Source organism: Micromonospora sp. RTP1Z1 (genome assembly GCF_033804685.1).
In the GTDB taxonomy this organism is placed as follows: domain Bacteria; phylum Actinomycetota; class Actinomycetes; order Mycobacteriales; family Micromonosporaceae; genus Micromonospora.
The window spans coordinates 1-56,871 of the sequence record NZ_JAPFQV010000039.1; the positions used below are offsets into that span (position 1 = coordinate 1).

Consider the following 56,871-nt stretch of genomic DNA (forward strand, 5'->3'; position numbering starts at 1 on the left):
AAGGGGGCGGTTGTTGGCGGTGGTGGCGCGCAGGGGGGGGTTTGGGGGGGGGCGGCGGGTTGGGCGCTGGGGGGTGGTGGGGGGCGGGAAGGGGGAGAAGGTCGGTGGGCGGGGATAGGCTGACAGACCTGGACCCCCCGTCCGGCCGGACGCGGGGCAACTGTTGTGTGCCACGCCCCGCGCTGGCCCGGCGACCTCCTTGGAAGTGATCACATGCTCACCGGACTGTTTTCCGCCGCCCTGGCCGACCCCGGGCTGGCCCGGGCGCGTGACCTGGCGCGCTCCGGTGCCGCTCAGGTCGACGGGCTCGACCTAACCGCCCCGGCGGCGTTGCGCCCGTTCGCGGTCGCCGCGGTCGCGGCCGAGCCCGACGGCGCCGTCGGCGGCGGGGGCGCCGGTCGGCCGGTGCTCGCCGTCACCGCCACCAGCCGGGAGGCCGACGACCTCGCCTCGGCGCTGGGCAGCCTGCTCCCGGCGGAGCAGGTGGCGGTCTTCCCATCCTGGGAGACGCTGCCGCACGAGCGGCTGTCCCCGCGTTCCGACACCGTCGGGCGGCGGCTGGCGGTGCTGCGCCGGCTGGCCCACCCGGACTCCGCGGACGCGCACGGCCGCACCGGGCCGCTGCGGGTGGTCGTGGCACCGGTCCGGTCGCTGCTGCAACCGCAGCTCAAGGGGCTCGGCGACCTGGAGCCGGTGCAGTTCGCCGCGGGCGACGAGGCGGATCTGGAGGAGGTGGCCCGCCGGCTCACCGACATGGCGTACGCCCGGGTGGACCTGGTCACCAAGCGGGGCGAGTTCGCCGTCCGCGGCGGCATCCTCGACGTCTTCCCGCCCACCGACGAGCACCCGTCCCGGGTGGAGTTCTGGGGCGACGAGGTGGAGGAGATCCGCACCTTCGCCGTCGCCGACCAGCGCACCATCGAGCAGGTGCCGCAGCTCTGGGCCCCGCCCTGCCGGGAGTTGCTGCTCACCCCGGCGGTCCGCAAGCGCGCCGCCGCCCTCGCGCAGGAGCACCCCGAGCTCGCCGAGATCCTGGACAAGCTGGCCGAGGGCATCCCAGTCGAGGGGATGGAGTCGCTGGTTCCGGCGCTGCTGGGCAGCGAGAGCCTGGAGCTGCTGCTGAACTGCATGCCGGCCGGCACCCACGTGCTGCTCTGCGACCCGGAGCGGATCCGCACCCGGGCGCACGACCTGGTGCGTACCTCCGAGGAGTTCCTCCAGGCCAGCTGGGCCGCGGCCGCCGTCGGCGGCCAGGCCCCGGTCGACCTCGGCGCCGCCGCCTTCAAGACCCTGGCCGAGGTACGCACGGCCGCCCGCGCCCTGCGCCAGCCCTGGTGGACCCTGGCGCCGTTCGGCCTGGTCGAGGCCGACGCCGCCGTCCCGGCCCGGCAGCCCTGGGAGGACGCGCCGCGCGAGGTCGACGTCACCCCCGACGACGCGATCGCGGTGACCCTGGCCGCCCAGCCCGCCCCGCTCTACCACGGCGAGACCGCCCGGGTGGTCGACGACCTGAAGCGCTGGGCCGGTGAGGGCTGGTCGATCGCGCTGGTCTTCGAGGGGCACGGTCCCGCCCAGCGGGCCGTCGAGGTGCTCCGCGACGCCGGCCTCGGCGCCCGGCTCACCGAGGAGATGCCGACCGCGCCGGCCCCCGGTGAACTGCTGGTCAGCTGCGGCTGCCTGACCGCCGGATTCGTGGACGAGGCGTCCCGGTTCGTGGTGCTCACCGGCAACGACGTCACCGGCGGCCGGGGCACCTCCACCCGGGACATGCGCAAGATGCCGAGCCGGCGGCGCAACACCATCGATCCGCTGGAGCTGAAGGCCGGCGACTTCGTGGTGCACGAGCAGCACGGCATCGGCCGGTACGTCGAGCTGGTGCAGCGCACCGTCAACGGCGCGTCCCGGGAATACCTGGTCATCGAGTACGCGGCGAGCAAGCGCGGCCAGCCGGGCGACCGGCTCTTCGTCCCCACCGACCAGCTCGACCAGCTCTCCCGGTACGTCGGCGGCGAGCAGCCCACCCTGCACAAGATGGGCGGCTCGGACTGGCAGAAGTCCAAGGCCCGGGCCCGCAAGGCGGTCCGCGAGATCGCCGCGCAGCTGATCCAGCTCTACGCCGCCCGCAAGGCGTCCAAGGGGCACTCGTTCGGCCCGGACACCCCGTGGCAGCGGGAGCTGGAGGACGCCTTCCCATGGCAGGAGACGCCGGACCAGCTCGCCGCGATCGAAGAGGTCAAGCGGGACATGGAGCAGTCCATCCCGATGGACCGGCTGATCTGCGGCGACGTCGGCTACGGCAAGACCGAGATCGCGGTGCGGGCGGCGTTCAAGGCGGTGCAGGACGGCAAGCAGGTGGCGGTGCTGGTGCCGACCACGCTGCTGGTGCAGCAGCACTACAACACCTTCGCCGAGCGGATGAGCCAGTTCCCCGTCGAGATCCGGCAGCTGTCCCGCTTCCAGACGCCGAAGGAGACCGAGCGGACCCTGGAGATGGTCGCCGACGGCACCGTCGACATCGTCATCGGCACCCACCGGCTGCTCCAGACGGCCACCCGGTTCAAGCAGCTCGGCATGGTGGTCGTCGACGAGGAACAGCGGTTCGGCGTCGAGCACAAGGAGCACCTGAAGTCGCTGCGCGCCTCGGTGGACGTGCTCAGCATGTCGGCCACCCCGATCCCGCGGACGCTGGAGATGGCGATCACCGGCATCCGGGAGATGTCCACCATCGCCACCCCGCCGGAGGAGCGGCACCCGGTGCTCACCTTCGTCGGGGCGCAGGACGACCGGCAGGTGGCCGCCTCCATCCACCGCGAGCTGCTCCGCGACGGGCAGGTCTTCTACCTGCACAACCGGGTCGAGTCGATCGACCGGGCGGCCCGGCGGATCCGCGAGCTGGTGCCCGAGGCCCGGGTGGCGGTGGCGCACGGCCAGATGGGCGAGGACGCGCTGGAGAAGGTGATGGTCGGCTTCTGGGAGAAGGAGTTCGACGTCCTGGTCTGCACCACGATCGTGGAGTCCGGCATCGACATCCCGAACGCCAACACGCTGATCGTGGAGCGGGCCGACCTGCTCGGCCTGGCCCAGCTGCACCAGATCCGCGGCCGGGTCGGCCGGGGCCGGGAGCGGGCGTACGCGTACTTCCTCTACCCGCCGGAGAAGCCGCTCACCGAGCACGCCCACGAGCGGCTGGCCACCATCGCCCAGCACACCGAGCTGGGCGCCGGCATGTACGTGGCGATGAAGGACCTGGAGATCCGCGGCGCCGGCAACCTGCTCGGCGGCGAGCAGTCCGGGCACATCGAGGGCGTCGGCTTCGACCTGTACGTCCGGATGGTCGGCGAGGCGGTCTCCGCGTTCAAGGGCGAGCAGCCCGAGGAGGAGAGCGACGTCAAGATCGACCTGCCGATCGACGCGCACCTGCCGCACGACTACGTCGGGGTGGAGCGGCTGCGCCTGGAGATGTACCGCAAGCTCGCCGAGGCGCGCGACGACGAGCGGCTGCGTGAGGTGGTCGCCGAGCTGACCGACCGGTACGGCGAGCCGCCCGCCCCGGTGCAGAACCTGGTCGCGGTGGCCCGGTTCCGGCTGATGGCCCGCCGGTACGGCCTCACCGACGTGTCGATGCAGGGCAAGCACCTCCGGTTCGGCCCGCTGCCGCTGCCCGACTCGAAGCAGCTGCGGCTCAAGCGCTACCACCCGGACTCGGTCTACAAGCAGGCCACCGACCAGGTCAGCGTGCCCCGCCCCAGCACCCGCCGGGTGGGTGGCGAGCCGCTGCGCGACCAGGCCCTGCTGGAGTGGTGCGCGCAACTCCTCAAAGATGTGCTGGGCGAGCCGGCCATGGCAGGAGCGCGGTGAGCGTTCGCAGGTGGGCGGCGTCACAGCCGTGTACCGGGCGTGAGAGAGTGGCCGGCATGCGTGCTCGCCGTCTCACCGCCGCCGCCAGCGTCGCGGCCCTCGCTGTCCTCTCTCTCAGTGCCTGCGGCCGGTCCGCGCCGGACGTCGCCGCGTACGTGGGTGACCGGACCTACTCGGTCGACCGGGTGGACGCCATCCACGACGAGGCCCAGACGGCGTACGAGGAGTCGGTGAAGGCCTCTGCCGCGCAGCAGGGGGCGACCCCGTCGCCGGAGCAGCTGAAGCTGAACGTGGACCGGCAGGACATCCTCAACCTGCTGGTCGGCGTCGACCTGGGCAAGCGGATCGCCGAGGAGAAGAAGGTGGAGGTGCAGGACCAGCTCAGCGCCGAGCAGATCGGCAAGGAGTTGGGCGTGCCGAACACCGAGTACGCGAAGCTCGCCGCCGAGTGGTACGACCTCTACCTGGGCCTGCAGGCGGGGCTGCCGCCGGCCGAGCTGACCGACGACTCGCGCGGCGACCTCTACGACGCGCTGGTCAAGGGCGGCGTGGCCCCGGCCGGCTGGTCCGCCGACGAGCAGCGCAAGCAGTTCGAGCAGGCGCCGTTCGCCCGCCAGGTCTCCGCGGTGAGCACCGCGCTGCAGGCCGAGGTCAAGAAGCTCGACGTCACGGTCAACCCGCGCTTCCCGGCGCTGGAGATCCCGGCGCTGCTGCAGACCCAGAGCGGTTTCCGCCAGTACGACCTGCCGTACGTCGACGGCAACGGCCAGGTGACCGACGTCTCCACCCCGGAGCCGGTGGCCACCGAGTCGACCGAGCCGGCCGCCTCCTGAGCATGTCCGCGCGGATCGTCCTGCTGGTCACCTCGCCCCGGCTGCCGGCCGGCCTGCTGACCGCGGCCGCCTGGGACGTCGTACGCTCCGCGCCGGTGCTGGCGGGCGCGGAGAGCGGGCTGACTGCGGCGGTCCGCACGGCGGGCGTCGAGGTCACCGTTGTCGACGGCGGCGCGACCCAGGCGTTGCTGGACGCGGTGGCGGCGCACGGGACGGCGGTGTGGCTGGCCGGCCCGGCCGGTGACGAGGCGCTGGCCCGCGAGCTGGGGCTGCGGCTGGCCCGGGCGCCGGGCCTGGCCGAGCTGGAGCTGATGTACGGCTCGTGGGATCCGCCGGGCGCGCGGCTGCTGGACGCGGTCGAGGTGATGGACCGGCTGGCCTCGCCGGGCGGTGACCCGTGGAAGCGGGCGCAGACCCACCGCAGCCTCGCCGGCTTCCTGCTCGAGGAGTGCTACGAGGCGTACGACGCGATCAGCGCCGACGACACCGACGCGCTCCGCGAGGAGTTGGGCGACGTGCTGCTCCAGGTGCTGATACATGCCCGGCTCGCCGAGGATCTGCCCGAGGGTGAGCGGTGGAACGTCGACGACGTGGCCGGCGGGCTGGTCGACAAGATGGTCCGCCGTAACCCGCACGTCTTCTCCGGCGAGCGGACGGGCTCGCTGGACGAGATCGAGGCGAACTGGGAGCGGATCAAGCGCGAGGAGAAGGCCCGCGACTCGGTGCTGGACGGCATCGCGCTGAGCCAGCCCGCCCTCGCCCTGGCCGCGAAGATCCTCGATCGCGCCGCCCGCATCGGCCTGGCCGTCCCGCCCCCGCTCGCCGACTCCCAGGTGGACCCCGAGGCCAGACTCGGCGCCGGCCTCCTCGCCACGGTGGCGGCGGCGCGGCAGGCCGGAATCGACCCCGAAGCCGCCCTCCGCCGCACCACCCTCGCCTACGCGGACGCCGTCCGCACCGCCGAACGCGAGGCCCGCACCAGCGGTCGGTAGGGTCGGGGGATGGAGTCGTTCGTGCCGCTGGCGGAGCGGATCGTGGAGGCGTTGCTGGAGAGCCGGCCGGGGTTGGCCACCTCGGTGGGGGACCACCGGTACGACGACCGGCTGCCGGACCTCTCCGCGGATGCGGTCGCGGCGGACCAGGGGATGCTGAAGGAGGCCGCCGACGCGCTCTCCGAGATCGACCCGGACTCCCTCGACGTCGAGGAGGGCGTCGACCACGCGCTGCTGAGCAGCCTCGTCGACCGGGCGCTGTTCGAGTCGACGGAGATCCGCGCGCACGAGTGGGACCCGCTGCGGCACAACCCGGGCCCGCTGCTGCACGCGCTGCTCGCCCGCCCGTACGCGCCCGTCGAGGAGCGCCTGTCCCACCTGGCCGGGCGGCTGTCGGACGTACCGGACGCGCTGGCGACCGCGCGCGCGACGCTGCGGGACATGCCGCGGATCCACGCCGAGACGGCGGTCGGGCAGTTCACCGGCGTGGCGGCGCTGATCCGCGACGAGGTGCCCCGGCTGCTGGCCGAGGCGCCGGGGCTGTACGGCCGGGTCGAGCCTGCCGCGACCGACGCGATCGCCGCGCTGGAGGAGTTCGTGGCCTGGCTGCGGATCGGCCTGGCCGCCGACGCCGAGCCGGGGCGCGACCCGCGGCTGGGCCGGCGCCGCTGGGAGGCGCGGCTCTGGCACACCCTCGACACCGAGCTGGGCGCCGCCGAGGTGCAGCGCCGGGCCTGGGCCAACCTGGAGCGGGTCACCGCGGCGATCCGCGAGGCGGCCGTCGAGCTGGTCGGCGGTCCGGCCGACGACGAGACGGTACGCCGCGCGCTCGACCTGCTCGCCGCCGAGCACCCGGCCGACAACTCCATCGTCGAGCTGGCCTCGGTCACCCTGGACGAGGCGAGCGACTTCGTCCGCGCCCACGACCTGATCACCCTCGTCGACGACCCGTGCGTGATCCAGGAGATGCCGGAGTTCGCCCGGGGCGTCGCGGTGGCGTACTGCGACTCGCCCGGCCCGCTGGAGACGGCGAACGTGCCGACCTTCTACTGCATCGCGCCGACCCCGGCGGACTGGCCCGCGCACCGGGTCGAGTCGTTCTACCGGGAGTACAACGACCACATGATCCGCAACCTGACCGTGCACGAGGCGATGCCGGGCCATTTCCTCCAGCTCGCCCATGCCCGTCGGCACACCGGCCCGACCCGAGTCCGCCCGCTCACCGAGTCCGGCGTGTTCGTCGAGGGCTGGGCGGTCTACACCGAGGAACTGATGGCCGGTCTCGGCTTCGGTGGCCTGCCGGTGCGGTTGCAGCAGCTCAAGATGCAACTGCGGATGACCATCAACGCGCTGCTCGACCAGCTCGTGCACTGTGAGGACCTGCCCGAGTCGGAGGCGATGGCGCTGATGACCGGGCGCGGCTTCCAGGAGGAGGGCGAGGCGGCCGGCAAGTGGCGCCGGGCGCTGCTCACCTCCACCCAGCTCTCCACGTACTTCGTCGGCTACAGCGAGATGGCCGACATCGCCCGGTCCCGGCCGGACGGGGTGTCGGTGCGCGAGTGGCACGACGCGATGCTGGCGCACGACTGCCCGCCGCCCCGGCACCTGCGCACCCTGCTGGGCGTCTGACCGCCGACTCAGCGTCCGGCGGCGACCGCGTCGATCAGCCAGCGCGAGATGGAGTACGCCGGGGGCAGCTCCGCCGGCAGCGCGTTCACCGGGAACCAGCGCGCCTGCGTCAGCTCCTTCCCGTCGACCATCGGCTCGGCGTCGGGTTCAGTCACGGTGGCGGTGAACCCGGCCAGCAGGGTGCCCGGTCCGGAGATCGCCCAGGGCTGGCTGTCGACGTAGGCGGGCCGGCCGATGGTCAGCCCGACCTCCTCGCCGACCTCTCGGTGGGCGGCCGCCTCCAGCGATTCGCCCGCCTCGACGAACCCGGCCACCAGCGCCCACAGCTCCGTCGGCCCGTAGGCGTGCCGGACCAGCAGTAGCTCGTCGGGGCCGCCGGCCCGGCCAGGGCGGGTGATCGCGACCAGCACCGCGACGGAGAGCGGCAACGGCACGTACAGGTCGCAGCCGGGGCAGCGCCGTGCGGTCTCGCCCGGCACGTCGGCCAGTTCCGCCCGGCACGCCCCGCACCACCGGTGCGTACGCCGCCAGGTGACCACCGCAAGCGCCCGGCCTGCCAGGGTGGCCAGCGGTTCGGGCAGTTCGGCGGCGAGGCCCCGCCAGCCGCGCCAGCGCCCAGGCAGCGACTCGGGGTCGGCCGTCTCGGCCGCCCACGCCGGTACCCCGTCCAGCGTCCCGACAGGCACCCAGTCGATGCCCGAGGGTAGATCGCCGACCCGGGGGAGGTGCCCGCCCGGGGCGGTCAGGAGCTTGCGCCCAGCCACCGGCAGGGCCAGGTCACCCGGCACGGGCGGCCGGCCGCGGTCGGCGCCCGGGACGAATCCAGCCGGGCCGGTCGGCGCGGAGAAGGTCACGACGTCGCCGAGCGGCGGAGGTCCTCCACACCGGCGCCGGGCGGCACGTCGAAGGTGGCCGGGTCGACCGTCTCGGTGTAGCCGGTCAGGGCCACCTCCGCCGGCTTGCCGTCGAGGGTGCCGGTGAAACTGCCCAGCACCCCCTCGGTGGTGACGCAGGCGGTGAAGCGGTTGCCGGACCGGGTGACGTCGACGCAGGTGGCGTGGTGTCCGGCGAGCGTGGTGTCGCTCTGCCCGATGGTCGCCTCCTGGTCGAGGGCGGCCTCGGTGAGCTGTCTGATCACGGCCGGCGGAGTGACCAGGCCGAGCTTGCCGGCCTCCACGTAGGCGGCGACCGACGGCTTGCCGGCGGTCAGCACCGGGGGCAGCACGGTGCACGAGGTCCGGCCGTCGGCCGTCGCGCAGCGGGTGAGCGCCTCCTGGGTCACCGTGATCTTGCCGGCCGGCCAGGTGTACGCCGACCGGAGCGGGTCCTCCGTCTGGGCGATCGAGGCGGTCTTCCCGCCGGGGAGCTGGTAGTCGGCGGCCCAGGTGTGCTCCAGCGCCCGGTCCATCCGGGCGGCCAGGTCGTTGACCAGGTCGGCCCGGCCGAGGGCCTGTCCGGCGTCGTCGAGCGCCTGACACCCGGTGACCGTCAGCGACGCGATGACCGAGGTGGCGAGCACGCGGAGGGTGGTCGAGGCGGCGGGCATGGCGCCCAGCCTTGTCGATCGGGGCAACCTCTCGCAAACCCGTTGTCGGTTGACGCCCGAGAATCCGGGAATGTCCGTCGTGGCGGCGTGGCCGGCGGCGCTTCGGCCCGTCCGGGCGCGCCGGGCCACGACGTGCGCTCGACCGTCGCCCGATACGCTGCGTTCAACACCTGCCTCAGCCGCACCGTCGCGGCCCATACCGGACCGGAACACACAAACGAGGAGCGACTCAGTGGCAACCATCGAGGGAATCGTCGCCCGGGAGATTCTGGACTCGCGGGGTAACCCGACGGTCGAGGTCGAGGTCGGGCTCGACGACGGCACGATCGCCCGCGCCGCCGTACCCTCCGGCGCCTCCACCGGCGCCTTCGAGGCGATCGAGCTGCGCGACGGTGACGCGGACCGCTACCAGGGCAAGGGCGTCGAGACGGCCGTCTCGAACATCGAGGACAAGATCGTCGACCAGATCATCGGGTACGAGGCCAGCGAGCAGCGGCTGATCGACCAGAAGATGCTCGACCTCGACGGCACGGACAACAAGGCCGAGCTGGGCGCCAACGCCATCCTGGGCGTCTCGCTGGCGGTGGCGAAGGCTGCCGCGGGCAGCGCCGAGCTGAGCCTCTTCCGCTACCTGGGTGGCCCGAACGCGCACCTGCTGCCGGTGCCGATGATGAACATCCTCAACGGTGGGGCGCACGCCGACTCCAACGTGGACATCCAGGAGTTCATGATCGCGCCGATCGGCGCGCCGAGCTTCCGGGAGGCGCTGCGCTCCGGCGCGGAGGTCTACCACGCGCTGAAGTCGGTGCTGAAGAAGAAGGACCTGTCGACCGGGCTCGGCGACGAGGGCGGCTTCGCCCCGAACCTGCCCACCAACGCCGCCGCGCTGGATCTGATCGCCGAGGCGGTGGAGAAGGCCGGCTACCGGCTGGGTACCGACATCGTCTTCGCCCTGGACGTGGCCGCCACCGAGTTCTTCGACAACGGCACGTACACCTTCGAGGGCAGCGCGAAGACCGCCGACGAGATGAGCAACTACTACACCAAGCTCATCGGCGACTACCCGATCGTCTCCATCGAGGACCCGCTCTCGGAGGACGACTGGAGCGCCTGGGCCACCCTGACCGCGGCGGTCGGCGAGCGGATCCAGATCGTCGGCGACGACCTCTTCGTCACCAACCCGCAGCGGATCGCCCGCGGCATCACCGAGCGGGCCGCCAACGCGGTGCTGGTGAAGGTCAACCAGATCGGTTCGCTGACCGAGACCCTGGACGCGGTGGACCTGGCCCACCGGGCCGGCTTCCGGTGCATGATGAGCCACCGGTCCGGCGAGACCGAGGACACCACCATCGCCGACCTGGCGGTGGCCACCGGATGCGGCCAGATCAAGACCGGGGCCCCGGCCCGCTCCGACCGGGTGGCCAAGTACAACCAGCTCCTGCGCATCGAGGAGGAACTGGCCGACGCGGCGCGGTACGCCGGTGTGGGCGCGTTCCCGCGTTACCGTTCGGCCTGAGCGCCTAGCTCCGGGGGAGGGGTGTGACGATGCAGCAGCGCCGCACACCGGGTGGTCAGCGTCCCGCCCGTCGGCCGGGTCAGGCCGGCCGGGCGGGCGGGGCCCGGGCCCGGTCGTCGGTCCGCGAGGGTGGCGTCCGCGCCGAGCCGCGCGGCACCGCCGGCCGGTCGCCCGGCGCGGCCCGGGCCGCGGAGGGCGTACGTTCCGCGAGCCGGCCCGCCGCCCGGCGTACGGCTGCCGGCGGCAGTGTCAAGCGGCTCTCCGCACCCCACCCCCGGCGCTTCACCGGGCGCGCCACCGTGCTCTTCGCGGTGTTGATCGCGCTCGCCCTGGCGTACACCTATCCGGTCCGGGTGTACCTGGACCAGCAGGCCGACATCGAGCGGATGGAGGCGTCCCAGGCCGATCAGCGCAGAGTGATCGAAGAGCTCTCCGCCGAGGCGGCCAAGTGGCAGGACCCGGCGTACATCGAGACGCAGGCCCGGGAGCGGTTCTTCATGGGCAAGCCGGGGGAGACGCTGCTGGTGGTGCTCTCCGACCCGGAGGGCGCCGCCAAGGACGCCGGCAAGGGCGCGAAGCCAGGGCCGCCGAAGGCGCCGGATCCCTGGTACGACACGCTGTGGTCGAGCGTGCAGGCGGCCAACGCCGAGCGCCCCGACAAGTGAGCACCAGCTGAGCACCGAACGAGAGATGGCACCGTGACCGTCGTACCACCGCAGGACCCGGCGGCGGGTTCCGTACCCCCGCCGGAGCGGCAACCGGCCACCGAGGCCGACCTGGCCGCGGTGGCCGCGCAGCTCGGACGCCCGCCCCGGGGCACCCGGGCGGTGGCCCACCGCTGCCCGTGCGGCCTGCCGGACGTGGTGGAGACGACGCCCCGGCTGGCCGACGGCACGCCCTTCCCGACGCTGTTCTACCTGACCTGCCCGCGGGCGACGGCGGCGTGCAGCCGGCTGGAGTCGGCCGGGCTGATGAAGGAGATGGCCGACCGGCTAACCACCGACCCGGAGTTGGCCGCCCGCTACCGGGCGGCGCACGAGGACTACCTGACCCGTCGGGCGGCGATCGGCGAGGTGCCGGAGATCGCCGGCATCTCGGCCGGCGGCATGCCCGGCCGGGTGAAGTGCCTGCACGTGCACCTGGGGCACGCGCTGGGCGCCGGGCCGGGGGTCAACCCGTTCGGGGACGAGACACTCGCCCTGCTGGAGAAGTGGTGGGCCGCGGGCCCCTGCGTGGAGGTCCCGGCGGACGAGTGAGTACGGATGAGATGGTCGTCCGGCGGGCGCGCACGGGTGACGTACGGGAGATCCGGCGGCTGGTCGACACGTACACCGACGATCGGCGGCTGCTCAGCAAGGCCACCGTCACGCTCTACGAGGACGTGCAGGAGTTCCGGGTGGCAGTGGCGCCCGACGGCATGATCGTGGGCTGTGGCGCGCTGCACGTGATGTGGGAGGACCTGGCGGAGATCCGGACGGTGGCGGTCGACCCGGCCTGCCGGGGCCGGCGGATCGGGCACCGGATCGTGGGCGAGCTGATCGACGCGGCCCGCGAGCTGGGCGTGGCCCGGATCTTCGTGCTCACCTTCGAGACCCGGTTCTTCGGCTCGTTCGGCTTCCGGGAGATCGACGGGGCGCCGGTGCCGCAGCCGGTCTTCGAGCAGCTGCTGCGCTCGTACGACGAGGGTGTCGCCGAGTTCCTGGACCTGGAACGGGTCAAGCCGAACACGCTCGGCAACACCCGCATGCTGCTGCGCCTCTGAGCGGATGTCCGACGGCCGGTCACCGTGCGCGCCCGACGTCTGCGGGCCGACCGGCACCCCGGCTCCCTTTGCTCTGCTGCCCAATACGCAACAGTCACGAAGCGTGTCCGGCGCGGCTGCGGGAGTTCGGAGGAAAGCACCAGCTCAACACCAGTGTTGCCGATACGTCAGCAGAGCAAAGGCGGCGCACCCCTCCGGTGGTCGGACGTCGACTGTCGCTCCGCGTGACACATGAAGGCTGGTGGCCCTGCGTGAGCAGAGTCGGCTTGGCCGCCCGACGAGGCGGCCTGCCGTAGGGTTGCTGCCGTGACGACGCGTGTGGCCGCCATCGACTGCGGGACCAACTCGATCCGACTGCTGGTCGCCGACCTGCCCGACCCGTCGGCCGGCCCGCAGGCGCCGCTGGTCGACGTGACCCGCCGGATGGAGATCGTCCGGCTCGGCCAGGGCGTCGACAAGACTGGCCGCCTCGCCCCCGAGGCCATCGAGCGCACCCGGGTCGCGCTGGCGTCCTACGCCGCCGAGATCGAGAAGCTGGGCGCCGAGCGGGTCCGGATGTGCGCCACCTCGGCGACCCGGGACGCCGCCAACGCCGCCGACTTCCGGGCCATGGTCGAGCAGACCCTCGGCGTCGAGCCCGAGGTGGTGACCGGCGACGAGGAGGCCCGGCTCTCCTTCACCGGCGCGGTGCGCGGCCTGCCCGCCGACGCCGAGCCGCCGTACCTGGTGGTCGACATCGGCGGCGGCTCGACCGAGTTCGTGGTCGGCACCCGCGAGGGCGGGGTCGAGGCCGCCATCTCGGTGGACATCGGCTGCGTCCGGATGACCGAGCGGCACCTGCACGGCGACCCGCCGACCGTGGACGAAATCGCCGCCGCTCAGGCCGACATCGCGGTCGCGGTGGACCGGGCGCTGGCGGCCGTGCCGGGCCGTGAGGCCGCCACGCTGGTCGGGCTCGCCGGGTCGGTCACCACCGTGGTCGCCATCGCTCAGGGCCTGCGGGCGTACGACCCGGAGCGCATCCACCACGCCCGGGTGTCGTACGAGGCGGTCGTCGACGTCACCGCCGACCTGCTGGCGAAGACCCGCGACCTGCGGCTCGCCATCCCGGTGATGCACCCGGGCCGGGCCGACGTGATCGGCGCGGGGGCGCTGGTACTCCGCGTGATCATGGAGCGGGCCGGCATGCCGTCGGTGGTCGCCTCCGAGCACGACATCCTCGACGGCATCGCCTGGAGCCTCGACCCGCAGAATCAGCGGGCCCGTGTCCGCGACCTCACCGGTGACGTCGCCAAGCGCGATGCCGAACTGCTGCGCCGGCTGGCGGAGTGATGAACTACCTCGATGTCGACGATCTCGTGGAGGTCGCGGCAATCGTGCTGGGCGAGTCGCCGCGGGTCCGGGAACCCGGTCTGCTGTCGTCGGCAACGGTCCGTCCGGCCACCGTCATGTTCGGGCAGGAGTCGTACGTCAACGAGGTTCCGATCAAGGATGTCGACGTGGACCAGGCCGAGGACGTCGTCATGGCGGTGGCCAGCGGTGCGATGACCGGCTTAGGCTCACCGGGTGGCGGTCAAGCGCATCAAGCCCAACATCCGCTCGGAGGACTTCGAGGGGAGCCGTCGGTTCTACACCGACCTGATCGGGCTCGGCGGTGGTGACGGGCTCGACTGGATCCTCTTCTTCGGCGGGGAGACCCGCGAGGTCCAGCTCTCGGTGATGAAGCGCGACATCCGGGCGGGCGTCCACCCCGACGTGTCGATCGAGGTGGACGACGTCGACGACGTGCACGCACGGTGCGTCGCCGCCGGCGCCGAGATCGTCTACCCGCTCACCGACGAGCCCTGGGGGCTACGCCGGTTCTTCGTCCGCGACCCGAACGGCGCCGTCATCAACGTGACCCAGCACGACGAGTAGCAGTCCCGAGCGGGCGGGCGGAGGCCAACCCCAGCACCGCGTGGCTGAGCGCGAACACCAGCAGCACCGCCAGGGGCTACGACGGAAGGGCCGAACACTGGTGTTTTCTTGACGGTACTCTGCAATCCACACTACTGTGGGAAGCGTGGATACCACACAGCTCCTCAAGGGCGTGCTCGACCTCGCGGTCCTCGCCGTGCTCCGGGAGGCGGACGGCTACGGGTACGACATCCTGCGCCGGCTGCGCGACGCCGGCCTGGAGGAGGTCGGCGACGCCTCGGTCTACGGCACGCTGCGCAGGCTCTTCGCCGCCGGCCTGCTCACCACCTACGTCGTGCCCAGCGAGTCCGGCCCGCACCGCAAGTACTACGCGCTCAACGCCGCCGGCCGGGACCAGCTCGCCCGCTCCGGCAAGACCTGGCGCTCCTTCGCCACCACCATGGACGCACTGCTCGACGATCGGGGGATGGCGGCATGACCGTCACTGGGCAGGAGATCGCGGACTACGTCGACCGGGTGCGGGCGGCACTGGCCGACCTGCCGCCGGCCGTCCGCGACGAGTTGACCGAGGACCTGCCGGAGCACCTGACCGAGGTCGCCGCCGAGGCGGACGGCTCGCTGGTCGACCGGCTGGGCGAGCCCGAGGCGTACGCCGCCGAACTGCGCGCCGCCGCCGGCGCGGTCGGGGGCGCCGAGGGTCGGCACCTCGACCGGCGGTTCGCCACCGCCCGGGCCCGACTCGCCGCCCGGCTGCGCGTTGTCGACGCCCGGCTGGGCCCGCTCCTCGGGTACGCCAAGGCGTCCGACTTCCTGCGGTTGCTCCGGCCGGCCTGGTGGGTGCTGCGCGGCTGGCTGGCGGCCCTGCTGGTCTCCGCCGCGCTCGGCGAGCCGCCGGGCCTGCTGCCCCGGCTCGGCGACAGCGCGGTGGCGGGCCTGTTCCTGCTCGCCGGCGGCGTCCTCGCCTCGGTCTGGTTGGGCCACCGCTCCGCCGGCCTGCGGGGCTGGCCCCGCCGCCTGCTGCGCCTCGGCACCGCCGCGTTACTGCTCTTCTCCTTCGCCATGCTCGTCAACGTGGACCAGAACGCCAGGTCGGACGAGTTCGGCTACAAGGGGGTGTCGGTCGGCGACCGGTACGACTCCGTCCAGGACGTCTTCGTCTACGACAGCGAGGGGCGGCTGGTGGAGAACGCGCGGCTGTTCGATCAGAACGGCGTGCCGATCCGGCTCGGCTACCCGTCGTGTGTCGACCCGGCCCAACCGGACGCCGCGCTGCGGACCGGCTACCCGTTCTGCCCGCAACTCGCGCCGTTCCGGCCGCGGCCGCCCGCCGCGGTCCCGGCGCCGCCGGGAGGCCGAGCGCCCGCCGCGACCCCGGCGTCGCCGGGACCGACGGACAGTTCGTTGCCGACGGCTACCGCCACGCCGACCCCGGTCCCCACCGCGACGGTGACCCCGGCCCCGACCAGCACGGCTCCGGCGCCGAGTCCGACCCGCTGAACCAGGCCGAGGGGCGCCCACCGGACCGGTGGGCGCCCTCGGCCTGTCCACGATGGACGGGGTGGGGCAGCGGCTTCCGATCTTGATCGTTACCGTTTGCCCACCCCACCCGGAAGGAACACCTCGTGTCAGAGCAGGTCACCGTGGCTCCCGTACCCCCCGCACCCGACGGCGAGCCGCAACCGGCCGTTCCATCGTTGGCGACGGCCGGGCGGTTTAGGGTCGGCACGGTCCTCGGCATCGTGGTGCTGATCCTCGGCGTGCTGATCGCGCTCGCGGTGGCCGCGGTGCTCAAGCTCGGTCCCGGACCGCTCGGCGGGTTGCTCGGCCGGGACGGCACGGCCGGCGCGAAGGCCGGCGACTGCGTTGCCGAGTTGCCCCGGGTCGCCGGCACCGGGGCGACGTCGGCCGACGACGCCCGCGTCGTCCCCTGCGCCAGCGCCCGGGCCGCGTACGCCGTGGTCGGCCGGGTGGACGACCCGGCGGCGGCGCGGAGCCGCTCGGCGGCGGCGTGCGAGCCGCACTTCCGGCCCGGGGACGACGGTTACGTCCTCTACCGCGTCGGCGGCGGCGGCGACGGCTACCTGCTCTGCCTTGTCCGGAAGGCGAACGGGAGGTGAATGCCACTGTTCCCGCGTCTTCCCCGGCGCGGTGGCGGCGTGGCAGGCTACCGGCACGTAGGACCACTGGGCGACCAGCCAACGATGACTGACCGCTAGGAGGACGGGCCATGGGCGAGACGGTGAGCTTCACCAGCAACGGAGGGGCGAGCGAGGGGTATCTCGCGATACCCTCCGGCGGTGTGGCCAGCCCGGCGGTCATCGTCATTCAGGACTGGTGGGGCCTCGTGCCCCACGTCCGGGCGGTGGTGGACCGGTTCGCCGAGGCGGGTTTCGTCGCCCTCGCCCCGGACTTCCGGCAAGGCGAGCCGGCCAGCAGGCCGACCGAGCCCCGGCAGATGCTGAACGGGCCGCAGATGGACGAGGCGGCGACGGAGATCGCCGCCGCAGCGGATTATCTCGCCGGCCGTCCCGAGGTCACCGGCAAGGTCGGCTGCGCCGGCTTCTGTGCCGGCGCCAGCCTGGCCCTCTGGTCGGCGACGTTCTCCGAGCGGATTGTCGCGACCGCCGGCTTCTACCCCCGGCTGCCCTGGGAGGGCATGCGCTCCGACTGGGCCGACTACGCCGGCAAGGCCGCGCTCGTCCACTGCTCCGAAGAGGACGGCCTCTCATCCGCGGGCGGCGTACAGGCCGCCCGCCGGGCCATCGAGGCGGCCGGCGGCACCTGCCAGACCTACGACTACCCGGGCACGTCCCACGCGTTCTTCAACGAGGACCGGCCGGAGAAGTTCGACCAGCGCGCGGCCGCCACCGCCTGGGCCCGCACCCTGGAGCTCTTCCGGGCCAAGCTTGGCTGAGTCGCGTACCCCCGACGAGGTGGTCGCCCGCGCCGCGCGGGCGACCGACCTCGCCGACCTCGACGGCGCGGTGAGCGACTGCTTTGCCTGCCCCCGCCTGGTCACCTGGCGCGAGGAGGTCGCCCGGGTGAAGCGGGCGGCCTTCCGGGACCAGGAGTACTGGGGCCGCCCGGTGCCCGGCTTCGGCGTCCCCGACGCGCGGATCGCCATCCTCGGGCTGGCACCGGCCGCGCACGGCGGCAACCGCATCGGCCGGATCTTCACCGGCGACCGCTCCGGCGACGTGCTCTTCGCCGCGCTGCACCGCGCCGGCCTGGCCAACCAGCCGACCAGCGTCGCCGCCGACGACGGCCTGGTGGTGCGGGGCACCCGCATCTTCGCCGCGGTGCGCTGCGCACCGCCGGACAACAAGCCCACCCCGGCAGAGCGGGACACCTGCGCGCCGTGGCTGCACCGGGAGGTCGCGCTGATCCGGCCCACCCTGCGCGTCGTGGTCGCGCTGGGTGCCTTCGCCTGGGCCGCGTGGTGGCCGGTGCTGCGCGCCGTGTACGGGGTTCGCCCGCCCAGTCCGCGACCGGCCTTCGGCCATGGGGCACACTGGTCCGGCACATCCGCACCGGCACTGCTCGGCTGCTATCACGTCAGCCAGCAGAACACCTTCACCGGGCGGCTGACACCAGGGATGCTGGACGACGTGTTCGCCCGGGCGAAGCAGCTGGCCGGGGTGGACTGAGAATGCGTGGGGCGGTGGGATGGACCTCGGCGTGCTGCGCAGGTGGTGGCCGATCGCGGCGGTGACGATTCTGCTGGCGGTCGCCTCGTTCTCGGCCGGGCACTCCTCGATCGGGGCCAGCCGGATCCCGCCCGCCGCGGACAACGTCCCCTACGTGCCGGACTACCCCTCCGCCGAGCCCGCGCCCTCGATCGCCGTCGAGCCGCGGGACGCCGCCGAGGCCACCCAGGCGCAGATTCCTTCCTGGATCGCCACCACCGCGATGGTCGTGCTCGGCCTGGCGGCCCTGCTCGCCATCGGGTACGTCGGCTGGACGCTGATCGGTGGTGCCCTGCGGCGTACCACCCGGGCGATCCCGGTGCAGCGGGCCCGGCGTACCGCCGAGGGCACCGCGCGGGACGTGGTGGCGGCGCTCGACGCGAGCCTGGTGGAGTTGGACGACCGGGACACCGACCCGCGGACCGCGGTGATCGCCTGCTGGGTCCGGCTGGAGGAGGCCGCCGAGGAGGCCGGTGTGCCCCGGCTCGCCGGGGACACCCCGACCGACCTGGTCAGCCGGCTGTTGCGCGGCGACCCGGCCGCCGGCGTCCCGGCGATCGCCAGCGCCGACGTGCTGGACGGGTTCGCGCACGTCTACCGCGAGGCCCGGTACGCCACGCACACCGTCGACGAGCGGATGCGCGACCAGGCCCGGGCGGCGCTGCGCCGGCTGCGCGGCGAGCTGACCACCCTCTCCGGCCAGGTGGCGCCGTGAGCGCGAGGAGTGAGCCGATCCTGCGAGCCCCGCAGTCGCGAACAGGGGTGGCGCCGTGAGTACCAGCATCGACGACCTGCTGTCGTTCGAGGAGGAGCCGGCGGGACCGGCCGTTCCGTCCCGCGGCGGCCGGGTACGCCTGGTGCTGCGTACTCTGCTGGTCACCGCGGCGATCGTGGCGGCCGTCGTGGCGGGCCTGCGGGTGGTCGGCCTCCAGGTCTCCCTGTGGATCGTCGTCGCCGGTGTGCTCGCGCTGCTCGCCGTCCGGCGGGTCACCGAGGCGCTGTCGCCCCCGCCGCCGCCCCGGGGCGGTTACCGGGCGCCCGCCGGTGAGGAGCCCGGCAGCTGGAACTGGGCCGCCCGGGACGCGCTGCGCATGGCGATCAACGGCTGGAAGGTGCCGCTGGACTGGTCCGACACCCGGCCCGAACGGTTCACCAAGGTGATCCTGCCCCGGATCGGCGAGCTGGCCGACGAGCGGCTGCGCCAGAAGCACGGCCTCACCCGCGAGTCCGACCCGGCCCGCGCCCGCACTCTGCTGGGGGAGCCTCTGTGGGTGTTCCTCGGCACGCCGTCCCGCCGCACCCCGTCGCCGCGCGAGCTCGCGGCGATCGTCGCCGAACTGGAGAAGCTGTGATGAACGACGTGGACCGGAGCATGCCCCCCGCCGAGGTGGGCCGGCTGGCCCGGGCGGTGCTGGACGCGGTCGGCACGGTCGTGGTCGGCAAGCGGGAGGCCCTGGAGCTGGTCCTCGCCGGCATTCTCGCCGGTGGGCACGTGCTGCTGGAGGACCTGCCGGGGCTGGGCAAGACGCTGACCGCGCGCTGCTTCGCGCAGGCCCTCGGGCTGGACTTCCGCCGACTGCAGTTCACCCCGGACCTGCTCCCGGCGGACGTCACCGGTTCCTTCCTGTACGACCAGCGCAGCGGCGACTTCTCCTTCCGGGCCGGCCCGCTCTTCACCAACCTGCTGCTCGCCGACGAGATCAACCGGACCCCGCCGAAGACCCAGTCCGCGCTGCTGGAGGCGATGCAGGAGAGGCAGGTCTCCGTCGAGGGGGTCACCTACAAGTTGGACGAGCCGTTCCACGTGCTCGCCACCGCCAACCCGATCGAGTACGAGGGGACGTACCCACTTCCGGAGGCGCAGCTCGACCGGTTCCTGCTCCGGGTGTCGTTCGGCTACCCGGACCACGAGGAAGAGTGGGAAGTGCTGCGCCGGCGGATGGCCCGCCGCCGCGAGGAGGCCGAGATCAAGCCGGTGGTCGACGCGGCGACCCTGCGGGCCATGCAGGCCGCGCTGGAGGACGTGGTCGTCGAGGACTCGATCGGCCGTTACGTCGTGTCGCTCACCGCGGCCACCCGGGAGCACCCGTCCGTGCTGGTGGGCGCCTCGCCGCGCGGCTCGCTGGCGCTGCTGCTGCTGGCCCGGGTCCGGGCCGTCTTCGCCGGCCGGGACTACGTGGTGCCGGAGGACGTCAAGGAGGTGGCGGTGCCCGCCCTGGCGCACCGGATCACGCTGCGCCCGGAGATGTGGCTGCGCCGGGTCGACCCGTCCTTCGTCGTCGGTGAGGTGTTGGAGAAGACGCCCGCCCCGGCCAGCGGCGCGCTGCCCAGCTACGCGGCCGGGCGGCCCGGGCGCTGATGACCAGCCGTCACGAGCCGGAGCGGGCGACGGGCTGGGCGCCCACCTGGGCGCTCGGCCGGGCGGTGCTGCTCACCGGGCTGCTGCTGATCGCGGCGGTGCTGTTCGGCCGGACCGACCTGGTGGTGCTGGCCACGCCGTTCGCCCTCGGCACCGCGTACGCGCTGCGCCGACGACCCACCGCCGGTCCGCAGTTGGAGATCAGCACCGGGGACGCACACCTGGTCGAGGGCGGCCCGATGGCCGCCACGGTCGCGATCGGCAACCCGGACACCGTGTCGTACGACGTGGCCGTGGTGCGTACCCGGATGTCGCCGTGGCTGCGGGTGGAGAAGTTCGGCTTCGGCGGGGCGGCCGTGGAGGTGGCTCGCTCCGGGGGTGCCGACCGCCCCCTCGTCACCTCCGTGCCGACGGGCACCGCGGTCGACCTGGAGCTGTCCGGGACGGCGCTGCGCTGGGGCCGGCACCCGATCGGCCCGGCCGGCGCGCGGGTCGCCACCGCGGACGGGCTGCTGGTCTCCCGCGCGGTGATCACCGATTCGGTGCGGATGCGGGTCTACCCGATGACCGAGCCGTTCGAGGCGGTGGAGGCGATGCCCCGCGCGGCCGGGCTGGTCGGCGCGCACCACTCCCGGCGGCCGGGGGAGGGCGGCGAGCTGGCCGGGGTGCGGGTCTACGCCCCCGGTGACCGGCTGCGCCGGATCGACTGGCGGGTTTCGCTGCGGGCCCGCCAGTTGCACGTCGTGGCCACCCTCTCCGACCGGGACGCAGAGGTGGTGCTGCTGCTCGACGTGCTGGCCGAGGCGGGCCGCTCCGGGGGCGTCAACGGTCCCGCGTCGGTGCTGGACACCACGGTCCGGGCGGCCGCCGCGATCGGCGAGCACTACCTACACCGGGGTGACCGGGTGGCGATGCTGGAGTACGGCCCGGCCGCCCGCCGGCTGCGCCCGGCCACCGGTCGTCGGCAGTACCTGACCGTGCTGGAGTGGCTGCTCGACGTGCACGCCGAGTCCTCCCCGCACGAGCCGTACGACCAGGTGTTCGGGCCGCAGGTGCTGTCCGCCGACGCGCTGGTGGTGGTGCTCACCCCGCTGCTCGACGAGCGTTCGGCGCAGATGCTGGCCCGGCTCGCCCGGGGTGGTCGGTTCGTGGTGGCGGTGGACACCCTGCCGGCCGATCTGCCGCCGCCGAAGGACCGGGGCTGGGCCGAGGTGGCGTACCGGTTGTGGCGGCTGGACCGGGACACGATGATCGGTCAGCTCCGCGAGCACGGCGTGCCGGTGGTGCGCTGGGCCGGCGCGGGCAGCCTGGACCAGGTGCTCCGGGACGTGGCCCGACTGGCCACCGCCCCCCGGGTGGGTGCCCGGTGAGCGCGAGGAACGCAGCGCAGCGGAGTCCCGCAGTCGCGAACGAAGGTGGGCCTCAGTGAGCGCGAGGAACGCAGCGCAGCGGAGTCCCGCAGTCGCGAACGAAGGTCGGCACCGATGAACGACATGCTGGATGGGCTGAACGAGCGGGTCCGGGCGGCGCGGTACGCGGTCGCCCGGGTCAGCCTCGCCCCCCTCCTGGTGCGGTTCGCCGTCTTCGTGACGGTGCTGGTCGGCTTCCTGCTGGCGTACCCCGTGGAGGTGTTCGCGGCGCGGGCGCTGCTGGCCCTGACGGTGGTGGCGGTGCTACCGGCGGTGGGGCCGCGCCGGGTCTGGCCGACCTTCGCGGCGCTGGTCACGGTCGGCGGGTGGCTGCTGGCCGCGGCCGGGTTCGACCGGCCGATCGCGCTGTGGCGGCTGCTCGCCGTGGCCACGCTGCTCTACCTGGCGCACACCCTCTGCGCGCTGGCCGCGCTGCTGCCCTTCGACGGGGTGGTCGACCCGGACCTGATCCTGCGGTGGTTGACTCGGGCCGGCGGGGTGGTGCTCGCCAGTGCGGTGCTCGGCACCCTGCTGGCCGGGCTCGGCGGGGTGGGCGCGGATCGGGGTTTCCAGGCCGCGACGGTGGCCGGACTGCTGGTCGCGGTGGCCCTCAGCGCGTTACTGGGGTGGCTGTTGCGTCGCAGATAGCGGGACGGTGCAGGACGTTGTGCAGGTCACAGGTGTTGTGCTCCGTCACAGAAGAGGGTCTCGGACGGGATTACCCGAGCCGCGCGGGGAAAGATAGATGACGTGAATCCGAAGCGGATCCTTGTCGTGGGTGCCGGGCACGTCGGCCTGTACGCCGCTCTGCGCCTGTCCAAGAAGCTGAGCTCCCGTGAGGCCGAGGTCGTCGTCGTCGACCCGCAGCCGCACATGACCTATCAGCCGTTCCTCCCCGAGGCGGCGGCCGGCAACATCTCGCCCCGGCATGCTGTGGTGCCGCTGCGGCGCGAGTTGCGCAAGTGCAAGGTCGTGGCCGGCACGGTGACCCGGATCGACCACGACCGGAAGACGGCGATCGTGCAGCCGATCACCGGCCCGACCCGGGAGATCCAGTACGACCACGTGGTCGTCGCCCCCGGCTCGGTGTCCCGGACGCTGCCGATTCCGGGCCTGCACGAGCACGGCATCGGGTTCAAGACCATCGGCGAGGCAATCTTCCTGCGCAACCACGTGCTGGACCGGCTGGACGTGGCGGCCGCGACGACCGACCCGGATGTCCGCCGTTCCGCGCTGACCTTCACCTTCGTCGGCGGTGGTTACGCCGGCATCGAGGCGCTGGCCGAGATGGAGGACATGGCGCGGGACGCGATGCGTTACTACCCGGAGCTCAAGCCGGAGGACATGTGCTGGGTCCTGGTCGAGGCCACCCAGCGGGTGCTGCCCGAGGTCGACCGGGACATGGGCGCCTACACGGTGCAGCAGCTGCTCAAGCGGAACATGGACATCCGCCTGGACACCCGGCTGGAGTCCTGCGTCGACGGGGTGGTCAAGCTCTCCGACGGCGACAGCTTCCGCTCCGACACCATCGTCTGGACGGCCGGCGTGAAGCCGTCGCCGATGCTGGACGCCACCGACTTTCCGCGCGACGAGCGCCGGCGGGTCACCTGCCTGCCCACCCTGCAGATCGTGGACGGCGATCGGGTGGTCGAGGGCGCCTGGAGCGCCGGCGACTGCGCCGCGGTGCCGGACCTGACCAAGGAGCCGGGCAACTTCTGCTCGCCCAGCGCGCAGCACGCGGTCCGGCAGGCCGCCCGGATGGCCGACAACATCACGAACGTGGTCCGCGATCGCGAGCCGGTCAACTACAAGCACAAGCACGTGGGCAGCGTGGCCAGCCTCGGCCTGCACAAGGGCGTGGCGCAGGTCTACGGGGTCAAGATGACCGGCTGGCCGGCGTGGTTCATGCACCGGACGTACCACATGTCCCGGATCCCGTCGTTCAACCGCAAGGTCCGGGTCGTGGTCGACTGGTCGCTGGCGTTCTTCCTCAAGCGTGAGGTGGTCGCCCTCGGTCAGCTGCACGACCCGCGTGAGGAGTTCGCGGAGGCCTCCCAGCCGCTCGGCGCGCTGCGCCGCTGAGCGTCGCCGAACGGGCCCGTCGCCACGTTTGTCGTGGTGACGGGCCCGTTCGCCATCTCGGCCCGTCAGCCGGCGGCCGAGGGCGTGCCGTCCGCCCGCCGGTGGATCAGAAGCGCCAGGTCCAGGCGTCGGCGATCCGGGTGCCGGGGCCGAAGAGCTGCTCCAGCGTGCCGCGCAGGGTGTCCGCGTGCGGGGTGTCGTCGGTCAGCGCCACACACGACGCTCCCCAGAAGCGGACGTCCCGGACGGCCTGCCGGCGCTGCTCGTCGCCGACCGCCGCCGGCACGCCCCGCTTGGCCACGTCGGCCAGCAGCGCCGAGGTGGGGCGCTTGTAGGTGCCCATGGTGGCCGAGCCGCCCCGGCCGTACGGGCCGATGAAGAAGCCCTCGGGCATGCCGAACTCGGCGTCCGCCGCGGCCGCCCAGCGCATCGGCCGCGGGTCCTTCGGGGTGGCCGGCGGCACGGGGACCAGCACCCCGCCAGGGCGTACGCACTGCCGCCAATGTCCGGCGGTGACGAACTCCGGCAGCGCCGGCCGGTCGGTGGTCGGCAGCGGCGCCGGGAAGACGCTGAGCAGCGCCGCGCCGACCGCGAGGGGGACCAACCGGCGGGCCCGGCCCCGCTCCCGCAGGGCGCGGTCCACCGCGAGCGTCAACAGGGTGCCGATCAACGGCAGCAGGGCGAGGCCGAACCGCATCGGCAGCGCGCCGTCGATCACCGGCAGGCCGTTCAGCAGGGCGTACGGGCCGGGCAGCGCGGTCTGTTCGCCGGAGATCACCAGTACCGGGCCGAGCGACAGCGCGCCCATCACCAGCGCCCCGGCGACGCAGGCGACGACCACCGGCCGGCGACCGAGCCAGATCGCGCAGGCGGCGGTGACCAGCAGCAGCGGCCAACCGAGGAACGTGTTGTACTCGGCCGGGCCGGTGGTCAGTCGGGACGAGGTGTCGCTGCCGGCCACGGCGAGCGGGGAGATCGTCCACCAGCTGCTCAGGTCGGCGGAGAAGTAGTGCGGGCTGAACATCCCGTCGGCGACCCCCTGCGGTCCGGCGAACTGGTACCAGAGCGGGTACGCGAGCACCAGCAGCGCCAGGCCGGCGGCGAGCATCAACCCGCCGCCGAAGGTGGGCAGGGCCTGCCGGAGCAGCGGCCGGTCGACCACCGCGTACGCGACGGCCATCACCAGCAGGGTGAGCGCGGTGAGGAAGAGCACCTCCTCGCCGACGAAGACCTGGACGGTGACCACCGCGGCCAGCCCGACCGCCGAGGTGGCCCCCCGGCGGTGGTCCGGCCCGTCCAGGGTGCCGGCCGGGTCGGCGGCCCGGAGCAGGCGGACCACCAGCCAGACGATCACCGGCACCAGCCACTGCGCGGTCATGTGCAGGTGGCTGTTGGTCTGCGAGATCATCCCCGGACCGAAGCCGCACAGCGCGGCGCCGAGTCCGGCGGCGAGCCGGCGGGCCCGCAGCGTCCGGGTGAACAGCAGGTACCAGGCGACCGCCGTGCCGGCCAGGTTTCCGGCGGCCAGCAGCGCGAAGGTGACCGGCGCGCCGACCAGCAGGGTGACGGGGGCGAGGAGCACGCCGAGCGCGATCACCGTGGTGTTGGTCATCAGGTTGACCCCGTCCGGCGTGTTGAGCCGGTCGGTGAGCAGGCTGAAGTCGCCGAGCAGGGCGCGCGAGTCGACGGCCAGGAACCACTCGAAGAGGGTCTGGTCCTCGGGGTTGAGCGCGAGCATCCGCTGCCCGGGCGCGGGCCACAGCCCGTGGGTGAGCCAACCGGCCAGCAGCGCGAAGAGCAGCCCGGCCAGCAGGTCCGCGCGGTAGCGGACCGCGGTGGCCAGCAGGCGGGCCGACCGGGACGGGCGGGCGAACTCCGACTCGAGGCGGACAGCCTGGTCGGGGTCGGGCCCGGGGGCCGTACGGGCTGCGCTGGTCACGGCCTCGACCATAGTGGCGCGGCCACCACGGGGTACGCCGGGTCGGGACGCAACGGCTACGGTGAGACTGCACCGCCGCGTGTCGGCGCGCCGGTGTCACCCGCCCGGGTGGTGGAACGGCAGACACGGCCGCCTTAAAAGCGGCTGCCGCAAGGCGTGCGGGTTCGACCCCCGCCCCGGGCACCGAGACTCTCAGCTTTCCCACAGCTTCGCGCCCGGCGTGGGCTGCCCGGCCGGTTTACCCTTGAGGGTGCACGTTCACGTGCACTGACCCCCTGAGGGAGGCCTGAGAAGTGAAGACCTCGAACCCGGTGCTCGCCCGGCTCGGCCAGGCGGCCGAGCGTGAGCGGGCGGCCGGGTACGCCCAGCCCGGGCCGTACGGACAGCCCGGTTACCCCCAGCAGTACGCGCCGTACCAGCAGCAGTACCCGACCGGCGCCGGCTACCCGGCGGCGCCGCCCACCGTGACCCCGATGACCCTCGACGACGTGGTCGTCAAGACGGTCATGCTGCTCGGCATCCTCGGTGCCTCCGCCGCGGCGGCCTGGGTGCTCGTGCCGGACGCCCTGGTCAGTGTCGCCTGGATCGGCGCCGCCGTCGTCGGCCTGGTGCTCGGCCTGATCATCTCGTTCTCCCGGATGGCGAACCCGGCGCTGGTGGTGGCGTACTCGATCGTCGAGGGCGTCTTCGTCGGCATGGTGAGCAAGGCGTTCGAATCGCTCTACGACGGCATCGTGCTGCAGGCCGTGGCGGCCAGCTTCGGCGTCTTCTTCCTGATGGCGATCATCTACAAGGCACGGATCATCCGGGCCACCCCGCGGTTCGCCCGGATCATGATCTCGGTCATGGTCGGCCTCTTCGCGGTGATGATGATCAACCTGGTGCTCGCGCTCTTCGGCGTCAACACGCACCTGCGGGACGGCAGCCCGCTGGCCATCGGGTTCAGCCTGGTCTGCATCGTGGTCGCCTCGCTGAGTTTCGTGCTCAACTTCCACCAGATCGAAGAGGGCGTCCGGATGGGGCTCCCGCAGCGCTACTCCTGGACGGCCGCCTTCGGCATCGTGGTCGGCCTGGTCTGGCTCTACCTGGAGATCCTGCGCCTGCTCAGCTACCTCCAGGGCGACGACTGACCCGCCCGCCGCGCGACTCCGGCGCCCGCCTCCGCGACAGCGGCGGCGGGCGCCGTCGTTTTCCCGTCGCCGCCAGCCCTTCGAGGGCAGAGTGGGAGCCGGGGACATCGGCGAGGAGGTCGCGGTGCGGAGTGCCAACCCGGTGCTGACCCGACTCGACGACGTCGGCCGGACCGAACGCCAGGTGCTCGGGGTCGGGGCCGCCGAGGCGATGACCGTGACCGACGTGGTGGCCCGCACGGCCGGCCTGCTGCTGCTCACCGGCGTCACCGCGGCGGTCGCCTGGGTGGTGGTCCCGCAGGGTGTGTGGCTCTCGGCGGCACTGGCCGGCACCGCGCTCGCCGGGCTGGCGCTGGTGCTGGTCATCTCGCTGAAGCAGATCACCAACCCGCCGCTCATCGCCGCGTACGCGGTGCTCCAGGGGCTGCTGCTCGGCGTGGCCAGCCGGGCCTTCGACCTGATCTACCCCGGGATCGTGGTGCAGGCGGCGATCGGCACCTTCGGCGTCTTCCTGGGCATGGCGCTGCTCTACCGGGCCCGGCTGATCCGGGCCACTCCACGGCTCGCCCGGCTGGTCGCCGGGACGTTGCTCGGCATCGTCGCGATCAGCCTGGTCAACCTGGTGACGTACCTGCTCACCGGGCGGCAGGGGCTGGAGTTGTACGGCGTCACCACTCACGTCGGCTGGCTGGCGTACGTCTTCTCCGGCGTGGCGATCATCGCCGGAGCGCTCAGCTTCATCCTCGACTTCGACCTGGTCGAGCGGTCGGTCCGCGCCGGCCTGCCCCGCCGGTACGCATGGTTCTGCGCGTTCGGCCTGCTGGTCGGGTTGATCTTCCTGTACTGGCAGATCCTCCGCCTGCTCAGCTACCTGCGCCGGTGACCGGCGCCCCCTCGTAGACTCGGCGGCAATGAGCGCAGTGGAACTGGAGCGGGCGGTGGAGCTGCTGGTCCGTCAGGCCGGTCACTGGCAGCAGCCCCGGTGGTCGGCGGCGGCCGAGGGCGGCAACGTGTCCCGGGCCGACCTGATGCACAAGCTGGTGCAGGAGATCGCCAACCTGGCGGCGGACGCGGAGGGGACGCCCCGTCGGGACGTACCCCGGTTGGGCAGCGATCTGGTGCTGCCCGACCAGCTCCGGGTGGTCGCGGCCGACCTGCTGGCCGCCGGCCCGCCGGACGCGGTGCTGGCTCGCGCCGCCGAGACGGTCACCGCGACCCGCTCGACGCTCTGACGGCCCGGCGCGGGGCGCCCCGGCTGCTCAGCGCTTCAGCCAGCGCCGCAGCTTCCGCCGCCGGGCTCGGTCGCGGGCCCGGGTGACGGCCCGCACGTCCCGGCCGGCCGCCGCGGCCTGCCGCGCGTGCAGGACGCCGTACGTGAAGGTGTTCTCGCCGTCGGCGTACGCGCGCAGCGCCTGCCCCCGCAGCACTTCGCGGGTGACCACCGAGTCCTGGTGTGCGCCGAGCAGGTCCTGGAGGTCCTTGAGCCGGTCCACCAGCGTGCCGGCCGGCTTCCCGACGGTCGGCTCGCGGACCTCGACGGCGTACCGGGCCGCCTTGTCCGCCTTCCGCGCCTCGTGCAGCGCGACGTCCTCCTCCGCGTCGCCCGGGTGCGCGTCGGTCAGGGCTCGGTCCAGCCGGTCGTCCGCCCGGGTCACCGCCCGGCGCACCCGCCGGGTGACCCACCGCGCGTCGACCGTCCGCGCGGTCGGCCCCTCCAGCAGCGCGTCCAGCCGGGCCAGCAGCTCGGCGTAGCGGTCGGAGTCGAGCGCCGCGCGCAGCTCGTCCAGGGCCGTGGCCAGGTCGGCCGCGAACCGGGCCGAGATCCGCGCCGCTACCGGGCCGAGCACCAGGTCGGCGGGCTCGGCGTGCACCGCGTCGGTGAGCCGGGCGGCCATCACCTGGGTGTCCCGGACCGGCCCGAGCTGGGCGCCGAGCCAGCGCAGCTCGGCCCGCAGCCACTCGCTCTCCCGGCGGTCCCACAGCCCGCGGAAGGTCCGCAGGGTGGACCGCAGCCGGCGGACGGCGACCCGCGTGTCGTGCACCGCGTCCTCGTCACCGCCGATCGTCCCGGGATGGTTGGCGATCAGCACGTCGCGTTGGGCGAGGGCGTAGTCGAGGACGGGCGCGGCGCCGGGATCGGGGGTCGCCAGCGGGACGGCGAGCCGGGTGGCCAGCGCCCGGTGCGACTTGGAGACCGGGACCGGGCGGGCGCCGGCCGCGCGCAGCCGGGCGTCCACCGCGTCGAGCAGCGCGTCGTCGCCGTCGACCAGTTCGACCTCGATCTCCTGCCAGGCCTGCCGCTCGCCGGTGACCAGGTCGCGTCCCTCGACGGTGTCCTCAGCGACCTCCGCCAGCACCCGGCCCCGCTCGTCGCGCAGCCGGCGCTCGATCCGGTGGGTGGTGATCCTCGCCGCCGGGGCGACGGGCCGGCCCCGGGAGGCGGCCCGGAACAGCCCGACCAGCTCCGCCGGCGGGTCCACGTCGTCGGCCCCGGCCGGGAACTGGTACTCGGTCCGGTCGCCGCCGGCCGCCCCGACCTTCAGGTGCCAGCCCGCGTCGTGCCCGCCGGTACGCCTGCGCAGCGCGAAGCCGCTGCGGGCCAGCCGGAGGTCGGCGGTGTCCAGGTAGACCGCGTCGAGATCGAGGGCGGTGGCGTCCGACGTGGTCGTGACGCCACCGCACCCCGTCAGGTCCGGCAGCCGGAATCCCTCGTCCGCGGAGTACTTCCGCTCCCGTTCCACGACCGTCGCCATGAAGGACCGGTACCCGGGCACGGGAGCGTCGAATCGGGCCTCAGCTCAGCCGTTCGAGCACCATCGCCATGCCCTGGCCGCCGCCGACGCACATGGTCTCCAGACCGATGGTCTTGTCGTGCCACTCCAGGGCGTTGAGCAGGGTGCCGGTGATCCGGGCGCCGGTCATGCCGAACGGGTGGCCGACGGCGATCGCGCCGCCCATCACGTTCAGCTTCTCCTCTGGGATGCCGAGCTGCCGGTAGGAGGGGATCACCTGGGCGGCGAACGCCTCGTTGATCTCGACCAGGTCGACGTCGTCGATGGTCATTCCGGCGCGCTTCAGGGCCTGCTTGGAGGCCTCGACGGGGCCGAGGCCCATGATCTCCGGCGACAGCGCGGTGACGCCGGTCGACACGATCCGGGCCAACGGGGTGAGCCCGAGGTCCTTGGCCCGCTGGGCGCCCATGATCACCACGGCGGCGGCGCCGTCGTTGAGCGGGCAGCAGTTGCCGGCGGTGATCCGGCCGTCCGGGCGGAAGACCGGCTTCAGGCCGGCGACCGCCTCCAGGGTCACCCCGGCGCGCGGGCCGTCGTCGGCGTTCACCACCGTGCCGCCCGGCGTGGTGACGGGGGTGATCTCCCGGGCCCAGAAGCCGTCGGCGATCCCCTTCTCGGCCAGGTTCTGGCTGCGCACGCCGAAGGCGTCCATGTCCTCGCGGGTGATGTCGTACACCTGGGCGAGGTTCTCCGCGGTCTGCCCCATGGACAGGTAGATGTCGGGGAGTTCGCCGTCCTCCCGCGGGTCGGTCCACACCTCGGCGCCGCCCTGCGCGCGGGCCTTCGACCGCTCGTGCGCCGCCGCGAAGCGCGGGTTCTCCCAGCCGCCGCCGACCAGCGCCTGGGCCTCCGGCGGCAGGGTGTCGGAGTTGCCGCGGGCGTACCGGGAGACCATCTCGACGCCGGCGGAGATGAAGGCGTCGCCCTCGCCGGCCCGGATCGCGTGCATCGCCATCCGGGTGGTCTGCAACGAGGAGGCGCAGTAGCGGGTCAGGGTGGCGCCGGGCAGGCCGTCGAGGCCCATCAGGGTGGCGACCACCCGGGCCATGTTGAAGCCCTGCTCGCCGCCGGGCAGGCCGCAGCCCAGGTAGAGATCGTCGATCTCGGTCGGGTCGAGCCCGGGAACCTTGGCCAGGGCGGCCTGGACGATGGTCGCGGCGAGGTCGTCCGGGCGGACGTCACGCAGCGAACCCTTGAACGCGCGGCCGATGGGGGACCGGGCGGTGGCGACGATGACGGCGTCGCGGGACGACTCAATCGGCATGAACCAACGTTAACCCGCGGGTAACTTAACGCGGAAGCAGCCCGCCCAGCGGGAAATGTCACCCGCGCCGGAGCGGGTCAGTGGTGGCGGGAGGCGACCGCCGCGGCAGCGGAGACGGCCGGCAGGAGGGCGTGCGCCCAGACCCGGTAGCCGTCGGCGGAGGGGTGGTAGCCGTCGTGGCAGAGCGTCCCGGCGTCCGCCCGGAACACCGGCCCGGTCTCGGTGGCCAGGTCGACCACGCTGCCGCCCGCGTCGAGCACGGCCGTCGTCTGGGCGCGGGCGACCCGCCGCCCGGACCAGCCGAGCACCTGCCGCAGCGGGGCGGCGACCGCGCGGACCGCGCCGAGATCGGGGCAGGTGCCCACGACCACCTCGACGTGCGCCTCGCGGAGCCGGCGCACCGCCGAGCCGAGGTAGGCCGCCGCGTCGGCCGGTCGGGCCATCGCCGTGGCGTCGTTGGCCCCGACCAGGATCAACGCCACGTCGGGGCGCTCGCCGAGCATCGCCCGAGCCACCTGGGTGGCCAGGTCCGTCGAGCGGGAGCCGGCGACGCCGACGCTGGAGAGGTGCACCTGCCGGCCGGTCGGGCCCGCCGCGAGCAGATGGGCCAGCTGCCCGCCCACGGTCTCCTCGAAGCGTTCCACCCCGACGCCGAGCGCCGAGGAGTCGCCGAGCAGCACCAGCCGCAGCGGCGGGGCGCCCACCCGGCCGACCGTGGCGCGCAGGGCGAGGCCCAGCTCCGGCTGGGCGTACCGGCGGTTGCGGGCGGCGATGGCCTGGCCGGCGAGGACGGCGGCCCCGCCCATCGTCCCGGCGACCAGCGAGAGCGCCGCGGCCCGACCCAGCCGGAACGCGAGCTCGTTGTGCTCGGTCATGCCAGTCCCTCCAGTGTTGGGGAGTCGGCGGCGGGACCGGGTTGCGGCACCGCGCCGACGGCGAAGAAGGCCCGCCTGCGCAGCTGCGCCCAGCGGCCGCCCGGCCCCCGGTCCCGGCCCCGAACCAGGGTGCCGCTGACCTCGGTGCCGGCGTACCGGGCCGCCTCGTGGGCCGCCTCCGGCAGCGACCGTACGCCTTCGCCGCGGGCGGCCGTCGCCCGGCGTTCCTGGCCGGCGCCGAGCGCGGAGAGCACGGTGGGCAGGAGCGCCGCCGCGGCCACCGCGTACCCCTCGGCGGACGGGTGGAACCGGTCCCAGGCGAACATCCGGGTTGGCTCGGCGGCGAACCGGGGACCCAGCATGTCGCCCAGGGAGACCGTCCGACCGCCCGCCTCGACCACCGCCACCGTCTGAGCGGCGGCCAGCTGCCGGCTCCAGCGTCGGGCCAGCCAGCGCAGCGGCGGCTGGATGGGTCGGATCGCGCCCAGGTCGGGGCAGGTGCCGACGACGACCTCGCAGCCGGCCGCCCGCAGCGCGCGGACCGCGTCGACCAGGTAGCGGACGGCCAGCGGCGGCGGGGTGCGGTTGGTGACGTCGTTGCCGCCGATCAGAATCACCGCGATGTCCGGCTCGACCTCCAGGGCCGACTCGACCTGCGGCCTGAGACCGACCGACAGGGAGCCCACCACGGCGTACCGGTGCAGCCGTACCGGCCGGCGCAGTCGACGGGACAGCCCGGTGGCCAGCAGGGCGCCGGGGGTCTCCCGGCGGCGGTGCACGCCGTAGCCGGCGGCGGAGGAGTCGCCGAGGATCACCATGGTCATCGGCGGGCCGGGAAACTTCGCGCCGTACGTCCCGTCGCAGCGTGGCGGGGGCGCCTCGGCCATCGGGATGGTCCGCCGGGCCTGGCGGGCCTGGCCAAGCAGCACCCCACCAGTCGCCACGGTGGCCGCCACCGTGGCGCCCGTGCCGATCGCCGCCACCCGGGCGATCCGCCGGGCGCGCTGCCAGCCGGCCGGTACGACGGAACCAGCGTCCCCCATGAGCCGACATTATCGCGCCGGCCCGACACCCGCTCTCCACGTGACGGCTGGTTCATGGCTGGGAGACGACCGTTCTGGGTACCTCCTGCCGCAGGGCCGCCGACCGACGGTCCGGCCGGCGGGTGGCGCGGGCTTGCGCCCGGGCGGCACGCTGGTCGAGCGGAAAGGGGCTCAGACGATGGGGAAGACGTTGAAGCGGAGCGCGGCGTTCACCGCGCTGGCCCGGGCGCTGATGGCGGGCGCGCGGGGTGGGCCGTCGATGGGCGAGCGGCTGGCCGCGCTGCCCCGGATGATCAGGGCGACCGCCCGGGGCGAGTACGACGGGGGCCTGCGACTGGCGATGATGACCGCGGCGACGGCCTACGTGGTCTCCCCGGTCGACGTGGTCCCGGAGCTGTTCCTGACCATCTTCGGGTTGGTGGACGACGCGGTGATGGTCACCTGGCTGGCCGGCAGCGTGCTGTCGGAGACCGAGCGCTTCCTGGAGTGGGAGGCGCGTCGCAGCTCCGTCATCCCCGGGCATGTGACGCCCTGACGGCACGTACCCTGGGCGTCGAGAAATACGTCTGCCCCGGCCGCGGTCGCCGGCGCCGCAACGAAGGGCACAACGAGGTGCAGTACTACGACAACGTCGTCGAGCTGATCGGCAACACCCCGCTGGTACGGCTGCGCAACGTCACCGAGGGCATCCAGGCGACGGTGCTGGCGAAGGTGGAGTACGTCAACCCGGGCGGGTCGGTCAAGGACCGGATCGCGCTGCGGATGGTGGAGGACGCCGAGGCTGCGGGCATCCTGAAGCCCGGCGGCACCATCGTCGAGCCGACCAGCGGCAACACGGGCGTCGGCCTGGCCCTGGTGGCCCAGCTCAAGGGCTACCGGTGCGTCTTCGTCTGCCCGGACAAGGTCAGCCAGGACAAGCAGGACGTGCTGCGCGCGTACGGCGCCGAGGTGGTGGTCTGCCCGACCGCCGTCGCGCCGGAGGACCCGCGCTCCTACTACAACGTCTCCGACCGGCTGGCCCGGGAGATCCCCGGCGCCTGGAAGCCCAACCAGTACAGCAACCCGGCGAACCCGCGCTCGCACTACGAGACCACCGGCCCGGAGTTGTGGAGGCAGACGGAGGGGGAGATCACCCACTTCGTGGCGGGCGTCGGCACCGGCGGCACCATCTCGGGCATCGGCCGCTACCTCAAGGAGGCCTCCGAGGGGCGGGTCAAGGTCGTCGGGGCGGACCCGGAGGGCTCGGTCTACTCCGGCGGCACCGGCCGGCCGTACCTGGTCGAGGGCGTCGGCGAGGACTTCTGGCCGGAGACGTACGACCGGGGCGTCACCGACGAGATCGTGGAGGTCTCCGACAAGGAGTCCTTCGAGATGACCCGGCGGCTGGCCCGCGAGGAGGGCCTGCTGGTCGGCGGCTCCTGCGGGATGGCCGTGGTGGCCGCGCTGGAGGTGGCCCGGAAGGCCCGCCCGGACGACGTGATCGTGGTGCTGCTGCCGGACAGCGGCCGGGGTTACCTGTCGAAGATCTTCAACGACAAGTGGATGGCCCGGTACGGCTTCCTGGACAACTCCGGCACCGAGCCGACCGTCGCCGACGCGCTGGCCAGCAAGCCGGGCGGCCTGCCCGAGCTGGTGCACGTCCACCCGACCGAGACGGTCCGCGACGCGATCGACTACATGCGCGAGTACGGCGTCTCCCAGCTCCCGGTGCTGAAGGCCGAGCCGCCGGTGGTGACCGGCGAGGTGGCCGGCTCGATCGCCGAGAAGGACCTGCTCGACGCGCTCTTCACCGGCCAGGCGCACCTGCACGACACCATCGAGCGGCACATGGCCGAGCCGCTGCCGATGATCGGTGGGGGCCAGCCGGTGAGCGAGGCGGTCGGCCTGTTGGAGAAGTCCGACGCCGCGCTGGTGCTGGTCGACGGCAAGCCGAAGGGCGTGCTCACCCGGCAGGACCTGCTCGCCCACCTCGGCGCCCGCTGACCCGCCGGTGCGCGGGTCCCGCCCGACGGCGGGACCCGTTCACCGGGCCAGTTCGGTGGGGACGGCGACCACGTCGACGAAGGCGCCCTTGCGCAGCAGGGTGACCGCCAGCCGGGTGCCGATGGCCGGGCCGAGCATCAGCCGTTGCAGGCCCTGGCCGTCCTGGACCGACCGGCCACCGGCCGAGACGATGATGTCCCCCAGGTAGATCCCGGCCACCCCGGCGGGGCTGCCCGGCACCACCTCGACCACCCGCAGGCCGCGTCGCTGCCCGGTCCGTTCGGTGATCTCCGGCGGCAGCGGAACGGGCGCCCCGGCGACGCCCAGCCAGGCCCGGCGGACCCGACCGGTGGTGGTCAGGTCGGCGATGATCTGCCGGGTAGTGGGGTTGATCGGTACGGCCAGTCCGAGGCCGTACCCGGCGACGGCGGTGTTCACCCCGACCACCCGGCCGGCCGAGTCGGCCAGCGCGCCGCCGGAGTTGCCCGGGTTGAGTGCGGCGTCGGTCTGGATGACGTCCTCGATCAGCCGGATCAGCCGCCCGTCCCGGGCGGGCAGGGACCGGCCCAGGCCGGAGACCACCCCGGCGGTGACCGACCCGGCCAGTCCCATCGGGTTGCCGACCGCCACCACGAGCTGGCCGATCCGCAGGCCGTCCGCATCGCCCAGCGTCACCGGCGGCACCGTCGCCTGCTCGGCCCGCAGCACCGCCAGGTCCGACAGCGGGTCGGCGCCGACCACCCGGAACCGGGTCTCGGTGCCGTCGCCGAAGGCCGCCGAGCCATGCCCGGCGCCCTGCACGACGTGCGCGCTGGTCAGCAGCAGGCCGTCCGGCCCGATGGTGACCGCGGAGCCGGCGCCCGCGCCGCGCGCGGTCCGGACCGACAGCGCGGCCACGCTGGGCAGTACCCCGGCGGCCACGCCGGTCACCACCCGGGAGTACGCGTCGAGGGCGGCGTCCTCCGCCCGCTCGATGTGCTCGGTGTGCTCGGTGTCCATGACGAGGGCAACGCGGCCGGATCGACGGGCATGCCCCGATCCGCTGAGAGCGAACGGCCGCCCGACGGAGGGCACCATCGGGCCTTGGCCGGGGCGGCGGTGGCGGTCAGAGCGGGCGTTCGTAGCGGAGCTGGCGGGTGCGGGCGGGGCCGACGTGTTCGTCCCGTTCCACCCCGGTGGGCGTCCAGCCGCCGCGCTCGTAGAAGGCGCGGGCCTGGGAGTTCTCCCGGAGCACCCAGAGGACCCCCCGGGACCAGCCACGGCCACGCATGGCCGCAAGCGCGTCCACCATCAGCGCGCGGCCGGTGCCCCGGCCCCGCTCGTCCGGGTCGAGGTGAATGGCGTTGAGCAGGCCGGTCGCCGGGTCGCCCTCGTCGTCCGGGCCGAGGTAGCTGAAGCCGACCAGCCGGCCGTCGCGTTCGGCGACGGTCATCCGGCGGTCGTCCCGCTCCCAGGTCCACCGTTCCACCCAGTACCGCCCCATCGCCTCCGGCGTCGGGTCGGCCAGCGCCTCCGGCGGCAGGAACGACGAGTACGCCGCCACCCGCGACCGCTGGTGCAGGGCGCCCACCGGCATCAGGTCGTCGACGGTGGCGGGGCGCAGGGTGACGGTCATCCGGCCGAGGCTACCCGCCGGGGCGGGACCGGCACGGTCATCAGGTCCTCGGCGACGACGAGGTCCCCGGCGAAGTGCGTCCGGGCCTCGTCGGCGAAGCGGCGGGGGTCCGCGTACCGCTGGGAGAAGTGGGTGAGCACCAGGGTGCGTACCCCCGACTCGGCCGCCACCCGCGCGGCCTGCGCCGCGGTCAGGTGCCCGACCTCGGCGGCGAGCGCGGCCTCCGACTCCAGGAACGTCGACTCGATGACCAGCAGGTCGGCGTGCTCGGCGAGGGCGTACACCCCGTCGCAGAGCCCGGTGTCCATCACGAAGGCGAACCGCTGCCCGGGTCGGGTGACGCTCACCTCGTCCCGGGTGACACGGCGCCCGTCGAGGTCGAGGTGGCCGACGCGGAGCAGCTCCCCGACCGCCGGCCCGGCGATGCCGTACGCGGCCAGCTTCTCCGGCAGCATCCGGCAGCCGTCCGGCTCGAGCAGCCGGTACCCGTACGTCTCGATCGGGTGCCGCAGCCGGCGGGCCTCCAGAGTGCCGATGCCCAGGGTGATCCGCTGCCCGTCCGCCTCGATCGGCTCGACCGTCAGTTCCGCGGTCTCATAGAAGGAGCTGGCGTGGCGTAGCCGGGCGAAGTATTCGGCGCCCCCGGCGGGGAAGTGCACGGCCACCGGGTGCGGCACCCGGTCCAGGGAGAGCCGCTGGATCATGCCGGGCAGGCCGAGGCAGTGGTCGCCGTGGAAGTGGGTGACGCAGATCCGGGTCAGGTCGGTGGCGGAGGTCCCGGTGTGCAGCATCTGCCGTTGGCTGCCCTCGCCAGGGTCGAAGAGGAGCACCTCGTCGTCCCAGCGGAGCAGGTAGCCGTTGTGGTTGCGCTGCCGGGTGGGTGTCTGGCTGGCAGTGCCGAGCACCACCAGCTCGCGCATCGACACGGTCCTGACCTCCGGCGGCTGAGTGACCGGTCCGGCTCCGCCGGACATGAAGCGACCCCCGGGGCTTCCGCGCTCGCGCGCGGGCCGGCTGGACTGGGCCGGCACCCCGGGGGTCGGGTGGCTGTCGTGGTTTCGCCGCACCGCTGCCACACGGTCTCGACGATGGTGCCATGCTGCCCGCCTCGCGGCGGACGGGATTTCACTGTCGAGGACAGCGGCTAGCGGACAGCCACCTCACGAGTCCGATTGCTATACAAGTCTGGACCACCTCCTTTCCCGTGTACCGCCACGCTATCCACTTTTCCGGTGGCCCGGCAACGGATTTCGATCACAGACCCCGCCGGGAACTGTCTGGTGGACCCGGGTGCTCACAGTCAGTCGAGGCCGATCGGGCCCTCGCGCGGGCCGTCCTCGGACGCCGGCTGGACGGTCAGCGACGGGAAGTCGGCCAGCTCGCCCGCCGGCTCGGCGTCCCACTCGGGGAAGACCAGGTCGCTCTGGAGGTAGAGGCAGAGCAGCTGGGTGAGGTGGCGCAGGCCGTCGAGGTGGGTGCGCTCGTGGCCGTGGGTGGCGTCCACGCCGAAGCCGAGCAGCGCCACGCGGGCGTGCGCGCCAGCCTCGACCGCCGCCGCCACGTCGGAGCGGTAGTACTCGAAGACGTCCCGGACCAGGTCGATGCCGTGCTCCTTGGCGATCGACGCCAGGTTGCGGGTCAGGTGGTAGTCGAACGGACCGACCCCGTCGCCCATGGCGAGGGTCGCCGCGTCCTCCCGGGACTGCTGCCCGGGGGCGACCACCGCGGCGTCCACCGAGACGATCTCCGCGACGTCCGGGTCGAGGCCGTGGCTGGCACCGTGGCCGATCTCCTCGGTGACGGTGACCAGCAGGTGCGCGGTGACCGCCGGGGTGATCCCCGCGTCGACCATCGCCTTGAACGCGGTGAGCACCGCGGCCACGCCCGCCTTGTCGTCCAGGTGCCGGGACTTCACGTACCCGCTGGGGGTGATCATCGGGTTGGGCAGGAACGCCACGAAGTCCCCGGCGTCGATGCCGAGCGCCCGCAGCCCGGCGATGTCCGTCACCGGCTCGTCCACCCGGACCTCGACGTGCTCCCAGCCGACGCCCTGGAGGTCGACGCCGTCGTTGTAGCGGTGCCCGCTGGCCTTGAGCGGAAGCACCTGGCCGGTGATCACCCGGTCCAGGTCGTCGGTGAAGATCCGGATGTGTGCGCCCTCGGCGAAGCGGGCGCTGTGCGTGCCGATGGTCTTCAGCTCCAGCCGGCCGTTCTCCTTCAGCCGCTTCACCATGCCGCCGATGGTGTCGGTGTGCACCACGATCGCCCGGTCGGCGCCGGTCTCCCGGGGACCGGACAGGCAGGCGCTCAGCGCTCCGCGCCGGGTCAGCGTGGAGGAGATGCCGAGCGCGGAGAGACGTTCCCCGACGTACTGCTGGATGTGGTCGGTACGCCCCGACGGGCTGGGGATCTCCAGCAGCTCCACCAACACCTGGCGGAGGTAGTCGAGGTCGAGCTCCAGCGGTTTCGGACTCACGCGGCACCCGCCGCTCCGGCCGGCGACCACAGCCGCTGCGGTGCCCTGGTGCCGGGGAAGAGCAGGTCCACGAAGCGCTCGGCGGTCGGCTGCGGCTCGTGGTTGGCCAGGCCGGGCCGCTCGTTCGCCTCGATGAAGACGTGTTCCGGCCGGTCCGGGGCGGGCACCAGCAGGTCCAGCCCGGTGACCGGGATGTCCAGCGCCCGGCTGGCCGCCACGCACGCCTCGGCGATGGCCGGGTGCAGTTCGGCGGTGACGTCGTGGATGGTGCCGCCGGTGTGCAGGTTGGCGGTCCGGCGGACGGCGAGCACCTGGCCCTCGGGGAGCACGTCGTGCATCCGGTGGCCGGCCTCCGCGATCACCTCGCGGGTCATGTCGTCGATCGGGATGCGGGACTCGCCGCCGGTGGCGGCGGCCCGGCGCCGGCTCTGCCGCTCGACCAGCTCGGTGACGTCGTGCACCCCGTCGCCGGTGATCTGGGCGGGGCGGCGGACCGCGGCGGCCACCACCTCGTGGTCGATGACGATGACCCGCAGGTCCTCGCCGGACCGCAGCTCCTCGATCAGCACGTCCGGGCAGAACCGGCGGGCCAGCTCCACCGCGGCGGTCAGCGCCTCGGCGGTGCGGACCCCGATGGTGATGCCGTTGCCCTGCTCGCCCCGGGCCGGCTTGACCACCGCCGGGCCGAGGTCCGCCAGGAAGGCCAGGTCGTCCGGCTCACCGGTCGCGGTCCGGCCGCGCGGCACCGACAGGCCGGCCTCGGTGAGGATGCGCCGGGTGACCCGCTTGTCGTCGCAGCGGCTCATCGCCACCGCCGAGGTCAGCTCCGACAGCGACTCCCGGGTGTGGACGGTCCGGCCGCCGTTGGTCAGCCGCAGCTCACCCCAGCGCGGGTCGGTGACCTCCACCCGGATGCCGCGCCGCATCGCCTCGTCGGCGACGATCTTCGCGTACGGGTTGAGGTCGTCGTACCCCTCGGGGGTGGCGGGCAGGAAGAGCCGTTCGTTGATCGGGTTCTTCCGCTTCACGCAGAGCGTGCCGGTGCGGTGGAAGCCCAGCCGCTCGTAGAGCCGGATCGCGCCCGAGTTCTCGGCGAGCACCGACAGGTCGACGAAGGCGCGTCCTCGCTCGTCGAGCCGGTCGGCCAGTTCGGACAGCAGCGCCTGGCCGGTGCCGGGCGGCGCGTGGTTGAAGTCCACCGTCAGGCACCAGAGGCTGGCGCCGTTCTCCGGGTCGGCGAAGACCGCCACGTGGTCGACGCCGGTGATGGTGCCGACGATCTCCCCGGTGGCCGCCTCGGCGACCAGGTGCAGGAAGCGGTCGGTGCCGGCGTTGTCGACCAGCACCTCGACCGGGGCGGTGACCATGCCGTTGCGGGCGTAGATCCGGTTCACCGCGTCGGCGTCCGCGGCGTCCCGCAGCGGCCGGATCATCACCCCGGGGATCTCACCGCCGGAGTCGGTGGCCGCCGGCCGCCGGTCGCCCAGCGGCAGCCGGTAGGCCAGCGACGGGTCGATGAAGAGCTCGTCCGGCAGCCGGGAGACCAGCACGTGCGGGTCGCGCAGGTAGATGCAGATGTCCCGGGCGCCGGCGGCCTCCGAGCGGAGCACCGCGGCCACCGCCGCCTGGTCGCCGAAGGTCTGACCTAAGACCAGCCGGCCCCAGCCGCAGTCCAGCACCACGCCGGCGTCGTCGGCGGGGGTCGCCGGCTCGGTCGTGCCGGGCGCCACCGGGTCGCCGCCCGGGCCGACCCGTTCCCGGCGGCGGCCCAGCACCCGTCCCCGGTCGGTCCGGGCCGTCCCGGTCGCGAGGGTGTCCGTCACGGGCAGTCGATTCCGTGGCTCTGGAGCCACATTTCCAGGAGTCCCAGCTGCCACAGCTTGTTTCCGTTCAACGGGGTCAGTTCGGCGTTCGGGTCGGCGAGCAGTGCGTCGACGTAGTCGGCGCGGAACAGGTCACGGCGGCGGGCCTCGGGGGCGGAGAGCGCGTCGCGTACCCGGTCGAGGAGCTTGCCCTCGAGGTGGGTGAGGCCCGGCACCGGGAAGTAACCCTTGGGCCGGTCGATGACCTCGTGCGGGAGGACCCGACGGCCGATCTCCTTGAGCACGCCCTTGCCGCCCTGGGCCAGCTTCAGCTCCGGCGGGCAGCTCGCGGCCAGCTCCACGAACTCGTGGTCGAGGAACGGCACGCGGGCCTCCAGCCCGTGCGCCATGGTCATGTTGTCGACCCGCTTCACCGGGTCGTCGGTGAGCATGATCTGGGTGTCGATCCGCAGGCCCGCGTCGACCGCGGTCTGCGCGCCGGGCCGGCCCAGGTGCGCGGCGACGAACTCCCGCGCCGGGTCGCCGTCGGCCAGCCACGCCGGATCGAGGACCCGGGCCAGACCGGCAGCGTCCCGGTCGAAGAACGCCTTCGCGTACGTCTCGAGCGCCTGCTCCCGGTCGGCCCCGGCCAGCGGCGGGTACCAGTGGTAGCCGCCCAGGATCTCGTCCGCGCCCTGGCCGGACTGGACCACCGTGACGTGCCGGGCCACCTCCTGGCTGAGCAGGTAGAACGCGACGCAGTCGTGGCTGACCATCGGCTCGCTCATCGCCGCGACGGCGGCCTCCAGCGGCGGCAGCAGGTCACCGGTGGGCACCTTGATCTGGTGGTGGTCGGTGCCGAAGGTCTTCGCCACCAGGTCGGAGTAGACGAACTCGTCGCCCTCCCGGCCGCCGACGGCGTCGAAGCCGATGGAGAAGGTGGAGAGCCCGGACTGCCCCTCGCCGGCGAGCAGCGCGACCACCAGGCTGGAGTCGAGGCCGCCGGAGAGCAGCACGCCGACCGGCACGTCGGCGACCATCCGGCGGCGCACCGCGGTGGTCAGCGACTCCAGCAGCGCGTCCTGCCAGTCCCGCTCGGACCAGTCGGCCCGCTCGGCGGCCAGGGTGAACGCCGGGTCCCAGTAGACCTGCTCGCGGGTGGAGCCGTCCGGCTCGTACACCCGCACGGTGGCCGGGGGCAGCTTGGTGACGCCGCGCAGGATGGTCCGCGGCGGCGGCACGATGCTGTGGAAGCTCAGGTAGTGGGCGAGGGCCACCGGGTCGATCGAGGTGTCGATCCCGCCGCCGGCCAGCAGCGCCGGCAGGGTGCTGGCGAAGCGCACCACGCCGGGCGTCTCGGCCAGGTAGAGCGGCTTGATGCCGAGCCGGTCCCGGGCCAGCACCAGCCGGCCGCTGTCCCGCTCGCTGATCGCCACGGCGAACATGCCGATCAGGTGGTCGACGAAGTCGAGCCCCCACTCGGCGTACGCCTTGACCACGACCTCGCTGTCCCCGGCGGAGAAGAAGCGGTGGCCCTTGGCCTGCAGTTCCGCGCGCAGCTCGCGGTAGTTGTAGATGCAGCCGTTGAAGACGCCGGTCAGCCCGGAGGCGGCGTCGACCAGCGGCTGGCCGCTCGCCGCGGAGAGGTCGATGATCTTCAGGCGGCGATGGCCGAGGGCCGTGGGGCCCTGCGACCAGACGCCGCTGTCGTCGGGTCCCCGGTCGCTCATCGTCGCCGCCATGCGCTCCACCGCCGCCACGTCGGCGCGTGAGCCGTCACGACGGAACTCCCCAGCCAGTCCGCACATGGCAGGCAATGCTGCCAGAGGTGGCCGCACCTCGCCCGTTGAGCTGATGTCCGCAGCGTTACGTGTTTGCTAAAATGCGCGCCACCTGCTTGCGGGGTCGCTGTCAGCGCCGACATTCCTGCCGGCGGTCGGCGGGGTGCCCGAATCGGCCCGGGCCCGCGGTGTGACAAACACCGCAGGCCCGGAACCGGACATCAGGTCGATCAGCCGGCGGTACGCGCCACGCCGACCGGGCAGCTCAGCCCGCTCGGGCCGTGGGTGCAGTACCCGTTCGGGTTCTTGGACTCTGGCGTGGGGTGTAGTACTTCGCAGCTGGGACCGCCGACTCCCCACTCACTCGTCACCGGGTTGCGGGGCGCGGCCGAACCGTCGGACCTCCTGGGGCCAGCCGCATGCTTCCGCGAGCTTGCCGGCCCACATTCGGGCCGTTTCCTCGTCGGCCACGTCCACCACGGTCAGCCCGCCCAGCCACTCCTTGGTTTCGACGTAGGGCCCGTCGGTGAACATCACTGTGCCGCTCGTGGCGTCGGCACTGACGACGGGGCCGTCCACTTCCAGGCCCCCGGCGAACACGTACGCCCCGGCTGCCTTGATCTCGTCCACGACCGCCGCGGCGAGTGGGCCGCGCCCGCGAAACCACTCCTCAGTGTGGTCACCCACCCACTGCTGGTTGAAGTAGATGAGGTACTCGGCCATGTCTGCTCCCTCGACTCGGGCGGACCTTTGTCCGCCTCCATCTTCGCTACGAACGGCGCCGGGCGGATACGACACCTCAGGCCGGAAATTTCCACGTCGATGTTGGCAGGGGAGCGGTGGTGCGGACTAGTGAAGGTCGGACGGCACCCGGGCGACGCCGACGGGGCAGGTCATGCCGTTCGGGCCGTGGGTGCAGTACCCGTTCGGGTTCTTGGTCGGGGCCAGGTACTGCTGGTGGTAGTCCTCGGCGAAGTAGTAGTCACCGAGCGGGGCGAGCTCCGTGGTGATCTCACCCTTGCCGGCCCGCGCCACGATCGGCGCGAACGCGTCCCGGGAGGCCTGCGCGGTGGCGAGCTGGTCCTCGGTGGTGGTGTAGATCGCCGAGCGGTACTGCGTACCGACGTCGTTGCCCTGGCGCATGCCCTGCGTCGGGTCGTGGTTCTCCCAGAAGACCTTGAGCAGGTCCTCGTAGCTGATCTTCGTGGGGTCGTAGACCACCTGGACCGCCTCGACGTGCCCGGTCATTCCCGAGCAGACCTCCTCGTACGTCGGGTTCGGCGTGACGCCACCCGCGTAACCGGCCGACGTGGTGATCACACCGGGCAGGGTCCAGAACAACCGCTCGGCACCCCAGAAACAGCCCATTCCGAAGACGGCGACCTGCGAGCCCTCCGGGAACGGGCCCTTCAGCGAGGACGGGAGCACCTCGTGCCGGTCACCGATCGGCATCGCGATCGGCCGGCCCGGCAGGGCCTGGTCGGGGGTGGGCAGCTCGGCCTTCATGCGGCGAAGGAACACGGTGGAACTCCTCTCGTACCTATTCCCCGCATGCAACGCCCGCGGGCCCAACTTTCTTACCCGCCCAGTTGCCCGTCAGGCCGGCAGGGCCTCGGTGAGCCGCCGGGCGAAGCCCTCGGCCTCCGCGTCGTCGGTGTAGCGGGTCCGGGGCCAGAAGAAGCCGCGCAGGCCGTCCCCCTTGGTCCGGGGCACCACGTGGGCGTGCAGGTGCGGCACCGACTGGGACACCTTGTTGTTCATCGCCACGAACGTCCCACCGGCCCCCAGGCCGGTCTCCACCGCCAGGGCCAACCGCTGCACGAGGCCGAAGTAGCCGACCAGCGCCTCCGCCGGCAGGTCGGTCAGGGTGACCAGGTGGGCCCGCGGCACCACCAGCACGTGCCCCTTGAACACCGGCCGGGTGTCCAGGAACGCCACCCCGTCCGGCCCGTCGGCGACGGTGAACGCGGGCACCTCGCCCGCCACGATCCCGCAGAACACGCACCCGCTCATCGCGCCAGGCTATTACCGGCACCGTGCGGCCGCCCTCCGGGCGCCGCCATGCGGTGGGCCGGCGCCCGCCACGGACCGCGTGGGCGACCGGCGACGTGGCGCCGGGCGGGTTCCGCCCGGGCAGGCGCACCGGCGGACTAACGTCTCGGGAATGAGTCACGGCTTTGAGACGCTCGCCATCCACGCCGGCCAGGACCCCGAGGCCCGCACCGGCGCGGTGATCCCACCGATCTACCAGACCAGCACCTACGCCCAGGACGCCGTCGGCGCGCCCCGGCAGGGCTACGAATACAGCCGTTCCGGCAACCCCACCCGGGACGCGCTCCAGGAGTGCCTGGCCGCGCTGGAGGGCGGGCCGGTCGGGCTCGCCTTCGCCAGCGGCCTGGCCGCCGAGGACACCCTGCTACGTACCGTCTGCAAGCCGGGCGACCACGTGGTGATACCCGACGACGCGTACGGCGGCACGTACCGGCTCTTCGCCAAGGTCGCCGAGCGCTGGGGGCTGGACTTCACGCCGGCCCGGGTCTCCGACCCGGACGCGGTGCGGGCCGCGATCCGCCCCGGCACCACGAAGATCGTCTGGGTGGAGACGCCGACCAACCCGCTGCTCGGCATCGCCGACATCGCCACCCTGGCCGCCGTCGCGCACGACGCCAACGCGCTGCTGGTGGTCGACAACACGTTCGCCTCGCCGTACCTGCAGCAACCGATCGCGCACGGCGCCGACGTGGTGGTCCACTCGACCACGAAGTACATCGGCGGGCACTCCGACGTGGTCGGTGGCGCGCTGGTCGCCGCCGACGCCGGGCTCGGCGACGGGCTGCGCTACCACCAGAACGCGATGGGCGCGATCAACGGCCCGTTCGACGCCTGGCTCACCCTGCGCGGCATCAAGACCCTCGGGGTCCGGATGGACCGGCACTGCGACAACGCCGAGCGGATCGCCGCGTACCTGGACGGGCACGCCAAGGTCGGCCAGGTGATCTACCCGGGCCTGCCCGCGCACCCGGGTCACGAGGTGGCCGCCAAGCAGATGCGCCGCTTCGGCGGAATGATCTCCTTCCGGGCCGCCGGTGGCGAGGAGCAGGCCGTCGAGGTCTGCAACCGGGCGAAGCTCTTCGTGCTCGCCGAGTCGCTCGGTGGCGTGGAATCCCTGATCGAGCACCCGGGCCGGATGACACACGCAAGTGCTGCCGGCTCGCCGCTTGAAGTTCCCGGCGATCTCGTGCGACTGTCTGTCGGCATCGAGACGGTCGACGACCTGCTCGCCGATCTGGAGCAGGCGTTGGGCTGACCGCTGGGAGGGTGGCCGTGCAGGACATCATGCCGACCTGGGTGGGGGCGACCGCCAAACAGATCGCCCGGGGCGTACGCCGGGGCGACGTCTCCGCCACCCAGGTCGTCGCCGACCACCTGGACCACATCGCCCGGGCTGACGCCGACCTCGCCGCGTTCCGCGCGGTACGCGGCGGGGAGGCGATCACCGAGGCGGAGAAGGTCGACGAGCAGGAGGACCTGGCCAACCTCCCGCTGGCCGGGGTGCCGATCGCGGTCAAGGAGAACACCCCCGTCGCCGGCCTGCCCACCTGGAACGGGTCGGCCGCGGTGCGTACCGGCGTGGCGGAGGCCGACCACGAGGTGGTCCGGCGGCTGCGCGGCGCGGGCGCGGTGATCCTCGGGGTGACCCGGATGCCGGAACTCGGCCTCTGGGCGCTCACCGACGACGAGACCGGGGTGACCCGCAACCCGTGGGACCCCCGGCGCACCCCCGGCGGTTCCTCCGGCGGCGCCGCCGCCGCGGTGGCCGCGGGCCTGGTGCCGATGGCGCACGGCAACGACGGCCTCGGGTCGATCCGCATCCCGGCGGCCTGCTGCGGTCTGGTCGGGCTCAAGCCCGGCCGCGGCGTGATCCCCTACCAGCTCGGCGCGGACGACTGGTTCGGCCTCGCCGAGCACGGCGTGTTGACCAGCACGGTCGCCGACGCGGCCGTCGGCTTCCAGGTGCTGGCCGGCCGCCGCCAGGAAAAGCTGGTCCCGCCGTCGCGCCTGCGGGTCGGCGTCTCGCTGCGCTCGCCGGTCCGCGGCGTCTCGCCGGACGCGCCCAACCGGGACGCGGTCGCCGCCGCAGGCCGGCTGCTCGCCGCCGCCGGGCACGACACCGTGCCGGCCGACCCGGTCTACCCGACCGCGCTCGGCCTCAAGGGGATCGCCACCTGGTTCGCCGCGGCGGCCGCCGACGTGCAGGCCGCCGGGGTGGAGCGGCGGGACCTGCAGCGGCGCAGCCGCCGGCACGTCGCGCTCGGCGAGTGGGCGCAGCGGCGCGGGTACGTCCGGGAGGCCGACCGGGCCGCCTGGCGCGAGCGCTCGGTGAGCTTCTTCGGCGACCACTCGATCGACCTGCTGCTCACCCCGGCGCTGGCCGGCCCGCCGCCGGAGGCCGCCGGCTGGTCGGGCCGCTCCTGGGTGGCGAACATGAAGGCCAACATCCGGTACGCCCCGTACGCCGCGCCGTGGAACATCGCCGGCCTGCCCGCCATCGTGGTGCCGGTCGGCCGGCGTCCGGACGGGCTGCCCGTCGCCGTGCAGCTGGTCGGGCCACCCGGCTCGGAGCTGCTGCTGCTCGGCATCGCCGGCCAGTTCGAGATGCAGGCCCCGTGGCAGCGGCACGCCCCGGGCTACCCGCGGGTGGGTACGGGGTCGCCGGCCGCCGCATGATCGACTAACGTGTGCGCACCTTACGCGCACACGGGGGACACGATGCGGTGCCAGACCTGTGGGGACGAGACTTCCCCGGCCTTCGACGACTGCCAGCGCTGCGGTACGCCGCTCGACGGTTCGGTCCTGTCACCGGGGATCGCCACCTATGGCGTACGCGGACTCGGGCTGGCCGCGGCGATCGGCCTTGGCCTGACCACGCTGCTGTACGTGCTGCTGGCGCTCTTCCCGGCCGTGGACGCGGTGCTGGCCCGGCGGGCCGGGACAACGGACGACGCGGAGCCGCTGCGGAGCGCCACGGTGCTGGAGGGCCTCCTCAACGTGCCGTACCTGCTGGTCTACCTGACCACCGCGGTGCTGGTCATGATCTGGATGTTCCGGGCCCGGAAGAACACCGACGCCTTCCCCGGCGTTCGGCCGCATCTCAACGCCCACTGGGCGATCACCGGCTGGTGGGTGCCCTTCGCCAGCCTCGTGGTCCCCTGCAAGGTGATGGCCGACATCGCCCGGGGCAGCCTCGGCCGCGGCCGCACCCGGGGACTGGTGGCTCTCTGGTGGGCGGGCTGGCTGGTCTTCAGCGTCGCGGACCTGTTCACCAGCCTCGACACCGCGAAGCGCCAACTGCTGCTGCCCGAGCCGCGCACCCCGCAGGACTTCCAGCGCTACGCCGACCACTACCAGGAGGCGGCGCTGCGGAACCTGGTCCCGGCACTCGCCTGCCTGGTCGCCGGCGCGTCGCTGATCGCGCTGATCCTGCGGATCTCCGCCGCCCAGCAGGCGCGGATCGCCCGCGGCACCACGGTCTGGCCGGGCGCTCCGGCATGGGTCGCCGCCCCGGCCGGGGTCGGGCCGGCCGGCGAGCCAGTGATCGCGCCGTCGCCCCAGATGCCGGCCGCCCCGACCGTGGCGTCGCCGCCGGTGCCGGACGGGGCGGGTGGCACGATCGGGTCATGACGGAATTGGTCGGTCTCGCCGACGTACAGGCCGCGCGGGAGCTGCTCGCCGGCGTCACCCGTACCACCCCACTGGAGCCCTCCCGACCGCTCAGCGCCGCCCTGGGCGGGCCGGCCTGGTTGAAGTGCGAGAACCTGCAGCGCGCCGGGTCGTACAAGGTGCGCGGCGCGTACGTGCGGATCTCCCGGCTGTCGGCCGAGGAACGGGAACGCGGTGTGGTCGCCGCCAGCGCCGGCAACCACGCGCAGGGGGTGGCGCTCGCCGCCGGCCTGGTCGGCACCCACGCCACCGTCTTCATGCCGGTGAACGCGCCGCTTCCGAAGGTGGCCGCCACCAAGGGCTACGGCGCCCAGGTCGAGCTGGCCGGCAACACGGTGGACGAGTCGCTGGTCGCCGCGCAGACCTACGCCGAGCGGACCGGCTCGGTGCTGATCCACCCGTTCGACCATCGGGACGTCATCGCCGGGCAGGGCACCGTGGCGCTGGAGATCCTCGAACAGTGCCCCGACGTGAAGACCATCGTCACCGGGGTCGGCGGTGGGGGGCTCATCTCCGGGATCGCGGTGGTGGCCAAGGCGCTGCGTCCGGACGTACGGGTGATCGGGGTCCAGGCCGCTACCGCCGCCGCTTTCCCGCCCTCGCTGAAGGCCGGCGAGCCGGTCCGGCTGTCGTCGTTCTCGACGATCGCGGACGGGATCGCGGTCGGCCGGCCCGGCGAGCTCACCTTCACCCACGTCCGCAAGCTGGTCGACGAGATCGTCACGGTCTCCGAGGAGGACATCTCCCGGGCGCTGCTGATGCTGCTGGAGCGCGGCAAGCTGGTGGTGGAGCCGGCCGGCGCGGTCGGCGTGGCCGCGTTGCTGGCCGGCGTGGTCGAGGTCGAGGCGCCGGTGGTGGCGGTGCTCTCCGGCGGCAACATCGACCCGCTGCTGATGCTCCGGGTGATCGAGCACGGCCTCGCGGCGGCCGGCCGGTACCTGCGGTTCACCGTGCGCTGCTCGGACCGGCCGGGCCAGCTCGCCTCGCTGCTCAGCGAGATCGCCGAGTACCGGGCCAACGTGGTCGACGTGGAGCACCAGCGGGCCAACCCGCACCTGCGCCTCGGCGAGGTGGAGGTGGCGCTGTCGGTGGAGACCCGCGGTGTGGAGCACTCCGACACGCTGATCAGCGCGCTGCGGGCCAGCGGTTACCAGGTGGTCTTCGCCGCCGAGGCGTGACGCCCGCGCCGCCCGGATGGCTCAGCCGGAGAAGGGCTCGAACTTGACGACGGTCACCTTGATGTCGGCGCCGCTGGGAGCCGTGTAGGTGCAGGTCTGGCCCTCGCGGCCGCCCAGGATCGCCTTGCCCAGCGCGGACTCGGGGCTGTAGACGGTCAGGTCGGTGCTGGAGGAGATCTCCCGCGAGCCGAGCAGGAAGGTCTCGGTGTCGTCGGTGTCGTCGTCGAAGTAGATCGTCACGACCATGCCGGGCGCCACCGCGTCGGCGGTGGGGGCGTCCCCGACCTGGGCGGTGCGGAGCAGCTCCTTGAGGTAGAGGATGCGCCCCTCCGCCTTGCCCTGCTCCTCGCGGGCGGCGTGGTAGCCACCGTTCTCCCGGAGGTCGCCCTCCTCGCGCCGCGCGTTGATCTCGGCGGCGATCACCGGCCGGTTGGCGATCAGCTCGTCGAGCTCGCCCTGGAGGCGGTCGTGCGCGTCCTGGGACAGCCAGGTGGCGGGCGCCTTGTTGTCATTGGTGGACACAGGCGAACTCCTTGGTTGTGCGGACCGGCTGACAGGTGAACTACCAAGTTACCAGTGCGGGGCACGTCGGGGTGTCGCCGATCACCCGTGCCGCCGGCCGCGGGACCGGCCGCGGGTGTCCCCGGCAGGCCGGGCGGCCCCGCCGGGGGTCAAGCGACCGGACGGCAGCGCAGCACCTCGCCGATGAACGGTCGGGCACTGGTGGCGAGCCGGTGCCGCACCTCCACCCGGCGTTCGCCCGGACGGGCGGTCACGGTGACCTCCTCGTGCCCCACCTCGGCGCCGTCGGAGGCCCGGGCCCGGACCAGGCAGGTCGCCGAGCCGCCCTCGGGCACGGTGACCCGGAAGTCGACCACCACCTGGGAGTCGGTGATCTGCGTGTAGGTGATCACCTCGGCGTCGAACCGGGGGTCGCCGTACTGGCGGTAGAGCTTGACCGCGGCCAGGCCCAGGGTCGCCAGCAGGACGACCGCCAGCAGCGCCGGAAGCAGCGGCCGACGGCGTCCCGGTTCGCGACGGCGACCGTACCGGCCGGGCGGGAAGACCGGCGCGCCCGGCGTGATTGTGGCGTGCGTCTCGCTCACCGGCGGGTATCTCCTGGCGTTGTTGTCAGCGGCATCGGCAAGAATGGCAGAGTCCATCTTCCCAGCCCGGCGCTGACCCAAGGATGGCAGGTCGGCGGTCACGCTGACAGGTCGGCACGGGGGATTTGCCGGGCGCGGGGGAGATTCCGGCAGGTCAGCCGGGCAACCCGGGGGTCGGGTCGCCCGACCGGCCCAGACGAGGAGCGCCGAAGGTGGCAGAACAACTGCGTCTCATGGCCGTGCACGCCCATCCCGACGACGAGTCGAGCAAGGGCGCCGCGACCACGGCGAAATACGTCGCCGAAGGGGTGGACGTTCTGGTCGTGACCTGCACGGGTGGTGAGCGGGGCAGCGTGCTCAACCCGAAGATGGACCGACCGGACGTCTGGGCCAACATCGCCGACATCCGCCGCGCCGAGATGGACGCGGCCCGCGCGATCCTCGGCATCGAGCAGGCCTGGCTCGGGTTCGTCGACTCCGGGCTGCCCGAGGGCGACCCGCTGCCGCCGCTGCCCGAGGGGTGCTTCGCCCTGCAGGACGTTCAGGTCGCGGCGGCGCCGCTGGTGCGGCTGATGCGGCAGTTCCGGCCGCACGTGGTCACCACGTACGACGAGGAGGGTGGCTACCCCCACCCGGACCACATCATGACCCACAAGGTGACCGTGGCCGCCTTCGAGGCCGCCGGCGACCCCGAGCGTTACCCGGAGCTGGGTGAGCCGTGGCAGCCGATGAAGCTCTACTACGACATCGGCTTCTCCAAGGGCAAGATCATGGCGCTGCACGAGGGCATGCTCGCCGCGGGCCTCGAATCGCCGTACGAGGAGTGGCTCAAGCGCTGGGAGGATCGTCCCGACAAGGGCCCGCGGATCACCACCCGGGTCGAGTGCGCCGACTATTTCCCGGTCCGCGACGACGCCCTGCGCGCCCACGCCACCCAGATCGACCCCGACGGCTTCTGGTTCCACGTCCCAATGGAGCTCCAGAAGCGCGCCTGGCCGACCGAGGACTACCAGCTCGCCCGCTCGCTGGTGGACAGCCCGCTGCCCGAGTCGGACCTCTTCGCCGGGGTCCGCGAGACGTGCCATGCCCGCTGATCGGGCGGAGGGCTACGCTGGACGCGAGCCGCACATCGGAGGAACGCCATGCTGACCACTGCCCAGGTGCTCGCGGAGAACAACTTCGGTGACACCCGCACGGGTGGTCTGGCCGGACCGATGGGCCTCTTCCTCATCCTGCTGCTGGCCACCGCAACCGTCCTGCTGATCCGCAACATGAACGCCCGCCTGCGCCGCCTGCCCGACCGGTTCCCGCAGCAGGCCGATCCGGCGGACCTTGGACCGACCGACGGGACAGTCGTCGATCCGACAGACGGGACCGCGGCGCAGGAATCACCCAGGAATGCTCCCAACGGCTCCCAGCAGCGCCGGAACGGGTAGTCAACGCATGATTCACGTCAAAGCCGGTCGTCGCCCCCTGTTGCGACCACCGGCTTTGGCTTAGCCTTCCGCCGGGGGACCGAAAGTCCCCGAGCCGTGCGCGGAAGGGGGGCGCCGATGACCGTCGACGCTGCGGCCACCCGCCGTGCCCTCGGCCCGCCGGTGGACGGAGTGGGTCCGTGACCTCCGGCCGGGCCGGCCAACCCCCCGATCGACTGGGCCTACGCGGCACCCCGACCGGGGTGCTCCTGCTGACCACGGCCGTCGGGGTCACCGCACTGGTGGCCGCCATCGTGGGCCTGACCGTTCCAGTGTCCTTTCCGGCGGACGACCCGCTCCCGGCCCCCGCCCGGTTCGGCATCGCCGTCGTCGCGTTCGCCGTGACCCAGCTCGCCCGGCTCCGGTTCCGGACCGCCGCCGGGATGGTGAGCATCACCTGGGGCGAGGCCGCCCTCATCGTCTGCCTCTATCTCGTACCGGCCGGCTGGCTGCCGGCGGCGGCCCTGCTCGGCACCGGGACGGCCTGGACGGCCATGTCCGTGCTCACCGACCGCCGGCCGGCGCTGGAAATCGTCCGGATCACCGGATCCCTGACCGCAGCCACAGCGCTCGCCGTCGCGGTGGCCAGCGCGTTGGGCCGACCCCTGCTCGCCGCCCCGACCCCGGCGCTCGCCCTCGCGCTCACCGCCGGCTCGGTGACCTACCTGCTCACCACCGGCTGGCTCGGCGGGGCGACCCTGGCGCTGCGGCACGGCGTCCCGATCGGCCCGCCGCTGCTCGCCGCGCTCCGCGGCAAGCTGCTCATGTTCGTCGGCAACGTGGCCGTCGGCCTGGTGGTCGTCACGCTGCTGGAGATCGACGCCCGCTGGCTGCTGCTGCTCCCGCCGCCGCTCTGGCTGCTCCAGCAGACCTACCGCCATCGGCTCCGCGCCGACCAGGAGCGGCGTACCTGGCGGGCGTTCGCGGAAGCCACCGCCGCCCTCAACCAGCTCGACGAGCGGGGCGTGGCGACCGCCGCGGTGACCAGCGCGCTGACCCTGTTCGGGGCCGAACTCGTCGACGTGCACGTTGCGCGCGGCGACGGTCGCTGGTGGCGCTACCGGGCGGACCTCGGCGGCCAGCTGCGCGACCGCGAGGTGGACCCGCCCGGGCGTACCGAGCCGGCCGAGCACGAGCTGGTCCGACCGCTGACCGTGGGCAGCATCGGGGTGGGGGAGCTGCGCGTCCACTTCTCCCGGTCGGCACCGCCCAGCGCCCGGGAGCGGGACGCCGTCGCGGCCTTCGGGGACGCCCTGGCCGCCGCGCTGCACGACGCCGCCACGCACCGTGAGCTGCGGCTGGTCACCGCGCGCTCCTCGTACGAGGCGGTGCACGACCAGCTCACCGGACTGCTCAACCGGGCCGCCATGCTCGACGAGGGCGACCAGGCCTTGCGCCGGCACGCCCACGACCACCCGATGGCGCTGCTGTTGCTCGACATCAACCAGTTCAAAGAGGTCAACGACACGCTCGGGCATGCGGCCGGCGACCAGCTGCTCCGGCTGACCGCGAACCGGCTGGCGGCCCTCGCCCGCACCGGTGACCTGTTGGGCCGGCTCGGCGGGGACGAGTTCGCCCTGCTGCTGACCGCGGTCCCGGTGGCCGGCGACCGCGCCGCGCCGATGGCGTACGCGCTGCGGCAGGCCCGGGACGTCGCCGAGCGGCTCGCCGCGCCGACCGAGGTGGCGGGCGTACGGATGTCCGTCGAGGTCTCGGTGGGCGTGGTGGTCGCCGACGCCGGCACCGCCGACCTGACCGAGTTGCTGCGCCGGGCCGACATCGCGATGTACCAGGCGAAGGAGGGCGGCGGCAGCGTCGCCGCGTACGACAGCTCCCGGGACGCCGCGAGCACCGACCACCTGGCGCTGCTCGCGGAGCTGCGGGAGGCGCTGGCGACCGACGACCAGCTGGTGCTGGCCCTGCAGCCGGCGGTGGACCTGGCCACCGGCGCCCCGACCGGGGTGGAGGCGTTGATCCGCTGGCAGCACCCGCGCCGCGGCCTGCTCGGCCCGTCCGACTTCATCCGGCAGGTGGAGAACAGCGAGCAGCTCGGCGCGTTCACCCGGTACGTGCTGGACAAGGCCCTCGCCGTCGCCGCCGACTGGGCCCGTGAGGGGCTGGACGTGCCGATCTCGGTGAACCTGTCGGCACGCAGCCTGCTCGACCCCCGGCTGCCGACGGAGATCGGCGAGGCGCTTCGCCGGCACCAGGTGCCGGCGCGCCGGCTGGTCCTGGAGATCACCGAGACGGTGGTGATGAGCGAGCTGGAGGTCATCGACGAGGTGCTCGCCACGCTGCGCGCGATGGGTGTGCAGCTCGCCGTCGACGACTTCGGCACCGGCTTCTCGTCACTGACCTTCCTGACCCGGATCGCCGTCGACGAACTCAAGGTGGACCGCTCCTTCGTGATCCGGATGGCCGACTCGCCGGAGGCGGCGGCGATCGTCAGGACCACCGTGGGTCTCGCCCACGAGCTGGGGCTGCGGGTGGTCGCCGAGGGAGTGGAGACCGCCGAGCAGCGGAACGCCCTGGCCGAGCTGGGCTGCACCGCCGCCCAGGGCTACCACTTCTTCAAGCCGATGCCGGCGGACAAGATCGGTGCGGTGCTCGGGTCGCTGCTCGACACCGCCCCCGGCAACGTCTTCCCGCTCCGCGCCGACGGCGCCTCCTGATTCCCCGGGCACCCGGCCGGCCCGCTCTCTGAGCGCTGCCGGGGCGTGCTGGATATGGTCGTCGGGTGAACCGACTCGCCAATGCCACGTCGCCGTACCTGCTCCAGCACGCCGACAACCCGGTCGACTGGTGGCCCTGGTGCGAGGAGGCGTTCGCCGAGGCGAAACGGCGCGACGTGCCGGTGCTCATCTCGGTCGGCTACGCCGCCTGCCACTGGTGCCATGTGATGGCGCACGAGTCGTTCGAGAACGAGGCCGTCGGCCGGCTGATCAACGACGGCTTCGTCGCCATCAAGGTGGACCGGGAGGAGCGGCCCGACGTCGACGCCGTCTACATGACCGCCACCCAGGCGATGACCGGCCAGGGCGGCTGGCCGATGACGGTCTTCGCCACCCCGGACGGCACCCCGTTCTTCTGCGGCACCTACTTCCCGCGCGCGAACTTCATCCGGCTGCTGGACTCCGTCGGCACCGCGTGGCGGGACCAGCGGGAGGCCGTGCTCCGGCAGGGCGCCGCGGTGGTCGAGGCGATCGGCGGTGCCCAGGCCGTCGGCGGGCTCACCGCGCCGCTCACCGTCGAACTGCTCGACGCCGCCGCCGATCAGCTCGCCACGGAGTACGACCGGACCAACGGCGGCTTCGGCGGGGCGCCGAAGTTCCCGCCGCACATGAACCTGCTCTTCCTGCTCCGCCACCACCAGCGCACCGGTACCGCGATGAGCCTGGAAATCGTCCGGCACACCTGCGAGGCGATGGCCCGCGGCGGCATCTACGACCAGCTCGCCGGCGGTTTCGCCCGCTACTCGGTCGACGCGCACTGGACCGTGCCGCACTTCGAGAAGATGCTCTACGACAACGCGCTGCTGCTGCGGGTCTACACCCAGCTCTGGCGGCTCACCGGGGACCGGCTGGCCCGGCGGGTGGCCAGGGACACCGCCCGGTTCCTCGCCGACGAGCTGCACAAGCCGGGGGAGGGTTTCGCCTCCGCCCTGGACGCGGACACCGAGGGCGTCGAGGGGCTCACCTACGCCTGGACGCCGGCCCAGCTCGTCGAGGTGCTGGGCGAGGAGGACGGCCGCTGGGCCGCCGACCTGTTCGCGGTGACGGAGGAAGGGTCGTTCGAGCACGGGATGAGCGTGCTGCGGCTGGCCCGGGACGTCGACGACGCCGACCCGGTGGTGCGCGCGCGCTGGCGGGCCGTGGTGGGTCGGCTGCTGGCCGCCCGGGACAACCGCCCGCAGCCCGCCCGGGACGACAAGGTGGTGGCCGCCTGGAACGGCCTGGCGATCACCGCGATCGCCGAGTTCCTCCAGGTCGCCGCCGTCTACGCGGCCCCCGACGACGAGGACGCGAACCTGATGGACGGGGTCGCCATCGTCGCCGACGGCGCGCTGCGGGACACCGCCGAGCACCTGGCGAAGGTGCACCTGGTGGACGGGCGGCTGCGCCGGGTCTCCCGGGACGGCGTGGTCGGCGAGCCGGCCGGGGTGCTGGAGGACTACGGCTGTGTGGCCGAGGCGTTCTGCGCCCTGCACCAGCTCACCGGCGAGGGGCGCTGGCTGGAGTTGGCCGGGCAGCTCCTCGACGTCGCGCTGGCCCGGTTCGCCGCGCCCGACGGCGGGTTCTTCGACACCGCCGACGACGCCGAGCGGCTGGTCACCCGGCCGGCCGACCCGACCGACAACGCCACTCCGTCCGGCCGGTCGGCGATCGTCGCGGCGCTGGTGGCGTACGCGGCGCTGAGCGGGGAGGTGCGGTACCGGGAGGCCGCCGAGGCTGCCCTGTCGACCGTCGCGCCGATCGTCGGCCGGCATGCGCGGTTCACCGGGTACGCCGCCACCGTCGGCGAGGCGCTGCTCTCCGGGCCGTACGAGATCGCGGTGGTCACCGACGATCCGTCCGACGACCCGCTGGTCCGCGCGGCGCACCGGTACGCCCCGCCCGGCGCGGTGACCGTGGCGGGCCGCACCGATCAGCCCGGCGTGCCGCTGCTCGCCGACCGGCCGGCGCTGGACGGCCGCGCCACCGCGTACGTGTGCCGGGGTTTCGTCTGCGACCGGCCGGTCACCTCCGTCGACGACCTGGTCGCCCAGCTGGGCTGATCCGGCGGCAGGTCACGGCCAGAGCAGCTCGCGCTCCCACTCGCCCTCCGTGCGGCGGTAGCGCAGCCGGACGTGCCGGCGTTCCCGATCGGCCTGCCAGAATTCCACCGTCGCCGGCACGACGGCGTAGACGGTGTGCGCCTCGGCAACCAGGTCGGGGTCGGCGGTCAGCCGGGCGCGGACGTCGGCCAGCTCCCGGTCCAGCTCGGCCCGGTCGGCGAGGACGGCGCTCTGCCGGCCGGCCAGGGTGGCGATCCTGGAGCCCGCCGGCCGGGCCAGGAAGTCCCGCCGGGAGACGGCCCGCTCGGCGGCCCGGGCGGTGCCGCGG

The 56,871-nt window shown here is 73.4% G+C and carries 52 protein-coding genes, 1 tRNA gene and 2 pseudogenes (1 of these 55 only partly in view); 35 read left to right on the forward strand and 20 right to left on the reverse strand.

Annotated features, from left to right (window positions below):
- The first annotated feature begins 213 nt into the window (after positions 1-213).
- Genes mfd through SLP03_RS19695 form a run of 4 tightly spaced genes read left to right on the forward strand, consistent with a single transcriptional unit; the run spans position 214 to position 7,312 of the window.
- The gene (mfd, locus tag SLP03_RS19680) at positions 214-3,858 is read left to right on the forward strand and encodes a transcription-repair coupling factor (protein WP_319462079.1); all 3,645 of its coding nucleotides are present in this window, start codon (positions 214-216) and stop codon (positions 3,856-3,858) included.
- A gap of 56 nt (positions 3,859-3,914) precedes the next feature.
- Positions 3,915-4,691, forward strand: a complete 777-nt coding sequence (locus tag SLP03_RS19685; protein ID WP_319462080.1) for a hypothetical protein — start codon at positions 3,915-3,917, stop codon at positions 4,689-4,691.
- A 2-nt stretch (positions 4,692-4,693) separates the two neighbouring features.
- Complete coding sequence (locus tag SLP03_RS19690; RefSeq protein ID WP_319462081.1) at positions 4,694-5,683, forward strand: nucleoside triphosphate pyrophosphohydrolase; 990 nt, start codon at positions 4,694-4,696, stop codon at positions 5,681-5,683.
- Positions 5,684-5,692: 9 nt separating this feature from the next.
- The gene (locus tag SLP03_RS19695) at positions 5,693-7,312 is read left to right on the forward strand and encodes a DUF885 domain-containing protein (protein WP_319462082.1); all 1,620 of its coding nucleotides are present in this window, start codon (positions 5,693-5,695) and stop codon (positions 7,310-7,312) included.
- An 8-nt stretch (positions 7,313-7,320) separates the two neighbouring features.
- On the opposite strand, the gene SLP03_RS19700 is transcribed toward SLP03_RS19695, so the two are convergent.
- Both SLP03_RS19700 and SLP03_RS19705 read right to left on the reverse strand, forming a co-directional pair.
- Positions 7,321-8,166 (reverse strand): NAD(+) diphosphatase, encoded by an 846-nt coding sequence (locus SLP03_RS19700; protein WP_319462083.1) that lies wholly within the window; start codon positions 8,164-8,166, stop codon positions 7,321-7,323.
- Positions 8,163-8,858 carry a hypothetical protein gene (locus SLP03_RS19705; protein ID WP_319462084.1) on the reverse strand — a complete coding sequence of 232 codons (696 nt, stop codon included), beginning with the start codon at positions 8,856-8,858 and terminating at the stop codon, positions 8,163-8,165. The genes SLP03_RS19700 and SLP03_RS19705 overlap by 4 nt, the downstream gene beginning before the upstream one ends.
- 232 nt (positions 8,859-9,090) lie before the next feature.
- Here SLP03_RS19705 and eno point away from each other — a divergent pair, with 232 nt between their 5' ends.
- From eno to SLP03_RS19790, 17 genes and pseudogenes are all read left to right on the forward strand, one after another.
- A complete protein-coding gene (gene eno, locus SLP03_RS19710; RefSeq protein ID WP_319462085.1) occupies positions 9,091-10,374 on the forward strand; it encodes a phosphopyruvate hydratase in 1,284 nt (427 codons plus the stop codon).
- Between the two features lie 29 nt (positions 10,375-10,403).
- Complete coding sequence (locus SLP03_RS19715) at positions 10,404-11,039, forward strand: septum formation initiator family protein (protein WP_319462086.1); 636 nt, start codon at positions 10,404-10,406, stop codon at positions 11,037-11,039.
- Positions 11,040-11,072: 33 nt separating this feature from the next.
- Positions 11,073-11,630, forward strand: coding sequence for a DUF501 domain-containing protein (locus tag SLP03_RS19720; RefSeq protein WP_319462087.1), 558 nt, complete (start codon positions 11,073-11,075; stop codon positions 11,628-11,630).
- 11 nt (positions 11,631-11,641) lie between these two features.
- Entirely contained in the window at positions 11,642-12,136 is a 495-nt protein-coding gene (locus SLP03_RS19725) for an amino-acid N-acetyltransferase (RefSeq protein ID WP_319462130.1), read from the forward strand.
- Positions 12,137-12,454: 318 nt separating this feature from the next.
- Positions 12,455-13,378: pseudogene (locus SLP03_RS19730) on the forward strand (exopolyphosphatase); the annotation flags it as partial.
- 324 nt (positions 13,379-13,702) lie between these two features.
- Complete coding sequence (locus SLP03_RS19735) at positions 13,703-14,053, forward strand: VOC family protein (RefSeq protein WP_319462088.1); 351 nt, start codon at positions 13,703-13,705, stop codon at positions 14,051-14,053.
- Positions 14,054-14,198: 145 nt separating this feature from the next.
- Positions 14,199-14,531, forward strand: coding sequence for a PadR family transcriptional regulator (locus SLP03_RS19740; protein WP_319462089.1), 333 nt, complete (start codon positions 14,199-14,201; stop codon positions 14,529-14,531).
- Positions 14,528-15,550 (forward strand): HAAS signaling domain-containing protein, encoded by a 1,023-nt coding sequence (locus tag SLP03_RS19745; RefSeq protein WP_319462090.1) that lies wholly within the window; start codon positions 14,528-14,530, stop codon positions 15,548-15,550. The genes SLP03_RS19740 and SLP03_RS19745 overlap by 4 nt, the downstream gene beginning before the upstream one ends.
- 125 nt (positions 15,551-15,675) lie before the next feature.
- Positions 15,676-16,170: a hypothetical protein gene (locus SLP03_RS19750; protein WP_319462091.1), complete on the forward strand. Its 495-nt coding sequence runs from the start codon at positions 15,676-15,678 to the stop codon at positions 16,168-16,170.
- Between the two features lie 110 nt (positions 16,171-16,280).
- Positions 16,281-16,967, forward strand: coding sequence for a dienelactone hydrolase family protein (locus SLP03_RS19755; protein ID WP_319462092.1), 687 nt, complete (start codon positions 16,281-16,283; stop codon positions 16,965-16,967).
- Complete coding sequence (locus SLP03_RS19760; RefSeq protein ID WP_319462093.1) at positions 16,960-17,700, forward strand: uracil-DNA glycosylase; 741 nt, start codon at positions 16,960-16,962, stop codon at positions 17,698-17,700. The genes SLP03_RS19755 and SLP03_RS19760 overlap by 8 nt, the downstream gene beginning before the upstream one ends.
- Positions 17,701-17,719: 19 nt before the next feature.
- A complete protein-coding gene (locus tag SLP03_RS19765) occupies positions 17,720-18,454 on the forward strand; it encodes a DUF4129 domain-containing protein (RefSeq protein WP_319462094.1) in 735 nt (244 codons plus the stop codon).
- 55 nt (positions 18,455-18,509) lie between these two features.
- Positions 18,510-19,091 carry a hypothetical protein gene (locus SLP03_RS19770; RefSeq protein ID WP_319462095.1) on the forward strand — a complete coding sequence of 194 codons (582 nt, stop codon included), beginning with the start codon at positions 18,510-18,512 and terminating at the stop codon, positions 19,089-19,091.
- Positions 19,091-20,098: a MoxR family ATPase gene (locus SLP03_RS19775; protein ID WP_319462096.1), complete on the forward strand. Its 1,008-nt coding sequence runs from the start codon at positions 19,091-19,093 to the stop codon at positions 20,096-20,098. The genes SLP03_RS19770 and SLP03_RS19775 overlap by 1 nt, the downstream gene beginning before the upstream one ends.
- Entirely contained in the window at positions 20,098-21,468 is a 1,371-nt protein-coding gene (locus SLP03_RS19780; protein ID WP_319462097.1) for a DUF58 domain-containing protein, read from the forward strand. The genes SLP03_RS19775 and SLP03_RS19780 overlap by 1 nt, the downstream gene beginning before the upstream one ends.
- 123 nt (positions 21,469-21,591) lie before the next feature.
- A complete protein-coding gene (locus SLP03_RS19785) occupies positions 21,592-22,155 on the forward strand; it encodes a hypothetical protein (protein ID WP_319462131.1) in 564 nt (187 codons plus the stop codon).
- A 102-nt stretch (positions 22,156-22,257) separates the two neighbouring features.
- Positions 22,258-23,589: an NAD(P)/FAD-dependent oxidoreductase gene (locus SLP03_RS19790; RefSeq protein WP_319462098.1), complete on the forward strand. Its 1,332-nt coding sequence runs from the start codon at positions 22,258-22,260 to the stop codon at positions 23,587-23,589.
- A gap of 106 nt (positions 23,590-23,695) precedes the next feature.
- On the opposite strand, the gene SLP03_RS19795 is transcribed toward SLP03_RS19790, so the two are convergent.
- On the reverse strand, positions 23,696-25,528 hold the full coding sequence (locus SLP03_RS19795; protein ID WP_319462099.1) for a hypothetical protein: 1,833 nt from the start codon (positions 25,526-25,528) through the stop codon (positions 23,696-23,698).
- A 102-nt stretch (positions 25,529-25,630) separates the two neighbouring features.
- Between SLP03_RS19795 and SLP03_RS19800 the strand changes: the two genes are divergently transcribed.
- The 4 genes from SLP03_RS19800 to SLP03_RS19815 all read left to right on the forward strand — a co-directional run bounded on the left by SLP03_RS19800 (position 25,631) and on the right by SLP03_RS19815 (position 27,890).
- Positions 25,631-25,711, forward strand: a tRNA-Leu gene (locus SLP03_RS19800).
- Positions 25,712-25,821: 110 nt separating this feature from the next.
- On the forward strand, positions 25,822-26,658 hold the full coding sequence (locus SLP03_RS19805; protein WP_319462100.1) for a Bax inhibitor-1/YccA family protein: 837 nt from the start codon (positions 25,822-25,824) through the stop codon (positions 26,656-26,658).
- A 124-nt stretch (positions 26,659-26,782) separates the two neighbouring features.
- Positions 26,783-27,541, forward strand: a complete 759-nt coding sequence (locus tag SLP03_RS19810; protein WP_319462101.1) for a Bax inhibitor-1/YccA family protein — start codon at positions 26,783-26,785, stop codon at positions 27,539-27,541.
- A 28-nt stretch (positions 27,542-27,569) separates the two neighbouring features.
- On the forward strand, positions 27,570-27,890 hold the full coding sequence (locus SLP03_RS19815) for a hypothetical protein (RefSeq protein WP_319462102.1): 321 nt from the start codon (positions 27,570-27,572) through the stop codon (positions 27,888-27,890).
- A 27-nt stretch (positions 27,891-27,917) separates the two neighbouring features.
- Here SLP03_RS19815 and SLP03_RS19820 read toward each other — a convergent pair whose 3' ends face one another.
- The 4 genes from SLP03_RS19820 to SLP03_RS19835 all read right to left on the reverse strand — a co-directional run bounded on the left by SLP03_RS19820 (position 27,918) and on the right by SLP03_RS19835 (position 32,632).
- Complete coding sequence (locus SLP03_RS19820) at positions 27,918-29,411, reverse strand: CYTH and CHAD domain-containing protein (protein WP_319462103.1); 1,494 nt, start codon at positions 29,409-29,411, stop codon at positions 27,918-27,920.
- Positions 29,412-29,451: 40 nt separating this feature from the next.
- Entirely contained in the window at positions 29,452-30,714 is a 1,263-nt protein-coding gene (locus SLP03_RS19825) for an acetyl-CoA C-acetyltransferase (protein WP_319462104.1), read from the reverse strand.
- Between the two features lie 77 nt (positions 30,715-30,791).
- Positions 30,792-31,589, reverse strand: a complete 798-nt coding sequence (locus tag SLP03_RS19830) for an SGNH/GDSL hydrolase family protein (RefSeq protein WP_319462105.1) — start codon at positions 31,587-31,589, stop codon at positions 30,792-30,794.
- Positions 31,586-32,632 carry an SGNH/GDSL hydrolase family protein gene (locus tag SLP03_RS19835; RefSeq protein ID WP_319462106.1) on the reverse strand — a complete coding sequence of 349 codons (1,047 nt, stop codon included), beginning with the start codon at positions 32,630-32,632 and terminating at the stop codon, positions 31,586-31,588. The genes SLP03_RS19830 and SLP03_RS19835 overlap by 4 nt, the downstream gene beginning before the upstream one ends.
- Positions 32,633-32,810: 178 nt before the next feature.
- Here SLP03_RS19835 and SLP03_RS19840 point away from each other — a divergent pair, with 178 nt between their 5' ends.
- A complete protein-coding gene (locus SLP03_RS19840) occupies positions 32,811-33,167 on the forward strand; it encodes a YkvA family protein (RefSeq protein ID WP_319462107.1) in 357 nt (118 codons plus the stop codon).
- 77 nt (positions 33,168-33,244) lie between these two features.
- On the forward strand, positions 33,245-34,615 hold the full coding sequence (locus SLP03_RS19845) for a cystathionine beta-synthase (RefSeq protein ID WP_319462108.1): 1,371 nt from the start codon (positions 33,245-33,247) through the stop codon (positions 34,613-34,615).
- 39 nt (positions 34,616-34,654) lie between these two features.
- Here the strand turns inward: SLP03_RS19845 and SLP03_RS19850 are convergent, their stop codons facing one another.
- The 10 genes and pseudogenes from SLP03_RS19850 to SLP03_RS19895 form a co-directional block, all read right to left on the reverse strand.
- Positions 34,655-35,614: a S1C family serine protease gene (locus SLP03_RS19850; RefSeq protein WP_319462109.1), complete on the reverse strand. Its 960-nt coding sequence runs from the start codon at positions 35,612-35,614 to the stop codon at positions 34,655-34,657.
- A gap of 106 nt (positions 35,615-35,720) precedes the next feature.
- A complete protein-coding gene (locus tag SLP03_RS19855; protein WP_319462110.1) occupies positions 35,721-36,230 on the reverse strand; it encodes a GNAT family N-acetyltransferase in 510 nt (169 codons plus the stop codon).
- Positions 36,227-37,156: a ribonuclease Z gene (locus SLP03_RS19860; RefSeq protein ID WP_319462111.1), complete on the reverse strand. Its 930-nt coding sequence runs from the start codon at positions 37,154-37,156 to the stop codon at positions 36,227-36,229. The genes SLP03_RS19855 and SLP03_RS19860 overlap by 4 nt, the downstream gene beginning before the upstream one ends.
- 374 nt (positions 37,157-37,530) lie before the next feature.
- Positions 37,531-38,706, reverse strand: coding sequence for an osmoprotectant NAGGN system M42 family peptidase (locus tag SLP03_RS19865; protein WP_319462112.1), 1,176 nt, complete (start codon positions 38,704-38,706; stop codon positions 37,531-37,533).
- On the reverse strand, positions 38,703-40,529 hold the full coding sequence (ngg, locus tag SLP03_RS19870; RefSeq protein WP_319462113.1) for an N-acetylglutaminylglutamine synthetase: 1,827 nt from the start codon (positions 40,527-40,529) through the stop codon (positions 38,703-38,705). The genes SLP03_RS19865 and ngg overlap by 4 nt, the downstream gene beginning before the upstream one ends.
- Complete coding sequence (locus tag SLP03_RS19875; protein ID WP_319462114.1) at positions 40,526-42,316, reverse strand: N-acetylglutaminylglutamine amidotransferase; 1,791 nt, start codon at positions 42,314-42,316, stop codon at positions 40,526-40,528. Before SLP03_RS19875 ends, ngg begins: the two co-directional genes overlap by 4 nt.
- Positions 42,317-42,519: 203 nt before the next feature.
- Positions 42,520-42,600, reverse strand: a pseudogene (locus SLP03_RS19880) (peptide-methionine (S)-S-oxide reductase); the annotation flags it as partial.
- Positions 42,601-42,649: 49 nt separating this feature from the next.
- On the reverse strand, positions 42,650-43,012 hold the full coding sequence (locus SLP03_RS19885) for a YciI family protein (RefSeq protein WP_319462115.1): 363 nt from the start codon (positions 43,010-43,012) through the stop codon (positions 42,650-42,652).
- A 126-nt stretch (positions 43,013-43,138) separates the two neighbouring features.
- The gene (gene msrA / locus SLP03_RS19890) at positions 43,139-43,810 is read right to left on the reverse strand and encodes a peptide-methionine (S)-S-oxide reductase MsrA (RefSeq protein ID WP_319462116.1); all 672 of its coding nucleotides are present in this window, start codon (positions 43,808-43,810) and stop codon (positions 43,139-43,141) included.
- Between the two features lie 75 nt (positions 43,811-43,885).
- On the reverse strand, positions 43,886-44,302 hold the full coding sequence (locus SLP03_RS19895) for an HIT family protein (protein ID WP_319462117.1): 417 nt from the start codon (positions 44,300-44,302) through the stop codon (positions 43,886-43,888).
- Positions 44,303-44,453: 151 nt separating this feature from the next.
- On the opposite strand from SLP03_RS19895, the gene SLP03_RS19900 reads away from it, so the two are divergent.
- The 4 genes from SLP03_RS19900 to ilvA are packed head-to-tail and all read left to right on the forward strand — an operon-like array spanning position 44,454 to position 49,188.
- Positions 44,454-45,596, forward strand: a complete 1,143-nt coding sequence (locus tag SLP03_RS19900; protein ID WP_319462118.1) for a cystathionine gamma-synthase — start codon at positions 44,454-44,456, stop codon at positions 45,594-45,596.
- A gap of 11 nt (positions 45,597-45,607) precedes the next feature.
- A complete protein-coding gene (locus SLP03_RS19905) occupies positions 45,608-47,017 on the forward strand; it encodes an amidase (protein ID WP_319462119.1) in 1,410 nt (469 codons plus the stop codon).
- 9 nt (positions 47,018-47,026) lie between these two features.
- A complete protein-coding gene (locus tag SLP03_RS19910; RefSeq protein WP_319462120.1) occupies positions 47,027-47,971 on the forward strand; it encodes a DUF4328 domain-containing protein in 945 nt (314 codons plus the stop codon).
- Positions 47,968-49,188, forward strand: coding sequence for a threonine ammonia-lyase (gene ilvA, locus SLP03_RS19915; protein WP_319462121.1), 1,221 nt, complete (start codon positions 47,968-47,970; stop codon positions 49,186-49,188). The genes SLP03_RS19910 and ilvA overlap by 4 nt, the downstream gene beginning before the upstream one ends.
- Positions 49,189-49,209: 21 nt before the next feature.
- Here the strand turns inward: ilvA and greA are convergent, their stop codons facing one another.
- Positions 49,210-49,710, reverse strand: coding sequence for a transcription elongation factor GreA (gene greA / locus SLP03_RS19920; RefSeq protein ID WP_319462122.1), 501 nt, complete (start codon positions 49,708-49,710; stop codon positions 49,210-49,212).
- Between the two features lie 149 nt (positions 49,711-49,859).
- Positions 49,860-50,294 (reverse strand): DUF4307 domain-containing protein, encoded by a 435-nt coding sequence (locus tag SLP03_RS19925; RefSeq protein WP_319462123.1) that lies wholly within the window; start codon positions 50,292-50,294, stop codon positions 49,860-49,862.
- A 212-nt stretch (positions 50,295-50,506) separates the two neighbouring features.
- Here SLP03_RS19925 and mca point away from each other — a divergent pair, with 212 nt between their 5' ends.
- From mca to SLP03_RS19945, 4 genes are all read left to right on the forward strand, one after another.
- Positions 50,507-51,388, forward strand: a complete 882-nt coding sequence (gene mca / locus SLP03_RS19930) for a mycothiol conjugate amidase Mca (protein WP_319462124.1) — start codon at positions 50,507-50,509, stop codon at positions 51,386-51,388.
- Positions 51,389-51,436: 48 nt separating this feature from the next.
- Positions 51,437-51,730 carry a hypothetical protein gene (locus SLP03_RS19935; RefSeq protein ID WP_319462125.1) on the forward strand — a complete coding sequence of 98 codons (294 nt, stop codon included), beginning with the start codon at positions 51,437-51,439 and terminating at the stop codon, positions 51,728-51,730.
- 215 nt (positions 51,731-51,945) lie between these two features.
- On the forward strand, positions 51,946-54,441 hold the full coding sequence (locus SLP03_RS19940) for a bifunctional diguanylate cyclase/phosphodiesterase (protein WP_319462132.1): 2,496 nt from the start codon (positions 51,946-51,948) through the stop codon (positions 54,439-54,441).
- 65 nt (positions 54,442-54,506) lie between these two features.
- Positions 54,507-56,543, forward strand: coding sequence for a thioredoxin domain-containing protein (locus SLP03_RS19945; RefSeq protein WP_319462126.1), 2,037 nt, complete (start codon positions 54,507-54,509; stop codon positions 56,541-56,543).
- 12 nt (positions 56,544-56,555) lie between these two features.
- Here the strand turns inward: SLP03_RS19945 and SLP03_RS19950 are convergent, their stop codons facing one another.
- Positions 56,556-56,871, reverse strand: the final stretch of a protein-coding gene (locus SLP03_RS19950; RefSeq protein ID WP_319462127.1) for a pyridoxal 5'-phosphate synthase. 335 nt of this gene lie beyond the right edge of the window; only the last 316 of its 651 coding nucleotides appear in the window; its start codon lies beyond the right edge, outside the window; the stop codon is at positions 56,556-56,558.

What these genes read in the sequence shown, in the direction of transcription:
- SLP03_RS19935 (WP_319462125.1), top strand. Translation starts at nt 51,437, where the DNA reads ATGCTGACCACTGCCCAGGTGCTCGCGGAGAACAACTTCGGTGACACC.
- mfd (WP_319462079.1), top strand. Translation starts at nt 214, where the DNA reads ATGCTCACCGGACTGTTTTCCGCCGCCCTGGCCGACCCCGGGCTGGCC.
- SLP03_RS19765 (WP_319462094.1), top strand. Translation starts at nt 17,720, where the DNA reads ATGGACCTCGGCGTGCTGCGCAGGTGGTGGCCGATCGCGGCGGTGACG.
- SLP03_RS19855 (WP_319462110.1), bottom strand. Translation starts at nt 36,230, where the DNA reads ATGACCGTCACCCTGCGCCCCGCCACCGTCGACGACCTGATGCCGGTG.
- SLP03_RS19815 (WP_319462102.1), top strand. Translation starts at nt 27,570, where the DNA reads ATGAGCGCAGTGGAACTGGAGCGGGCGGTGGAGCTGCTGGTCCGTCAG.
- SLP03_RS19715 (WP_319462086.1), top strand. Translation starts at nt 10,404, where the DNA reads ATGCAGCAGCGCCGCACACCGGGTGGTCAGCGTCCCGCCCGTCGGCCG.
- SLP03_RS19820 (WP_319462103.1), bottom strand. Translation starts at nt 29,411, where the DNA reads ATGGCGACGGTCGTGGAACGGGAGCGGAAGTACTCCGCGGACGAGGGA.
- SLP03_RS19725 (WP_319462130.1), top strand. Translation starts at nt 11,642, where the DNA reads ATGGTCGTCCGGCGGGCGCGCACGGGTGACGTACGGGAGATCCGGCGG.
- SLP03_RS19785 (WP_319462131.1), top strand. Translation starts at nt 21,592, where the DNA reads ATGCTGGATGGGCTGAACGAGCGGGTCCGGGCGGCGCGGTACGCGGTC.
- ilvA (WP_319462121.1), top strand. Translation starts at nt 47,968, where the DNA reads ATGACGGAATTGGTCGGTCTCGCCGACGTACAGGCCGCGCGGGAGCTG.
- SLP03_RS19695 (WP_319462082.1), top strand. Translation starts at nt 5,693, where the DNA reads ATGGAGTCGTTCGTGCCGCTGGCGGAGCGGATCGTGGAGGCGTTGCTG.
- SLP03_RS19825 (WP_319462104.1), bottom strand. Translation starts at nt 30,714, where the DNA reads ATGCCGATTGAGTCGTCCCGCGACGCCGTCATCGTCGCCACCGCCCGG.
- SLP03_RS19685 (WP_319462080.1), top strand. Translation starts at nt 3,915, where the DNA reads ATGCGTGCTCGCCGTCTCACCGCCGCCGCCAGCGTCGCGGCCCTCGCT.
- SLP03_RS19705 (WP_319462084.1), bottom strand. Translation starts at nt 8,858, where the DNA reads ATGCCCGCCGCCTCGACCACCCTCCGCGTGCTCGCCACCTCGGTCATC.
- SLP03_RS19900 (WP_319462118.1), top strand. Translation starts at nt 44,454, where the DNA reads ATGAGTCACGGCTTTGAGACGCTCGCCATCCACGCCGGCCAGGACCCC.
- SLP03_RS19885 (WP_319462115.1), bottom strand. Translation starts at nt 43,012, where the DNA reads ATGGCCGAGTACCTCATCTACTTCAACCAGCAGTGGGTGGGTGACCAC.
- SLP03_RS19840 (WP_319462107.1), top strand. Translation starts at nt 32,811, where the DNA reads ATGGGGAAGACGTTGAAGCGGAGCGCGGCGTTCACCGCGCTGGCCCGG.
- SLP03_RS19755 (WP_319462092.1), top strand. Translation starts at nt 16,281, where the DNA reads ATGGGCGAGACGGTGAGCTTCACCAGCAACGGAGGGGCGAGCGAGGGG.
- SLP03_RS19875 (WP_319462114.1), bottom strand. Translation starts at nt 42,316, where the DNA reads ATGTGCGGACTGGCTGGGGAGTTCCGTCGTGACGGCTCACGCGCCGAC.
- SLP03_RS19690 (WP_319462081.1), top strand. Translation starts at nt 4,694, where the DNA reads ATGTCCGCGCGGATCGTCCTGCTGGTCACCTCGCCCCGGCTGCCGGCC.
- SLP03_RS19830 (WP_319462105.1), bottom strand. Translation starts at nt 31,589, where the DNA reads ATGACCGAGCACAACGAGCTCGCGTTCCGGCTGGGTCGGGCCGCGGCG.
- SLP03_RS19780 (WP_319462097.1), top strand. Translation starts at nt 20,098, where the DNA reads ATGACCAGCCGTCACGAGCCGGAGCGGGCGACGGGCTGGGCGCCCACC.
- SLP03_RS19850 (WP_319462109.1), bottom strand. Translation starts at nt 35,614, where the DNA reads ATGGACACCGAGCACACCGAGCACATCGAGCGGGCGGAGGACGCCGCC.
- SLP03_RS19895 (WP_319462117.1), bottom strand. Translation starts at nt 44,302, where the DNA reads ATGAGCGGGTGCGTGTTCTGCGGGATCGTGGCGGGCGAGGTGCCCGCG.
- SLP03_RS19835 (WP_319462106.1), bottom strand. Translation starts at nt 32,632, where the DNA reads ATGGGGGACGCTGGTTCCGTCGTACCGGCCGGCTGGCAGCGCGCCCGG.
- SLP03_RS19745 (WP_319462090.1), top strand. Translation starts at nt 14,528, where the DNA reads ATGACCGTCACTGGGCAGGAGATCGCGGACTACGTCGACCGGGTGCGG.
- SLP03_RS19775 (WP_319462096.1), top strand. Translation starts at nt 19,091, where the DNA reads ATGAACGACGTGGACCGGAGCATGCCCCCCGCCGAGGTGGGCCGGCTG.